This is a genomic window from Myroides sp. DW712, assembly GCF_046557355.1.
In the GTDB taxonomy this organism is placed as follows: domain Bacteria; phylum Bacteroidota; class Bacteroidia; order Flavobacteriales; family Flavobacteriaceae; genus Flavobacterium.
The window spans coordinates 1-57,671 of record NZ_JBKFDO010000003.1 but is presented as its reverse complement, the minus strand read 5'-3'; the positions used below and the strand labels follow the sequence as shown (position 1 = coordinate 57,671).

The window sequence follows — 57,671 nt, the reverse complement described above, 5'->3', positions numbered from 1 at the left end:
CGTATGTTCCGGCTTCTTTATGGCCTGCAATTAAAGACTTCATGACTACTGACTTAGCAACAATCAAAATGGGATCACCAGAAGATCCATCAAACTTTGTATCATCTGTAATCTCTGAAAGCTCTTTTGACAAATTGGCGAAAGCAATCGAAGAAGCAAAAGCAGCGAAAGATGCAGAAGTAGTACTAGGAGGAAAATACGATAAATCAGTAGGATACTTCGTGGAACCAACGGTTATCTTAACATCAAATCCGAAATACGATACGATGGAAACAGAACTTTTCGGCCCTGTATTAACGATTTACGTTTACGAGGACGCAAAATGGTCTGAAACTTTGAAGTTAGTAGATGAGACTTCTGCTTATGCCTTAACTGGAGCCATCTTCTCTCAATGTCGTTACGCGATTGCTGAAGCAACAGAAGCTTTAGTAAACTCAGCAGGTAACTTCTACATCAATGATAAACCTACAGGGGCTGTTGTTGGTCAACAACCTTTCGGTGGAGCAAGAGCTTCAGGTACAAACGACAAAGCAGGTTCTATCTTAAACCTATTGCGTTGGGTATCGCCAAGAACAATTAAAGAAACTTTTGTTCCTGCAACAGATTACAAATATCCTTTCTTAGGATAAGAACATATAAAGGCGGTTACTTTAACCGCCTTTTCCTTTCACAATTCAGTGCTTTTTATCAGGATCGATTTATGTTTACCCCTTCTAAACCTCAGCCGATTAAGTAAAAAATACTTCTATATTTTGCTTTTTTTCTTTTTCCAACAGAAAAAGATCCTTTTTACTCTTAAAGTACTGGGTTATACTTATTAACAATAATATATAACTCATGTTTAAAAAATTACTTGAAAAGAAACAACTGGTGATTAATCCACCGGTATTCACCACCTCAATTCTATTAATTATTGCTTTACTTGCTGTATGTGTCCTTTTTCCTACAAAAGTAGGTGACTGGTTCCACGTTGGGCAATTAGCGGTCACAGAAAATTTTGGTTGGTTTTTTATTCTTACTGTGAACATCATACTTATCTTCGCCTTATTTTTAGCCTTTGGCAAATATGGTAATATCCGCTTGGGAGGAGATGACGCTGAACCAGAATTCTCCAAACCTTCTTGGTTTGCCATGCTCTTTAGTACAGGAATGGGAATCGGAATTATGTTCTTCAGTATCGGAGAACCTGTATCTCACTTTGCAAATCCCCCTAGAGCAACCGATAGCGATATTGATACGGCCATTCAAGCGATGAATTTTACTAGTTTGCACTGGGGATTGCACGCTTGGGCTATCTATGCTATTGTTGGACTTGCCTTGGCTTTTTTCAGCTTCAACCGAAAATTGCCCATGACGTTCCGCTCCTTACTCTATCCGTTTTTGAAAGAGAAAATTCACGGCTGGTGGGGACATACGATTGATATACTATCCACTTTAGCCACAGTTTTTGGTCTATCTACATCTTTAGGACTTGGAGTAACCCAAATCACTGCTGGACTTGAATATCTTTACGGGTGGCAAATATCACCCTTAAATCAAGCTATAATCATCCTTGGTGTGATCAGTGTAGCAACAATCTCCGTTCTATCTGGCTTGGATAAAGGAGTAAAATTACTGAGTAATGTCAATATGTACATCGCTTCAGGATTTATGCTCATTATCTTTATTTTAGGTCCTACCTTATTCATCTTAAAGGGATATGTACAAAATACAGGATCTTATTTAGCCAATTTTATTGATATCAGTACTTGGAATGATACCTACAAAGGGTCTGGTTGGCAAAACTTTTGGACCATTTTCTATTGGGCTTGGTGGATTGCTTGGTCTCCATTTGTTGGGAGTTTTATCGCTCGTATTTCAAAAGGCCGAACCGTTAAAGAATTTATTCTAGGGGTATTAATCGTCCCAGGACTTATTACCCTGCTTTGGATGAACGTATTTGGCGGAAGTGCACTACACACGATTCTAGAAGGGGACATGACGCTCATTACGGCAGTGAAAGAAGATATTTCTACCGCACTATTTGTATTTTTAGAAAATTTCCCCTTAGCAAACTTTTTATCAATTGTAGCTATTATTTTAATTTTCTTCTTCTTTATTACTTCGTCCGATTCTGGTTCTTTAGTTATAGATAATATTACTTCAGGTAGTGAAGGGAACTCTCCGGTTTGGCAACGTGTGTTTTGGTCATTCTTACAAGGATTAATTGCTATTATCCTTTTATGGGGTGGAGGACTTGATGCGCTACAAACTGCTGTAATTACCACAGGACTCCCTTTTGCCTTCATCCTACTCCTCATGTGTTATAGCTTGCGAAAAGGACTACAGGATGAATTAAATAAAAAAGCAAAACAACTAAAATCCAAACAAGAAAGAAGTTATAAAGAAATTATTTCTGACTTAATTGAAGAACAGCAAAAATAAAAACGCATGGAAACAAATAAAGCGCTCAATCTATTAATTGGACTGGATTTATCCGAAATGGATCAATACCTCATCCAATATGCCAATATACTGGACCATATTCTGAATGTGGAACAGATTACGTTTATTCACAACTTGAAGTTAGGAGAACTTCCCAAAGAATTAGTGCAAACGGACCAACTCCAACTCATTCAACAACGCATCAAAAACAGAATTGAACAACAGATCAAAGCAACGGAAATTGCCTATCAATATGAAGTTGTTGTTACCTTGGAAAACTATTCGGAAATTGCGTTTTCCAACTTAGCGAAGCGAAAGAATTTTGACTTATTGGTAATGGGTAACAAACAAAAGCTATTAGGAAATGGAGCATTAGCAAATAAACTTGTGCGTATCCTTCCTTCAGCTACATTGTTAGTTCCTGAGACCTTTAAAGTACCTATCGAAACGGTCATTGATGCCATCGACTTCTCGCGCTATACCAATGCTATTATGCTGTGGGCCGATCGCTTTAAAAACAATTCCAAAGGACAGCGAATCAGTCATTCTGCAGTTCATATCTCCAAATCCTATTGGAGCTATTTACCCATGATGAACGAAAAAGAGTTGGAAAAAATTTCCAAAGAAGAGATTCAAGAAAAAGAAGAAAAATGGAACAAAGAATACCCTCATTATACGGATATCGACATTGTACCCGCTAAAAATCAAAATGTTTCCGCCGCTTTAATTCAGTATGCTCGAAACAAAAAAGCGGATTTAATGATTCTTGGGGTAAAAGGATCAGCAGGAATCAAAGATATTATCTTAGGTAGTGTAGCTAATCACTTGCTCCACCGCCCAACTGATACGTGTTTGCTTTTTGTTAAGCCGATAAAGTGAGAAATGGGTGATGCGTGGTGAGGTTTGGTGAGATTTTGCATGGTGCGCAGTTTGTTGAGTCTCTACGTTGTAAGATAATTGTGCTTTGCAAGCAGTATTTATGCAAAAAAGCAACCAACAAATCCCAAAAGTCAAATAACAAAAAAAGGTTCGATCTTCTTCCAAAGACCGAACCTTTTTTATAGGATAAACTTCACCCATTTCTCATCTCCCTTCTCCCATTACCCTTTATACTTCAGCGGTAGATATACCACCTTTTTTGTTTCAAAGAATTCATCATCAAAAATATGGCTCAAATCAAATTGAACAGCCTTAGGAAAGTCTTTCAACTCTTCGGTTAAATCTCCTCCTTTGAGGTAGAGAATTCCATTTTCAAATTCATGTACATTTTCCTTTTTTGTTTTATGGCGAATCCATTTCACAAAATCAGGCATATTAGTTACGGCACGGCTTACAATAAAGTCAAATTTTTCCTCTACGGTTTCGGCTCTTTTTTGTTCTGCCACCACATTAGTTAAGCCCAACGCTTGTACCACTTCATTCACCACACGTATTTTCTTTCCAATGATGTCAATCAAGTAAAATTTCGTCTCTGGATATAAAATTGCCAATGGAATACCTGGGAATCCTCCTCCTGTTCCAACATCCATCACGCTACTTCCCGGAACAAACTCCATTACTTTAGCAATCCCCAACGAATGCAATACATGTTTGACATACAATTCTTGTATATCCTTTCTAGAAATAACGTTAATTTTCGCATTCCAGTCTTGGTATACACTTTCCAATTGCTCAAATTGAGCGATCTGTTCTGGGGTAAGATTAGGGAAATATTTTAAAATTTCTTCCATTTCAAAAGTTTTGACAAAAATAGCTTTTTTTATCGGTAAATAAAGGGACCTTAACTATAATATAGATTTATTATACTTACCTTTGATTGATACTATTTAAAGAATGAATACCTATGAAAACTCAAGTTCTATCAGATAGAATCAACAATCTTACAACTTCACAAACTTTAGCGATGGCCGCGAAAGCGCGCGAGTTAAAAGAACAAGGAATAGACATTATCAGCTTGAGTCTTGGTGAGCCCGATTTTAATACCCCTGACTTTATCAAAGAGGCAGCCATTCAAGCCATCAAAGAGAACTACAGTAAATATCCACCCGTTGAAGGATATGTAGAGCTAAGACAAGCGATTAGCAATAAATTCAAAAGAGACAATAATTTACCCTATACAGCCAACCAAATTGTCGTTTCTACTGGAGCGAAACAAGCGTTGTTTAATGTGGCTCAGGCCATGATTAACCCTGGTGATGAGGTTATCATCCCCGCTCCTTTTTGGGTGAGCTATGCTGAAATTGTAAAAATTGCAGAAGGAATTCCCGTAGAAGTACCTACAACCATTGATACTGATTTTAAAATTACACCCAAACAACTGGAAGATGCTATTACACCACAAACGAAAATGGTGTGGTTTAGTTCGCCTTGTAATCCAAGTGGATCAGTGTACAGCAGAACAGAATTAGAAGCTATTGCTACTGTTTTGGATAAACATCCATCCATCTACATCCTTTCGGATGAGATTTACGAACACATCAACTTTGGAGCAGCTTATTGTAGTATTGGTTCGATTGGCAATTTAATCGAACGCACAATCACGGTAAACGGAATTTCAAAAGCTTTTGCCATGACAGGATATCGTATTGGTTATATCGGTGCACCTGAATTCATTGCCAAAGCATGTGCTAAAATGCAAGGACAGGTTACTTCTGGAGCGAACAGCATCGCCCAGCGTGCAACGATCACCGCAGTAAATGCAGACCCAAGCATCTTAAAAGATATGGTACATGCCTTCAAAAACAGAAGAGATTTAGTCGTAAACTTAGTAAGAGAAATTCCAGGAGTGAAAGTAAACGTACCTGAAGGTGCTTTCTACTTATTCCCAGATGTTTCTTCCTTCTTTGGAAAAACTTTACAAGGGGTAACCATCAACAATGCCAATGATTTGTCAATGTATCTATTAGACAAAGCCTACGTAGCAACTGTAACAGGAGATGCTTTTGGAAACCCAAATTGCATTCGCCTTTCGTACGCAACAAGTGAGGACCAATTAACGGAAGCCTTAAAACGAATGAAAGAAGCGTTGAAATAAAACGCAACAATCCAAATAGAAAAAGCGCTTCTTACTTCGGTAGTAGCGCTTTTTTTTGTGTCAATAAAAATCGTATTTTTATAAGATAAACGAATTGTTGTGAATATACTTTTAGAAAGCATTGCGAAGCACGTAACCTTGACAGACTACGAACAAAAAGTGGTATTAGATTCTTTTGAATCTCATCGATACAGTGCCAAAGAGAAACTCCTTATCGAAGGAGAAATTTGTTATAACTCTACCTTCGTCATTTCTGGTATCTTGAGAAACTACTTTGTCGATGATCAAATTGTTGAACATACCGTTAGCTTTGCTACCAATGGCTGGTGGATTGCCGATATGTACAGTTTCCTTTCTCAAAAACCAGGCAATTCATATATTGAAGTGGTAGAAGATGCCATGATTTTAAGTTTAACACGGGAACAACAGCTCAAACTCTTTGATGAAGTACCTAAAATGGAGCGTTACTTCCGCATTCTCATTGAGCGATCGCTAATCGCCAATCAGCAACGCTTGATGGATAACCTATCCCTTACAGCCGAAGAGCGCTATGAACGCTTCTCTGAGCGCTTTCCAGATATACAATATTGTTTGCCTCAGAAGCAAATTGCTTCTTACTTAGGAATCACACCTGAATTTTTTAGTAAGTTGAAAAAGCGAATGCTGATGAAATAGGGACCAGTGAACAGTTTACAGTGAACAGTTTCGGTGAGACTACCCTCCTTATCTATTTAAACAAGAGAATCGATCTAACGATTGAAAGATCACCCACAACCAAAAACCAAAAACCAAAAACTCACAACCCTCCCCCCCCATTTCTTAACCTACATTAAGAGACTAACCCACTGATTACCTGTATCTTTGTAATACAAAATCGATACAGCTATGAACAATTACATCCTATACAAATCAGACAGCAGGGGGTATGCTGACCACGGTTGGCTCAAATCACACCACACCTTTAGTTTTGCAAACTATCGCAACAATGACCGCGTTCATTTTGGCGCATTACGTGTATTGAATGACGATTATGTTGCAGCAGGTATGGGATTCGGTACACATCCTCACGAAAATATGGAAATCATCTCCATTCCACTCAAAGGGCAATTGGCCCATCAAGACAGCATGGGTCATGGAGAAACCATACATGTTAATGAGATTCAGGTTATGAGTGCGGGTAGGGGAATTCAACACAGTGAGTTTAACCCCAGCGAGACAGAAGCGACGGAATTCTTACAAATTTGGGTTTTCCCAAACAAACTCAATGTAACACCGCGATACCAACAGCTAACCTTAGACCCTGCGAAAAGACAAAACCAATGGGACCAAATTGTATCCCCTAATCCAGAAGATACTAACGTTTGGATTCACCAGAATGCCTGGTTCCATATGACGAACCTGGATAAAGACCGCAGTCTTACCTATGACCTAAAAGACAATACAAACGGCCTTTATCTATTTGTTTTAGAGGGCTCGATAACAGCTAATGGTCACTCCTTAGCACGTCGAGATGCCATCGGTATTTGGGATATTAAAACTCTTGAAGTACAAGCTTCAGAAAATGCACAACTTTTACTCATGGAGGTTCCAATGGAACTACCGAGCTACTTACAATAATTACAAACTTTAAAAAATACAACAAAATGGAAACTAAAAATTGGACTATTGACACGACACACTCTTCCATTGGATTTAAAATTAAACATATGATGTTTACCAATGTAAGAGGAACATTTACGAATTACACAGCTAAAATTGATTTAGTTAATGACAAATTAGAAGATAGTGTCATTCACTTTGAAGCAAAAGCAACTTCTGTTGATACGAATAACGCAGATCGAGATAACCACTTACGAAGTGCAGATTTTTTTGATGCAGAACAGTATCCACACATTAGCTTTACCTCAACAAAAATCGAAAAAAAAGGAGAAGCTCATTATGCAGTAGAAGGTATGCTTACTATGCACGGTGTGAGTAAACCCGTAAAACTAAATGCAGAATATAGCGGGGTTATTCATGACCCTTGGGGAAACGCTAAGATCGCCTTAGCACTCAACGGAAAAGCCAACAGAAAAGACTGGAACCTGAACTGGAATACTGCATTAGAAGCGGGTGGAGTCTTAGTTGGAGAAGAAGTTAACTTCGATATCGAAACTCAATTTGTTTTGGCTTAATGCAAATGGGAAACCGAAACGCAGTGTAGGTTCATCGAACACCTAAACAAAATATAAAATCAGTGAGATAGATGGAAAAGGGAAAATGATCTTTTGGAAGTAAACCTCATCTATCTAAATAATAAAAACGCGACGGCTAAAAAGCCGTCGCGTTTTTTATTATATCGATTCAGACAAAATGTTAAACGCTATTCTTAGTATTGAAACTGTACATCAAAAAATCAAAGCAAGAACAGCTATTACATACTAATAAAACAGATTATTTTTTTATTCAACCATTTATATATAACATTACTACATGTTTAACTTTAATAATATTTATTATGAAAAAATTAATACCATTTATTTTATTATTATCATTTTTTAGTATTTCTTGTTCTTCAGACTTTGATTTAAAGAAGGAGATATATACAAAAGAAAAAAATGACAAGAGCATTGTACCAGCAGGAGACAATAAATTAATTTTAAAAGACAACTTAAGCAATCTTAATTATTCGATTCGTGTTGACCCCGCTAGTAGTGAAATGAAAAATTCATTTACGCAAAAAAATCTCCTTTACAATTCTTCTGGTGCAAACGTTGAGATTTCAGTTAATTTTGATGGAAACAAACTATTTTTAATTTCATCAACAGTAAATAATTTACATTTCTATATTGAACAAATAAATGAAACTGATTTCTATCTTCTAGACGAAGAAAAAAATAAAATGCAGAAAGTAGCTGTTTCATTAGATGAAAATTTTAATTTTAATTTAAAAACAACAGAAATTTACAGTGATAACAACAATGAAAGCCTATTGGTACGAGGTCAATGGTATAGCTGTATGAGAGAACGATTAGGTGATCCAATTAATATAGGAATACTAGGATTTACCTCATTTTTAGGACCAGTAGCTTTAGCAGGAGCATTTACTGGAATAGGGCTGTATTGTGCTTTCTAATAAAATACGCATTCCTATGAACTATAAAAATGGACTAGTATTTATTTTTTTTCTATTATTGCTAATCAGCATCAATTATATTGTAGAAAAATATGATCCTTTTCATACGTACAACGCTCACATAGCACCTACTATCCTAACAGTTATCCTAATTGGAATTGGTCTTAGCAACTATTATTATCGAAAAAATAAAAAGAAATAATGTTCTACCATAAAAAAACGCGACGTCTAAAAAAGACGTCGCGTTTTTTATTTTATCCAGAAAGAAGGTTTAACTATTATTCAAAATGAAGTTTTCGCTATAAATCGAAATTCTTCTCATTTCCCTTTTCCCTTCTCTATTTCATTATCCTTGTTGCAAGCTACGTACTTCGTCATCCGTTAAGAATCTCCATTTTCCTCTTGGCAAATTCCACTTGGTGATTGATCCGTACATCACGCGATCTACTTTTAGCACATTGTAATCCATTGATTCAAACAAAGCGCGCACTAATTTGACGTTAGAGGCTTTTAATTTGATACCGATTTCGGTTTTAGGTTGATTTTCAACATAGGCTGCATCCTCCACAAACACGCGTTTATCGTCAATGTAGATTCCTTTTTGCACGCGTTCTAAATCTTCGTATTTCAAGTTTCGATCCAAAGATACTTGGTACATTTTTGAAGAACGTTGCTCAGGAGAACTCAACTTTTGAATTAAGTTGGTATCATTGGTAAACAACATCAATCCCAAGGTACTTTTATCCATACGTCCTACGGGCGCTAATGGCGATGTAGAAGCCCCTTTAATCAAGCTCAATACATTCTCTTGACTTACAATATCTTCGTTAATTGTAGAGAAGCCTTTCGGTTTATTCAACAAAACATACACTTTCTTTTCTGGTGTAACAATCATCCCATCAAAGTTAACCACATCCGTTAGTTTTACTTTGTATCCCAACTCTGTAACAACTTCTCCGTTTACTTTTACGTTACCTGACACTATATATAAATCCGCATCTCTTCTAGAACAAACGCCAGAATTACTAATATACTTGTTTAAGCGCATCTCTCCATTATCTGCTTTTGGAGTAGCTGCTGCTTTTGGTTTTTTATCGAATGTTCTAGCAGAAGGATTTGGTTTTTGTGTTCCCTGTCCTTGACTAGCTCGCTTTTGGAAAGGCTTTGCCCCTCCTACTTTTGGCTTTCCACTACCTGTTTTTGGTTTTCCACCGCCAACTTTTGGTTTACCACTGCGATTAGATTGGTTTTTTCTAGAACCTGACTTACCGTTATTCATATTAAATATTTTTGCAAAGATAGACAAACTCCACCTTTTATTTCAATTTACGAAAAAATATAGCTTTTAATTACAAATTCTCCTCCAAAAGATACTTCCCACTAGCCAAAACATCAGGTTTTATCAACACAATAGAAAGCACACCCAATAAAATTAAAAGCTTGAGTAAAAAATGTAATTGGTGATATTCTTGTGTGGTAGTAGATTTCCATAATTGCATAAGAAAAAATAGCAAGAGGACAATACTGAAATAGAAATAGTAAATCATATACCCCACATCGAATCGCACCGTCATAAAATAAACGGGAATCAACGCCAAAACAAAAACAGCGGTAATGACTTTTTTAGCCGTTCGCTCGCCAAAACGCACGGGAATAGTCTGATAATTATTGGCAAAATCGCCACGGATATTCTCCAAATCCTTCATTATCTCGCGAATTAAGATAATTAGGTACAAGAAAAATGCATGTACAAAAATAGAAATATGGAAAGATCCGAAATACATTAAAATTGCAAAGAAAGGCAACATCGCCAGCAAGGAAGCTAGTAAATTGCCTATAATGGGATATTTTTTTAGCTTATGCGAATAGAACCACAACAAGAAGATATAGACAGCAAAGAAGATGGCACCATGCAACGATACTGGAAGAACAATACAAACAGACAGAAAATTAAGGAAGAAATACACGCGTAATTTCGTCGTTTGACTCACCAAGCGATCCAACATGGATTTAGTAGGACGATTAATTAAATCCTTTTCTGCGTCATAAAAATTGTTGATGATATAGCCCGAAGCGATTGCTAAGGCAGAAGCGAAAATAATGAGAAATAATCGCCAGTCCAAGATAACGTCTAACGCTCTTTTTTCAGGTGCAAAAATAAAGATTGACGCTAGATACTGGGCTAAAATAATAACAAAAATGTTATAACCTCTCACCACAGAAAACAAACTAAATATTTTAGCTAAGAGGATTTTATTTTTCCTAGATAACATATTATTTTTTCAGGTGGTTAATAAAAAAGGTTATAACATTCTCTATGTCTTGGGCTTAAAACTGATAAACTACTTCTAGTTTATACTCTTTCAGCGTTTCTTTTGCTTTGTCAATATCAGGAGTAAATCCGAGGATATATCCACCTCCACCAGAGCCACATAATTTCAAATAGTAGTCATTGGTTTCGATTCCCTTTTGCCATACGTTGTGGAATTGTTCAGGAATCATGGGTTTAAAGTGGTTGAATACAACCGATGAAAGTTCTTTGGTATTGTTGAATAGTGCTTTCAAATCTCCCTTCAAGAAATTTTCTACACAAGCATCCGTATGTTTGATGAATTCTTCTTTCAATACTTTTCGGAACCCTTGTTCTTTGAGTTTCTCCATAAAGATAGTAATCATCGGAGCTGTTTCACCTACGATCCCAGAATCAATCAAGAACACGGCTCCTTTTCCATCTAAACTTTGAGAAGGAATACCCGTTGGTTCGATATTGTCTTTGGAGTTAATCAGAATAGGCAAACTTAGGTAGCTGTTCAATGGATCCAAACCAGAGCTTGTTCCATGGAAAAAAGCTTCCATTTTACCAAAAATCCCTTTTAATTTCAGTAACTTATCTTTGCTTAGATTTTCTAATACGGTGATTTTTTCAACTGCGTATTGGTCGTAGATTGCGGCTACTAAAGCTCCACTACTACCTACGCCATATCCTTGTGGGATACTCGAATCAAAATACAATCCGCTTTCAATCTCTGCTTGTAAGCGATTCAAATCAAATTGCACTAATGCAGGCTCTGCTTCTTGCATATCTTGAAGATAAGCAGCAAAGTTGCGCAAGCTTTCATTTGATTTTTGAGCGAATCCCTCTAAATTATCGTCCATTTTGAGTGCTCCCTTATAAAAATTATAGGGAATCGATAATCCTTTTGAGTCTTTTATAATTCCATATTCTCCGAATAAAAGAATTTTAGAATAGAATAAAGGTCCTTTCATAGCTTATAAAGGTAATTTACCCTGCAAAGGTACGTATAATATTCACGCTTAGGCGTTTTTGTTTTATTTTTTTCTATAGATAGCGGTTTTTAAACCCATAAACGCAATGTCTACATCCATTTTGACAACATTGTCCTTTGAGAAGGTGATACAATTCTGTAAAAACAAAATAGCCATTTTCCATATAATAATGTTTTCCTTCGATCATTTCACTTCGTTTTCGCGGGAACTCGCTCCCTCTAGCCTCCTGTGTCAATTGTTCCATTTTTTCCAGACAACTTGTACACAAGCACTTGTGAAACGAGCTACGCAAAAAATTTCGCGTTATTGAACTCACTTGCACCTGAGAGCAACTACAAGTATCAATCGTTTCAGGTTGACAATGTATAGGCGTTTTACAGTGCGTACACACTTTATTGTTCTTCATATTTTTATCTCATGGTCGCAAAATTGTAGAACTGCATCTTACCTGTTCCCTCAATCTCTGTTTGCTCCTTTACTGCTTGTCCATTCGGCCTACGCAGGTCAAAGGTCAGTTGATTTTTTCCTTTCACTAAAGGGATTCGCGCGTACTTTATTTCCGCAGGAAGCGTTTGCCAATTTCGGGTATCTGCTTTTTCAGAAAACAGGTTGTACAATTGCAAGCCCAAGCCTACTCCTTCTAATACTGCATTATTATCATTCGATCTTGCTACTGACTTCACCGCATATTCTGCTGATTTCTTTACAGCCAAACGCGTCAAGATTTTACCTAATTCTTTTGCCGCACGTTCCTGTAACGTGGACACCGCTACTACATCAATATCCTGCACTGTTTCCAGGGCAAAAGTGGCGTCCCCATTTACTTGTACTTGCGCACTTGTATAAGGTACAGGTGTGCTGATATATTTGGGGTAAGCGATGTTTACGCTGTGTACATCACTCAAATCCGTATGTCCCGCAATACCGAAATCCAGAGGAATCATCATCCCTAATGCATTGGTAAACACCAAGGCCCCACTATCTCCCTTAATCAATGAAAATACAATATTTTCTTCCTCTTTAATCGGCGCCGTTCCATTTTCCCAAAATACAACTACTTCTCCGCCCTCAGCCGATTGATAAGCTTTAAAAGGCATAGAAAAATCTTTTTCAAACTTTTTCAAGTCGCTGGTAAACCCTAATTTATTAGCCATATTCATGACATCGTATTTCAGGTTTTCAGGAATACTCACGCCATAATACAAACCACCTTTAGCATTTTGATATACTTCTACAGCATTTCGATACGCGATAAAAGCATCGTTAAAGTTTCCCGTTGACTCATAAATAAGTCCCTGCAAATTAAGTGAAAAAGCGTCTTTAGAATAGCGGGTAGTTTTGTTGTTGTACTTATCTCCTTGTTCGTAATTTTGAAGCGAAATTCGACGAGCCTCCACCAACGCCTCTTGAGACTGTCCCAAATAGAGATAGTTTAGCGCTTTGTAATAGTGAATCATAAAGATTTCAAACTCTTCTCCTTTGTAACTTTGAGACATCGAATTCAAGAAGAGTCCGACCATCACATCCCCTACTTTGGTTACTTGATCTTCAATTAAAAGATCCGCTTTATTCAAGTATTGATTACTTAGCGCATAATTTCCTTTGAGGTGTTCTACCCTACCCTTCTCCATATAGAACAGGAGGAGGTTTCTGGTTTTTTGAAGTAATTTATTTTTATCTAAGGCATTCTCCGCCGCGGTATAATCTTGTTGTAGCATCCGCTGATAGTAGTCCGTAATCCTATCGTGATAGGTGGCACATCCAAATACGAAAAACATTAGCGCTAGAGGCACTAATGTTTTTGATATTTGAGCTATGGTTCGATTGAAAACCATCAATTATAAGTTTAGTTTTTTACGTATTTCGCTATTTTTTTATCTCCGATCCAAACCACTTCATTCGTTTGAAGATTCGTCAATTCTAAATTCACTTGATAGTAAACTACTTTTTTCTTTTTGTGGGAGTCAACAATAGAATTGATTGAACCTTGTAGCATAAAATCAGCTCCTTGTTCCAATCCAAATTGTTTCATAGAAGAAGCTGATGCATTGGTTTGTTGATCTGCTCTTTCCCCTCTTAATTCGTCGCGTTTTTTACCTCCTTGTACTAAGCGCACACGTCCAGATTGGATAAACGATTGTTCCACGTCTTTCACGAAAGTTTCCGCATCAATATGCTCATGGCTTTTATTGTACACCATTCCGACGATAACAACTGGTTTTTTATTGTCGTTGTCATCTTGAAAATTTCCAATCCAAGTACCATCTAATACTTGTCTGGTCATTTGTTGGGCAACTTCTCTGGAATCGGAGTTATTCCATCTACCACTTAAATCGATTGTTTCCTCTGTACTAACACGTGTTACTTGACGACCACAAGAGGTGATAAATAAACCTGACGCTACTAAAATCGCAGCTAATGCTATCTTCTTAATTTGCATATTTTTTTTTATTATTCATTAATTTTTTTTTCCATTAAATAGAGAACCACCAGTTTCCAGTTCGAAATCCAACACGAGGCATCCAATTCCAGTTGCTATAATTTCTATAATAGCCGTTATATCCGTAATTGTAGTTATATCCATAATCTGAATAATAACTGCGTCCGTATTTTGCTCTCGCCATGCGTTCCTCGTGGCGATATTGTCTTTTTAGCGCTTTTCTTTCTTGCTTGGCTTCATACCAATCATACGCTTTATAGGTATCTTGTACCGTTTCCCCAAGATTGACTAAAAGTGAATCCTTTTGCATCATGTATTTTTCCATACTCACTCGATAGTTGGGATTCTGATCAAAAACTGGGGTTTGTGCGCTAGCTTGAAAGGCCAACAAGCTACATACCAGGAGTCCAAGTAAAGATATAACTTTGTTCATAGCTTGAATTTTAAAAATTAAACACTACTTATTCTAAGGTAAATTTAGTGTTTTTTATTGAATCATCAAAGTTCCATTTCCCATTTTATCTTCAATAAAATGTTCATTTTGACAGAATTTGCTTAATTCCTCTCGGATAAACGCCAAAACAGCTGGATGATCTTTTTCTGGAAAAAGCACGTGAACATTCGCTCCTGCATCTAAAGTGAAGCAGACAGGGATTTGCGTTTTTTCGCGAAATGTCCAAATTCTTTCAATAATTTGTAGCGTATTGGGTTTCATTAAAATAAAATACGGCATAGAAGTCATCATCATAGCATGTAAAGTCAACGCTTCACTTTCTACTAAAGCAACAAATTGATCTAAATTACCCGTTTGAAGTATATTCTTTAATTGGCTTAGATTTTGGTGCGCCTGTTTAAAGCGTTCTTGAGCAAAAGGATGGTTGTGCATCAAATCGTGCCCTACTGTACTTGATACTTGTTTTTCTCCTTTATCCACCAATAAGATTACATCTTGATAATTAGAAAAATTAGCATGGACTTCAAAAGGGGCTTCAATACCATACAAATCCGAACTTCCATCGACATCTGTTTGTTCTCCCCATACCACAACTGATCCAGTAATACTTCTACATGCACTTCCGGACCCCAAACGCGCTAAGAACGAGGCTTTTTTTAAGAAATAGTCTTGAGTCATAGCTGGATTTAACGCTCGTTCTACCGACATTATATTAACCGCCAAAGCCGCCATACCCGATGCGGAAGAAGCAATACCCGAACTATGCGGAAACGTATTGGTTGTATCAATCGTAAAGTGATAGTCCGCAATATAGGGACAGTACGACACAATGCGTTCAAAGAATTTTTGAATTTTGGGTTTAAACGCTTCTTTGGGCTGACCTTCAAAGAGCAAATCAAAGGAAATCCCTTTTTCTTCTTTCCTTACAAATTGTAAAGTTGTACAAGTTTTACAGCGATTCAAGGTAAAACTCAACGAGGGGTTAGCAGGAATTTGGTGTTCTTTTTTACCCCAATATTTCACTAAGGCAATATTACTTGGTGCACTCCACGTAAACGCTCCTTGTTCTACTGTTTGGTGCTTTGCTTTGTTTGTCTCGAAAATAAAATCAGTTGCACTTGTCATTTCTTTCAAAATTTTGACAAAAATACTACCTTTTTACCACATAGCTACTTTTCATTTTCACTCCTTTTAAAACTCACTATATGCGAATATTTCACCTTTTTTATTACATTATCCTTACATTTAAACTGTATTTGTTGTAAAAAAATCAGATTAGAGTTGCAAGTTATAGAAACATATTTTATATTAGCTCTCAACCGAACCCACAAACGAATAAAAAATGTTAAAATTAAACCTTACAACGCACTCCAAAAACGAATGGAGTGAATCTCAATCTGTTTTTATTTATGCAGGCGAGTATCTAATCAAAGAACTTCACAGTGGAACATCTTCAAGTGTATCCCTAGACTATGAACCTGATGATTTGCACTTTATTGTTGGCCAGACGCAACAACGCATTTCACTAGCGAAAATTAAATCGACCAAACTGACAACTTTACAACTAACAGCGGATTTAAGTATTCAGTTGCGCGTAAGCCATCAAATTAAATTACTGGATTACACCAATCTAATTCTAGCTTCACTCTCTGCCCTCCTTGCAATTGGGTATTCCTTTAGTACGGATTCCGATTGGAGTGAATTTTTATTTATACTCGGCAGTACAGTCTTAGTTGTCTTGCTTTTTATGTTGTTATATGGACATCCAATCAATGCAAGGAACTACAACATCCGTATGTATGCTGCTATTAGTGCCCTAATCTTAATTTTCATCTTAATTCCCCTCGAAAACTGGACACTAAAAACGCTCATTGGTCTATCGACCCTGACAGTTATTACGCGATTTATAAAAGGTTACCAGCGATCGCTCTCTGTAGTCTATGATGCATTTGCTAAACAATAAAAAAAATATGGAAGGGGATACCTTCCATATTTCTATTAGCACTTACAAAATTACATACATCTTTAAAATTATACTGAAGTAGTCTAATTTATTCGTTGTGTGTTTGCCAAAGGAACGCAAAATACACGCATACACCACTAAAATAAAATAAAGTTATCAACAATGTTATCCCCAATTTTGTTAGAATTAAGATAAGATTAAGATTGGTAGTAATAGTGTTGAATAAGTTCGATTACTTTCTTTCTAGCCTGTAAACTAATATAGTCTTCATCAATGGGCGCACTAAACATAAACATCGGATTTGCAGGAAATTCACTCGTCGAGCGAAACAATAAGAAATAACTTTTGCACGAGCGCCCACCTTGCATCCATTCCTCTAGTTTATAATAATCTGGAATAGAACGTCGTTCCCTTACGACAATTAATATATCTTGTATCTCCTTCCAAGGTAAAAACTTTTCTTTCAGCAGACTTTTATAGTATACTCCTTTTTCGTCTAAGGTTACCTTCATTCCTCCTATTTTGTACAAAAAGACAAAAAACAGAAAGAATAGCAAGAGTGCTACAAGTTTGACAATACCTGTTGCAACTAAGAGGAAAAAAATTCCGATGGACAAAAAAGGACCTAAACACAGAATCAAAAGTATAGCTCTGCTCGTTCGAGTATAATAATTAAATTTCATGGCTTATTAAAATTTAGAGGCAATGGCTTGAGCAGCTAGAAAGCCGGTAGTCCAAGCATTTTGAAAATTAAAACCACCTGTAATAGCATCAATATTTAGAATTTCTCCAGCAAAATACAAATCGGTACAAACTTTACTTTCCATGGTTTTAAAATTGACATCGCGCAGGTCAATCCCTCCTGCAGTTACGAATTCTTCCTTAAAGGTACTTTTTCCATTCACTTGAAATTCTCCTTCTTGTAGTTGAAGAGCAAGTGCTTGGAGTTGCTTATTGTTCAAATCTGCCCACGTTTTGGTGGCTTCAATTTGAGCTGCCAGAACCAAGCGTTCCCACAAACGAGTAGGAAAATCGAACAATCCTCTTTTCAGTACTGTTTTTTTTGCGTGTTCTTGTTTAAAAGACTTCAATTGCTCTATTACCTTGTCTCGATCCATTTGAGGCAACCAATTGACTACAATGTGAAATTGATACTTTTTGTCTGCTAAAAGACGAGCTCCCCATGCGGATAACCGCAAAATACCAGGACCACTCATGCCCCAATGCGTAATTAACAAAGGTCCGGTTGCTTCTAGCTTTGTTCCTTTGACTTGAATGGATGCTTCCGTTGCCACGCCCATCAAATCCTGAATACGCTTATCTTTGATATTAAAGGTGAATAATGACGGAACAGGTTCAACTAGACGATGACCAAGATCCCCCATCAGCTGTACTATTTTCGGATTACTCCCCGTGGTTAATACCAATTGTGAACAAGTCATACTCTCTTTAGTGGTATCGAGTTTCCAACCATTCTCTCCTTGATAGACCCCTTGTACACTTACTCCTTGAATGACCTCAATTTTATATTTTGCAGTTGCTTGGGTAAAACAATCGATAATCGTTTGAGAAGAATCGGTGGTTGGAAACATACGTCCATCTTCTTCGATTTTCAATTCAACCCCATATTTTTCAAACCAGGTAATGGTATCTCCACAGCAAAATTGGTGAAAAGGTCCTAATAATTCTTTAGATCCTCTAGGATAGAACTGTATCAGTTCATTGGGAACAAAACAGGCATGCGTCACATTGCAGCGTCCTCCTCCAGAAATTTTCACCTTTGACAGTACTTCTTTTCCGCGTTCTACTATAGCAATGCGCAAATTTGGCTTGCGTTCTGCAATATTAATTGCCGTAAAAAATCCAGCGGCTCCTCCTCCTACTAGTATAACATCATAATACATACCTTCTGTATTTAACCATTAAGTAAAGATCCTTTTTTTATTTTACCTGAAACATTTATCTTTACAACCACAAAGATACTTACTTACAATCGCATCCTTATCATTGTAAAATTAAGATTATGAAAAAATTGCCCTTTTTATTCCTGCTTGTTTTATTCGCCATGTGTAAATCTGTTCCACCTGGGAGTAGTTCAAGCAGTAGCGACAGCAGTAACGCTTCCAAAGATTTATCGATTGAAGAACGTTTAGAAGAGATTAAAGAAGAAAACCGCTTACCCGAAGCCAAAGACGTGATTGATTTACCTTCCTACGCCCAAGTACGAGACGATTTCCGTTCTGTTACAGACAAGACGAAAGAGTCCTATTTACAAGGGATGCAAGCTACAGGAGATAAATACAGTGTTGTTATTTTAACCCAAGGATTCAAAGGAGAAAACATTGTGGTAAAAAACAGCAACAAAACGTTTTTCAAAGGAATGACCATGAGTGATTTATCCAATGGAATTGCCAAATCTGTTCGCGTAGAGAACACCGATGATTTTACTATCACCGACACCTATACCAATAGTGAAGTAACAATTGAAAGTGACCATGCAAAGATGTTTAAGTTTATTTACATCATGAAAAACAGTAACAAAGACAATCCGTTCAAAGTAACTTTTAGCAATACGCTACGACCAGTACGTTAATGGAAACACGAGATACTATTTTACAACTTATCGAACAAACGGCTCTTACTTTAAGGGCCTTTTTTAATTCCTTGCCTTTGGAAGATCAAGGCGAATTACTGTTTCCTGATTTTGTTTCAAAACTGAAGGAACAAACTGAACTAGATGTATCCCATTTATTGTTTTTAGAGTCTCCTGAGGAACTCCAAGTCTATCTTGAATTACATCCTTCTTTTGATGCTAAAAATCAAGAATTACTTGCAGATTTGCTTGCCGCTACCGCTACGCAGCCAAAAAGAACAAACTCAGAGCTAGTTATTGCTTATCAACGTTTAGCACTGCCTCTCTATCAAGGGATTAATCAAACCACACAGACGTATGATGCCGCTAGACAAGAAAAAATTAAAGCCCTACAAGCAATGCTTTAGAAAAAGAGCCACTTTTTTTTCTTCTTCACAATAATTAACCCTGTAGTGATTATTGTATCATCCCCAGCTTTCATTGTTACTAGTAATGGAGTTTCAAAATTTGTAATTGTAATCGGATAGTCTTCCATTCCAAAAGTTGTAAAAACTAAATCGACTACATCATATTCTTTAGGCACCTTTAATTCAAAACCCCCATCCAAATCTGTGCCTACGCCAAGTTGAGTGCCTTTAATTAGCACACTAACACTGGGCAATGCAAAACCTTCTTCGTCCATCACTTTCCCTCGAATAACTCTAAACGTTTGCTTCGTTTGCTGTTGTTTGGTTTCAGGTATATTTTCGCTCTCTTTCACTTGCTGTTCTACCTTCACTTTTTCTTGACCCTGTACAGCAGCAGTTGTCGTCAACAACAACAGATTTATCGCCGCTGCAACAATTCCTTGCATACCTATACCGCGATTCGCTTTTGATTCACTTAACGCTATATCCAAATATTTAGTTGGGATACGTCCACAAACCTTTCCTTCTCGTTGAAGGTGTAGAACTAATTCTTGTTTTGTATAATTGGAAAAATCGTAAACCGTCTTTTCACAAAGCACACAGAAACGCCCTTTTTCTAAAGGTGTCATTTGGTTCCAATCTTCAGAACAGGGCTCGGGTAGTTGTATCCAGTATGTTGCCATCGTTTGTTTCTTTTAGACTAAAGATTTATTACTTCTTACGCTTAACCAAACGCATACTATCTTTCTCTTTGAGTATATCATAGATTCCTAAGTCGACCGTTTCCGTTCGAGATTGCATACACATGCCCTCTTGATTCAGGCGATACAAGGTTAATGCTATTTGATTCTCATCCTTAATCGTATAGATTCCTGCCGTGGTAGTAAAACAATCATTGCCACAAGGAGCAGTATAATAAGACTCGAACGTTTGATCCGCATTAAAAACAATAAAGTTCCCAAAGCGTTCTATTTTCGTAGCATCTGCTGCTAGATTCGCGGGTGTTAATACATATTCTTCTATCGTCTTATAAGTGATGAGTTCATTCGTTTTCCATGTTCCTACCCAATCTTGCGCATAGGTAAAACCACTCAAAAGAAACCCTAGTAGTAGTATATTTATTTTCATTGCTCTAGATTTTAGTCTGTAATTATTTCTTTACTCCATGCCACGACTTGAATACCCTCTGAATAATTAGGAGCGATCACCTCGTTTTCGGTTAGTCGAATACCGGGCAAAGCATAATCTACTTTTAAATGCTCAAAAACAATTTCTTTCAACTCCCACACTTTATGGTGAATCTGGTAACGATAGAGCTTATTTTTGACATAAACGTATAAGCAATAGCGTTCAGTCAACCACACTTGCAAAGGGGTTTTCTGTTTCACTAAATTTCCAATGGTATAACGAGCGTCAAACTGAAATTGCTTTTTTTCATTAAACGAGGTATAACTGCCTGTTTTGCGTTTCATCGCTGCTTTTTCATACGGTAAGCCCGATAATTTTTTAGAAACATAAACCGATAGCGATTTACCACCTTCAATATTGAGAAAGTACACCCCTGCTTTCCCTCCTTTTTTTACATAGGTTCTCACATTCAATTCGTCAAAATTAGACACAATTCCAACAGCAGGTAGCAAACGCGGTCGAATTTGTTCCATGGTAAAAGGAACAACAGAAATATAGTATTTCCCATCTAAATCATCTAATTCTAAAGCGGCAGGAACTAAGGCTCTCAGAGTTTCAAAAGGAATTTCAAAATGCAAGAAGAGCAATCGATTCCACTCCTGATAATACTTCCATTTCCCTTTAGGTAAGGGCCAAGGCCGATGTTCAACTGCCTGTAAAATTCCCTGAATCATAGCTATTTTTCTTTTTCTTCCTTAAAGATATTGAAAATAGCTGATATGACGCGAAAAAGGCACCCGATAAAGATGCCTTTTCCTTCATAGCTTCCTCCCATATTGCTCATACCTAAAAAGCTATTTCATACAATTGAACACATTCGGAAACTAAATCAGTTATCAACGAATTAAAACAATATAAATATACTGAATTCTACTAGATTCTCCTTCAAAACTGTGCACGAACCCTTATTTTTCACAAATAACCAGCAAAACCAACAAAAAACCATCAATCTGTTGACCAAATGAATTATCTCCTTGAGTATCCGAATCAAACTGAGTATATTAGCTCATTTCACTTACTTTTTTTACTCCATAAAGCAGATAATCAGGCTGGAACAAATAAAAAAACTCGAAGTTCAACTTCGAGTTCTGTTTTTTTATCTTATCGGGCTATCATCTTTTCATAAGGAACAACAGTAGGATATCCTTTTTTGAAAAAATAAGCCGTTGGGTCTTCTTCGGTTGCTACTAAAACAAAATCTCCTCCCCAGGCACCTAAACTTTTAATTGTTCCTTTAAAATCAGGAAATAATCGGTCTTGAACAGGTTGGGTTTCTAGAATAGCACCTAGGATTTCTTCGTGTTCTTGCATTAAATCTTGAAACTCCTCCAAACTTTTTGCCGTGACCAATGCGCGACTAATAGTCGAAATGCGATCGATTTGACTGCCAATTAATTCCTTTTTTGTTCGATAGGTTTCAATAGCAGCTTTGCTACTTTGTTTTTCATTGAGGTAAACAAAATACAAATTTGCTTTGAAGCAAGGATGAAACTCGATTAGTTCTACTTTGGGATGATACGGATTCGTCAATTGATAAAATAATGCGGTGCGATGTTTTGCACAGGCAATGTCATAGCCACTTCCTCCAAATGATTCTTGTAGCAATTGGTAGGGATTGATGTCAAACCACTGCGCTACATTGTTGATCCATGTGGATGACGTTCCCAATCCCCACAATCGTAGAAAACTTAGTTTACTATCTACTTTAAATCCTTGCTTAGTCTGTAAAATCTCTGGATTTTGTCGATGCGCAGCTCTCAATACTTTAACAAGCGTTCGCAAGTATTCCGTTCCCTCTACATCCTCATTGATCAAAAGTTGCTCGACAGCGACTTCCTCTTGCATCCAAATCGTTCCATCCACATCATAACTTGTCCAAAGAATACTGTTTTGTTTTTGATCTTCCACGTACAAAGTCTGACCATACGAAGTAGGTAAAGCAAAAGCCAAAGCCCCGTCTAATACAAGATATTCTCCTGAAATCAAAAGCTTGCCAGCACTATAAAATTCCATTTGCCTATTTTCTCAGTGTTTCTAATAACTCAACAACTGCACTATGAGACACCACATGTTGCTCAAAATGAGCTACCACTTTTATACGTTCCTCATCTGTTGCCTTAAACTGATTCAAGATGTTCATCAAATGCATTTTCATATGCCCTTGTTGAATACCCGTAGTAGTTAGTGATTTAACTGCTGCAAAATTTTGTGCTAAACCTGCTACTGCAATGATTTGCATCAATTGAGTAGCTGATGGTTTTTGCAGCATTTGCAAAGCGATTTTCACCATAGGATGCAAAGATGTTAATCCTCCTACAGTTCCGACAGCTAACGGTAAATCAATCCAAAATCGAAACATTCCATTTTCAATGGAGGCATGAGATAAACTGCGGTACTGTCCGTCTTTCGCTGCATAGGCATGAACTCCTGCTTCAATCGCACGAAAATCATTTCCTGTGGCTAAGACTACTGCATCCACGCCATTCATCACCCCTTTATTATGCGTTACTGCACGAAACGGTTCGATTTCTGCAATGCGAACCGCTTGCACAAATTTCTCTGCAAAAAGAACAGGATCTTTGATTTCACTTGACGCTAATGCTTCGATCGGACATGATACTTCCGCGCGAACCACACAATTTGGCACGAAATTCGACAAGATACTCATCACCACATCAATTTCTCTTTCTTGCGCATCGAATGCCCCGTAGCTCAACGCTTCTCGTTTTAACGTAGTCGCCATTTGCTCAAGACACGAATTAATAAAATTCGCGCCCATACTGTCTTTGGTTTCAAACGTAACGTGTAATTGGTAGTAATCTGCAATTTCTTGCGTTTTATCACGCAATTCGACAGCTAAGATTCCTCCACCACGTTTTTGCATATTTTGAGTAATCGAAAACGTATCAGCCAAGAAAACAGGTTGTATGGCCTGAACAAACGCTTGTAGTTTTTGTTTATCCCCTTTATACATAAAGTGAACTTGCCCTATTTTTTCTGTATTTAAAATAGTAGCTTTAAATCCACCGCGATCCGCCCAAAACTTAGCAGCTTTAGACGCTGCAGCAACCACAGAGCTTTCCTCAATCACCATAGGGATGGTATACCACGTATCATTGATTAAAAAATTGGGGGCAACCCCTAGAGGTAAGTAAAAATTCGTGATGGTATTCTCAATAAACTCATCGTGTAATTTTTGTAAATCCTCGTCAGCATTCCAGTATTGCTTGATTAAATCTACGACCGCTGTTTGGTTGTTTAAATATGTTTTTGCTATCCAATTGATTTTCTCTTCCTTGTTTAGTTTCGAAAACCCATTTATACTCCCTATCATGATGTATTACTTTTAAAGACAAAGATACATGATTCTACTGGTTTTTTTTTGCTTTTTGGGATTTGGTGTTTGGTGTTCGGCTTTTGGGGGTTGGGGGTTGGGGGTTGGGGTAAAAAGATCCAATTATCGGATATAGAAAAGTAAGTGATCTATCTTCAATAAATACCTAAACAAAATATCAATTAGATGAGATAAAAAAGCAGCCAACGAAAAAGCAAAAAAGCATCACACGAAAAAGTTACCAACAAAAGCCAAATAACAAAAAACAAAAAAGCATCCAACAAAATCCCAAATTATCTATGATGCAAGAATACTCTAAACAACAGAGTTTAAAAAACGAAAATCGACAAAATTCGATACGATTTGTTTAAGGTATTAGGACTTTCGCTACTAAAATCGCGTCAATGAAATTAAGTTTTTATTAATTAATCTCAATGAAAATTGGCATAAATCATATTTTTTCAGTAAAATTGGAAGTTTTTTCGACTAATTAGATAATGAAATACATTAAAATCACCTCACTGATTTGTGTGATTGCCACGCAAATTGGTCTTGCACAAAAGAAGATTGAGCTATCTGAAATTTGGAATGGCACCTTTAAAACGGAGGCTATGCAAGCGGTTAACACGCTCAACACACAAAATCAATATGCGCGTATTGAGCGAATCTCTAAGCAGCACCAAGTCATCAATTTATACAACTTCTCTACCTTAGAAAAAGCCAAAACAGTATTTAGTAATGTTACTTTTCCCGAGATTAAATCGATAGAAAGTTATGTTTTTGACGCGAAAGAGGAGCAAATTCTAATTGGAACAAATACAACACCGATTTATCGTCGTTCGTTTTTAGCGGATTACTACTTATTTAATCCCAAGACGAATCAAACGACAAAAATTGCCAACCATCCCATCATGGAGCCTTTATTCTCACCTGATGGAACAAAGATTGCCTACGCCTACCAAAATAATCTATACATTTATACGATTGCTACCCAACAAACTATACAGGTAACACAAGATGGAGCGAAAAATCACATCATCAATGGTATTTCGGATTGGGTCTATGAGGAGGAATTTAGCGTGGTTCGCATGTTTGACTGGAACCAAGAAAGTACGCAATTAGCCTATGTCAAATTTGACGAGACAGAAGTTCCTGAATATTCTATGGATGTGTATGGCAACGGATTATACCCTACTCAGGACCAATTCAAATATCCTAAAGCAGGAGAGAAAAATGCGGAAGTATCCCTTTATATCTACGATTTAGCAAAAGCATCTAATAGCCAGGTAGATTTATCTGAATTCTCCGATTTCTATATTCCGAGAATTAAATGGACGAATGAGGCCCAGTACTTAAGCATACAAATTATCAACAGGCATCAAAACGACTTAAAAGTATTTTTTGTCGATGGTACTACCCTGGCCAAAAAGTTGATTTTAAATGAAAAGGACGAAGCCTATGTTGATGTGCACGATCTTTCTTTTTTAACCAATAACGATTTTGTTTGGTTAAGTGAACGCGATGGCAACAACCATTTATACCACTACAACAAAGACGGAAAATTATTAAATCAAATCACCAAAGGGAACTGGGAAGTAACAGATTACTATGGGATTGATTTAAAAAACAAAAAATTGTTCTATCAATCAGTAGAACGAGGCTCGATTTACAGAGATATTTATTCTATTGATTTAAACGGAAAAAACAAAACATTATTATCTTCAAAACAAGGAACGAATACAGCTATTTTCAGCCCGAAATTCGATTTATTCATCAACACCTACTCTTCGACTACTACTGCTCCGCAATACACCTTACAAGAAAGTAAAACGGGGAAAGTAGTTAAAGAAATTTTGAACAATTCGACTTTAGAGCACAAAGTAAAATCGTACCAACTTCCACAAAAAGAGTTCACTCAGATTCCAACGGTAGATGGTCTTTTATTGAATGCTTGGGTGATGAAACCTGCTGATTTTGACGCATCGAAAACGTATCCTGTTTTCATGTATCAATACAGTGGACCAGGATCACAACAAGTGGCAGACAAATGGTTTGACTCAAACGATTACTGGCATGCGATGTTGACTCAAAAAGGGTATATCGTAGTAACAGTAGATGGTAGAGGAACAGGATTCCGAGGAGCAGCTTTCAAGAAAGTTACGCAGTATGAATTAGGTAAATTCGAGGTTGAAGATCAGATTGAAGCAGCGAAATACTTAGCCAAGCAAAGCTATGTCGATGCTAACCGAATTGGTATTTGGGGCTGGAGTTATGGTGGTTTCATGTCGACCAATTGCTTATTGAAAGGCAATGATGTATTCAAAATGGCTATTGCAGTAGCTCCAGTAATCAACTGGAGGTATTATGATTCGATATATACGGAGCGTTACATGAAGACCCCGCAAGAGAATCCATCAGGTTACGATGATAACTCCCCTTACTTTTTTGCCAACCAACTAAAAGGTCGTTATTTATTAGTACACGGTAGTGCAGATGACAATGTACATGTACAAAATGCTATGGCGATGATTGAAACGTTGGTGCAACACAACAAAGATTTCGATTGGTTAATTTATCCCGATAAAAACCACGGTATCTATGGCGGCAACACCCGCTTACAACTTTACACCAAGATGACGAATTTCATCTTAAACAACCTATAATACACTAACAATCAACTAGTAAACTATAGTTTAAACTTTAAAACAAACTATACTAAATTTAACGTAAATGGCAGCAGAAACAGCTACTAAATCAGACCTTTTTAAGTCTAATGTCTTAGGGCATCCAGCAGGTCTTTTCGTTCTTTTCTTTACAGAAATGTGGGAACGTTTCTCATTCTACGGAATGAGAGTCTTATTGATGCAATTCTTAACCGCTCAAGTGCTTTTTGGCAGTGAGTTCTCTGGTTGGGGTTGGTCCGCAGAACAAGCCGGTGCTCTTTATGGTACATACGCGATGTTACTTTATTTAACTCCAATTTTAGGAGGAGTTATTGCCGATAAATACATTGGTTCTCGTTGGGCTGTAATCATTGGTGCGGTTATTATGACTGTCGGTCACGCTTCTATGGCAGCAGAGGGAATCTCTAAAATCTGGTTCTTCGTCGGATTAGCTTGTTTGGTTATTGGAACAGGTTTCTTTAAACCGAATATGCCTTCGATGTTAGGAGAAATGTATAAAGCCCTTCCTGAGAAAAAAGATGCTGCTTATACTATCTTCTATATGGGAGTAAACTCAGGGGCTTTCTTCGGAATGTTACTTTGTGGTTATTTAGCCGAAACAAAAGGATGGCACTATGGATTTGGATTAGCGGGTATTTTTATGCTATTAGGAACGATCCAATTCTGGTTAGCTAAACCACTATTTGGCGATGTAGGTGTCTTGAAAAAAGAAGATACTTCTGTAGAAAAAACAGCAGAGCAAATCAAAGAAGAAGAAGAAACCAAGAATCCTTATACGATTGTAGACTATATCCTAATCGGTTTAGTTTCTGTTATTGGTTTGTTATACGCTTTCAACGATCCACTATCTAAAAATGGGGTATTGGATGTATTTGAAACCTTAGACACGCCTTTCTTACGTGGACAAAACTTGATGGCGATCTTGGCTTTAGTGGCTTTCTTATATTTGGTAATTTCGCGTATTTTACGCTACGGAAAAGTAATTAGAGACCGCATGTTTGCCGTAATTTTATTGGCATTCTTCTTGATGTTCTTCTTTATGAGTTTTGAACAAGGAGCGACTTCCTTGGTACTTGTTGCTAGAGATTATGTAGACCGAACATTAGAAGGTACGACTTTAACTATATTCAACATCATCAATACGTGTTTAACTATTATTCCTTTGATGATTATTTCATGGGTATTAATCCTGCTAGCCAAAGCAACGTGGAAAAAAATCGCCCTATCGAATGTTATTTTATTCATTTGTTTTGCAGGAATCTGGGCAATGGCAATCTATATGTTGAGAGAAGAGTTCCTGAAAGATGTTTCTCAAATTAAAGTATCTTGGTTCTCTATTTTGAACTCATTCTTTATTATTGCTTTAGCTTCTTCTGTATCCAAACTATGGGATTCAAAATACAATCCACCCGCAGCATTCAAATACGGAATTGGTTTATTATTAGTAGCTATTGGATTCTTAATCTTAGGGTTAGGTTCTATGGGATTAGGTGATGGTGTAAAAATGTCAATGATATTTCTAGTTTTAACATACTTATTCCATACTTTAGGGGAATTATTTATTTCACCCGTTGGACTGTCCTATGTATCCAAACTTGTACCTGCAAAAATGCTAGCCTTCATGTTTGGTATGTGGTACTTAGCCTTGGCAATTGCACAGAAATTTGCCGCTATCCTAGGAGGTCAAATTGAGAATATTAAAGAAGAATATTCCTTGAGTCACTTCTTCTTCTTGTTTACGTTAATCCCTGCTGCCGCGGCAGTATTGGTGATGTTAGTAAATCCATTATTGAAAAAACTAATGCACGGTGTTCGCTAACCCACCGTGCATTGCACAATAAATAAAACTATAAAAAATGAGTCAAACACAGACATTAGAAGAGATTCAAAATTTCTCTGGTAAATACCCGAAGCAAATTTGGAGCTTATTTTTCTCAGAAATGTGGGAACGTTTTTCGTTCTATGGTATGAGAGGAATGTTGGTTTTCTTTATGATTGACCAACTTAAATTTGAAGAAGCACAAGCTAACTTACAATACGGTGCTACGCAAGCATTCGTATACGCCTTTACCTTCTTAGGGGGTATTTTTGCAGATAAAATTTTAGGTTTCCGAAAATCGCTGTTTTGGGGTGGAGCCATGATGATTCTAGGAAGTTTAATCCTAGCTATTGATCCACATGCTTACTTTTTTATCGGAATTGCCTTCACCGTAATTGGTACTGGTTTCTTTAAACCGAATATCTCTACCATGGTAGGTAAATTGTACAAAAAAGGAGATGACCGTACAGACGCTGGTTTCTCTTTGTTCTATGCGGGGATTAACTTAGGAGCACTTATCGGTGGATATTTATGTATTGCCATTGGTAAAGGGCACTTATTTGAAGATTCCATTTCGGTAGAACACCGTTGGAGTGTTGCTTTTGGTTTAGCTGCTTTCGTAATGTTAGTGAGTTTAATCAACTTTATCTTTACAAAGAGACACTTAGGTCCAATTGGACTTCAACCGACGCAAACCAATGCGAATGGAGAACAAATAAGAATGCCATTGTGGAAAGAAGTTGGTACGTATGTATTAACCTTTGCTATGGTTCCTGTAATTGTATTCATGATTGACAATACAGATTATACCGCTTACTTTATGTACACCGTTGGTCCTTTAGCGTTAATCTATTTGTTCTATGAAATGACGAAATTGACTAGTGCAGAACGCAAAAAAATTATTGCTGCTTTAGTCTTCATTTTCTTCTCTATTTTATTCTTCGGAATCTACGAACAAGCAGGAGGTTCATTGAGCATTTTCGCTGCAAAGAACTTAAATGCAGAATTATTAGGGATGCACCTAGATCCAAACGGAGTGAATAACTCGGGAGGTGCTTTCTTCATTATCTTCATCGCGCCTTTATTAGGATTATTGTGGATTTGGATGGCGAAAAAGAAAATTGAGCCAAACACCGTAATGAAATTTGGTTTAGGATTTATCCTTTTAGGGGCAGGATACTACGCCTTATTCGGAACAAGATTCTTCGCTGATGCTGCAGGTATGACGTCGTTAGACTTCTTTACTTTCGCTTTATTAATCATTACCTTAGGAGAGCTTTGTTTATCGCCGATTGGATTGTCTATTATGACAAAACTATCCACAGCAAACCTACAAGGAATGATGATGGGAATGTGGTTCTTAGCAAGTGCATATGGACAATATGTAGCGGGTATTATTGGTGCAGCAATGTCTAAAGGACATACAGAGGCTGTAACAGGAAACCATCCGAACTACGATGCTCTACTATCTTATACGGATGGATATAAAGATTTAGGTCTATATGCTGTGATAGCAGGGGTTATCTTAATTGCACTTTCTCCCCTAATGAAAAAATTAATGCAAGAAGTGAAGTAATACGACTACATTTTTTTCTATAATAAACAAGACAAGAGCGACCTATTGGTCGCTTTTTCTCTTTTTAGCCCGTTTTTTTTAACACGAAATCCATTGCCATATAGAATATAGGAATTAAATTACACTCCTTAATTTTAACACCCTTTTATCATCATGTCACAAAATAACAAATCGTTTTGGCAAACGCTAACCTCTTTCAATAAGAACTTCTGGATTGCCAGTTTCATGGAGCTTATGGAACGTTGGGCTTGGTACGGAATTTATACCCTTTTAGGGCTTTATCTTGTTGGATCAACCGACACGGGAGGATTGGGATTTGACCATGTTCAAAAAGGAAGTATTATGGGAAATATCGTAGGTATTCTCTACTTCTTGCCTCTTGTATTTGGGGTGATTGCTGATCGAATAGGGTATAAACTATCCTTGACAATCTCCTTTATTATCATGATCACCGGATATTATCTCTTAGGCGAAGTAAGTAGTTATTGGAGTGTCTACGCGATGTTCTTATTAGTTGCCATTGGAGCCGCCTTCTTTAAACCAGTAGCCTCTGCTATTGTGGCCCGAAATACAGATGAATCTACAGGAACCTTAGGGTTCGGTATTTTCTATATGATGGTAAACATCGGAGGATTTATAGGCCCTGCCATGTCTTCAGGCTTGCGTACAACCTACGGATGGAAAATCATCTTTATTCAAGCGGCCATTGTGATTGCCATTAATTTAATTGTATTACTCGTATTCTATAAAGAACCTAAAGTTGAAAAACCCAAAGAATCTATAGGTAAAGCAATTAAAGATTCTATTGTAGGTGTTTTTGTAGCCCTAAAAGACGTGCGTCTAGGGATCTTATTATTGCTGATGATTGGATTCTGGACCATGTTTAACCAACTATTCAACACTTTACCTAACTTTATTGAAGACTGGGTAAACTCCGCTTCTTTAAGTACTTGGATCAACGAGAACGTTCCTTTCTTAGGCTCACTCTTGACACAAGATGGACAGGTAAAACCTGAATGGTTTACCAATATTGACTCCTTTATGATTATCATCTGCCAAGTGACGATTTCGTACTTTGTAACGAAAATGCGTCATATCAATGCCGTAATTCGCGGGGCAGTTATTGCGAGTATTGGAGTTGGGCTAACATTCTATACACACAACCCCATTTTTACCATCTTAGGAACCATGATTTTCTCTGTTGGTGAAATGATGTCCAGCCCAACCGTTTCTTCTTTTATCGCCTTAATTACACCTAAAGGAAAAGAAGGGTTATACCAAGGAACGTATTTCTTACCTGTTGCTGCAAGTTATTTTGTAACCAGCGTTATCTCTGGTAGCTTATACCAATCATGGTCAGATAAACTGTCCTTATTAAAACGCGAAATGCTGGGTAGAGGCATTGAAATGCCAGAAGTTGTCAGTCATGAGCAATTCATCGAAGAAGGAGCAAAGGCATTGAATATGTCCATTTCGTCTTTTGAACAACAATTCAATCTAAAAGCTGAATCAGTCGATTGGCAGGTGGCCGCACAATCTTTTAAAGACTTTGCTGCTTCAAAAGCGATCGATATTAGTCAAATTCACTTTCCTTTCTCTAAAAACGAATACTTTGCCTTAGCTGAACAAAAATTGGGGATGTCACACTGGGATATGGTAGATATGCTATGGAATACATACAATCCAAACAAAATTTGGTATGTCATCGTAGGAATTGGTCTATTTTCAGTGATTACCTTAGTCATCTATGACAGATTGGTCATCAGACCCATTGAAAATAAGAAATAACTAACTATTTTCTATTAAAATTATTGAGAGCAAAAAAAATAGCCTTTTATACTAAATAAAAATGGTTATCTTTCTCAACCAATTTAAAAAACAACAATTTATGCAGACAAGCTCGACTACGCAGCCGAACTTTTTTGACACGAAAGTGCTAGGACACCCGGCTGGTTTATTTGTATTATTTTTCACCGAAATGTGGGAGCGATTCTCTTTCTATGGAATGAGAGTTTTATTGATTCAATTCTTAACCATGTCCGTGATCGGAATCAACACGGGTTGGGGTTGGAATGTAGAAGATGCAGGAGCCTTGTTTGCAACCTATGCCATGTTACTTTATATTACACCCATCTTCGGGGGTATTCTAGCGGATAAATACATTGGGTACCGTTGGGCTGTAGTCATTGGGTCTTTGATTATGACCTTAGGACACGCGGCAATGGCCTTAGAAGGAGAAACCTTTATGTACATTGGTTTAGGATGTTTAGTTGTAGGTACTGGATTCTTTAAACCCAATATGACCTCTATCCTATCTGAAATGTACAAAGCCTTCCCTGAAAAGAAAGATGGTGCTTATACGATTTTCTATATGGGAGTGAATGCTGGTGCCTTCTTTGGAATGATGCTTTGTGGATACTTAGGAGAACGCGTAGGATGGCACTGGGGATTCGGATTAGCTGGAATATTTATGTTGCTGGGAACTTTGCAATTTTGGTTAGCTAAACCAATCTTTGGAACGATTGGCGATGTGCCTTCTAAAGAAGCGAGAAGCGATAAAGAAGTAGTCGTAGACACAACAAATATGACAATGGAAGAAAAGGATTCACTAAAACGCAATCCTTTTACAACAGTAGATTATATCTTTATTGCAATTGTCACGGTTATTGGGTTAATGTACGCCTTTGACGACGTATTCCGTATTGTTGGCGGGATTAACTTATTCCCTGAAACAATTCTTGGGCAAGATGGTTCTACGGTGGGGATTGCCTTCGGATTGATTGTATTCTTAATCTTAGTAATTTGGCGTATTGCCCGTTATGCAAAAGTAGTACGTGACCGTATGATTGCTGTAATTATCTTTGCATTCTTTACGATTTTCTTCTGGATGAGTTTTGAACAAGGAGCAACTTCACTTGTAATTTTCGCTCGTGATAATACGCAACGTGTTCTTTCTGGAAATACGGCCTTATTATTTAAAATATTCAACACGTTATTGACAATTATCCCATTAGCATTAATCTCCTGGGTACTAATCATCTTAGCGAAGAGAACCTATAAAAAAGCATTGGTTTCCAATATTATCTTAGGATTAACGTTCCTAGGTGTATGGGGAGCTGTTGTTTGGATGTTGGATAGAGACTGGTCTTCCCATGCCTATCAAGTACACTATGAAACCGTACAAACGCCTGCAGTAAACAAAGACGGTTCGCTTAAATACGACGATAAAAACAATCCAACGTTCCACTACCAACCGATTTCAATGGCTTTCCAAGCCCAGGAAGGAGACAAAATAGTAGAACAACATACCACAATTGCTCACCGTAATACGTATGAAGTTGGGGCTCAAATTAAAATGTACGAAGAATTGGGAACTTACCACATCTTAGATGAGGCCTTGGAAACCAAACTAATGACAGAGTACCAAGCACAAGGTAAAACACCGCATATTGTACAAGCTGAAGTAAAAGAAATTAAAGACAACCAGGTGGAGATTACCGCTTCTTGGTTCTCTATTTTAAACTCCTTTTTTATTATTGCCTTTGCTTCTTTAGTTTCTAAATTATGGGATTCCAAATACAATCCACCGGCATCCATTAAATATGGATTGGGATTAATCATCATGGCTTTAGGGTTTGGTGTATTAGCCTATGGCGCCCACGGAATTACGGAAGGGAATAGAGTTTCGATGATGTGGCTTGTTTTTGCCTATTTATTTCATACCTTAGGAGAGTTATTCTCTTCACCAGTAGGACTTTCTTATGTTTCTAAACTTGTTCCGCCGAGAATGATTGCATTTATGTTTGGTATGTGGTATTTAGCCATTGCAATTGGTAATAATCTAGCAGCTAAACTAGGAGGCCAGATTGAAAATATTACAGAAAAGTATTCGTTATCGGGCTTCTTCTTAATTTTCACAATTGTTCCTATTGTTGCAGGTATTTTAGTTATTGCACTAAATCCAGTAATGAAACGCTTAATGCACGGTGTTAAATAAAAACAAACCTAATTACAAATGAAAAAAATCGCATTTTTATTTGCCTTACTTTTGGTTGGATTAACCGCACAGGCACAAGAAATCAAATGGATGTCATTAAATGACGCTTTAGCTGCACAAAAAAAGAATCCAAAACCTATTTTTATGGATGTGTATACCGATTGGTGTGGTCCATGTAAAATGTTAGATAGCAATACGTTTAGCGACGCTACATTTGCAGCATATGTAACGAAAAATTACTATGCTGTAAAATTCAATGCGGAAGGAAACGAAGCCATAACATATAACGGGAAAAAATATGAAAACCCAAACTATGATGCGAATAGAAAAGGAAGAAATGCTACCCATGAATTAACCTTATTCTTACGTGTACCAGGCTATCCAACGATGGTTATCCTAGATGATAAAGGCAACGTTCAACAAACGATCGTAGGCTATCACAAACCAGATCAATTGTTGAGTAAAATATAAGCTCAAAAGAATTGAGAAGACCAATATCCCTTTTCGCGCATATCGTGAAAAGGGATTTTCTTTTTTATACAGTGTTGTATAACTCTATTTTTATAACCTTTGCGCATGGCATATCCCAAAATAAGCTGTTGGGGCTGATGTAAGGTCAATAGACGATCGATATTCACAGGCACATTATCCATCAGATAAATCAGCTCAAACTTTGTATTTACAGGATAATTAGGGTACTCTTTAGACAGTACCAACAGCTTTCGCTTAGCATCTACTGGATACCAATCCGCCCTAGGTTTGTTTTCGATGGCCTTTGGCAGGTAGTGTTTACTATAAGTCTCTACCACTCCTTTAGTATCCTCTTCTTGTCCAAAAACAAACAATTGTCGACCGACTGCCTGCAAATACAACGGTTTCCTTCCTTGAACCGCAGCGATAATAAATTCTTCTCGCCCCTGTTGTTGTTGAGCAAGATGAAAACATTCAACCTGAGTCACCAACACAAGAAACCCCAAGTACACAACTTGTTTTATTCTTGGTTGATACCAGAATAGAGCAAAACCCCAACTTAAAATAAAGAGTATTATTGCTGTTTCTTTGGCAATATAAGCTGTATTTACGGATACATTAATCCCTTCTAATCCCTGTAACACGATAAAAGCAACACGAACCATCTGCTCAATAAGCCAACCCAACCCCATCGCAATAACCGATGAAATCCACCCCACACACAACAGGCAAAATCCACTCAATATCAACAGCGTAATTAGGGGAATAATCAAAAGATTACTACCCAAAAAAGACCATGAAAAGGAGTGAAAATAGTATAATTGTAACGGCAATACGCTCAATTGAGCTACAAAAGAGACATAAAGCAGTCCCAATCCATAATTTACAACCCGCGATTTCGTATACCAAGACCTAAACAAAGGCATACCGAAAACTAATCCAAGAACAGCTACATAGCTCAATTGAAAACCTACATCAAACAACCAATTGGGTTCAAACAACAGACTTAAAAAAAGTGCCAAACCTATTCGCTCCCCTATGATTTGATTTCGCTGTATGAATTGAGACAACATTAACAGCGTACACATCAATACAGTGCGAAAAACAGAAGGAGAAAAACCAGCCATAAACGCAAAGATCCACAAGAACAGTAAGAGGACAAGCAGGCGATACTGCCTTTTTAGAAAAGAGGTAAGCCCTGTAACAGCTAGAGCGATAATCCCGATATGAAGCCCTGAAATAGCCAGGATATGCATCAATCCTAGCTGTTGAAAAGTCGCAACCGTTTGCTCTTCCATCTGGCTTTTATCCCCTAACAACAAGGCATTCAGTAGGGCTTTACTCGACCTAGACAAAGCGGTATTCGCCTCAATCTGATGCTGTAAAGTAGCTCTTCCTTTCATCAACCAGACATACAAGTTATTTGTACCAGGCACTTCAATCTCCTGTTGTACCCAAAGTTGTTTTGCGATGTGCTTGCGTTCCATAAAAAGGCGATAATCAAACTGTCCGGGATTTACGGCTGTAGGAAACGATCGGAACTTGCCAATCGCCCGAAAACGACTTCCTATTTCGCGTACACTATCTGTAACTAAAAGTAGTGCCTTTCCTTGGGTTTGAACTTCATCTACCGCTTCAACCACCACCACATAAGAACTACCAACTTTTGTCTTCTTATGTCTCTGAATGACCCGATAGTTTACCTCATACGGATGTTGATCAACAAGTTTCGTTGTATAACTAGCATGAGTATCCTGCCAATCACTATACTTGGCCGACATAAAACCCAAAATAAAAGACAAGGAATAGTAAAGCATTGCCATTCCATAAAAAGCAATCGGATGAAAGAGCCACGTTTGCTTACTATAAGCAAAAACAACCAGTACTCCGAATAGAAGAAGAAATAGAATTTCCATAGCTAAAAGACTACAATAATCTTTAGCCAAAATCCCAGACGCTACGGCAGTAGCATAAAACAAAAAAGAGAATTTTAATGGACTCATATCCCGAGTACATCAAAATTCTCTCCAATTTCGTTTAAATCCTTTGATTTAAATATCTTGATCCAATAAAACTCTGTTTATTTGAACAAATCTTCTTTTATAGTAATCTTCTTTAATGGAAGAAACAATCACCCCTTTACTTGTAGAAGAGTGAATGAACTTGATTTCATCATCTATTACTTCCGTAATAATACCTACATGACTAATACGACTTCCTCTCCCTGTACGAAAGAAAATCAAATCTCCTTTTTGCGCCTCATTTTTAGATATTTTATCTCCAACTTGTGCCATGGCGCTTGAGTTTCTAGGTAGATTGATTGATGTATCATTAAAGGCATTCACGACTAAACCAGAACAATCCAATCCACTGCGCGTGGTTCCACCAAAGCGATAACGAACCCCTTCAAAGTCGAAAGCAGCACTCAACACAAGATCAGAAACTTCCTCACTTACATTTTTTGACGTACTCATTTCTTCTAACAGTGCATCCAATTGCGTTCGAATGGCATCATCCGTTTTTTTACTTTCTTTTAAAACAAGCGTTTCTTTCTTCTTACCTGGGTTCTCTGCTTCTGCATTTGCAGCTTGAGTATAACTTGAGCACAGCAGACTCAAACCGAATAAAAGAGTGGAAAGTATTGTTTTATTTTTCATAGCAAAAAGGGGGTTTTACATCATCAATCCTTACTTAGAATTTTTAATAATTTCATTCGCGGCTAAATCACTAGCCCCTCGACCGCCTAAATTATGAATTAATTCTTCATAATCCAACAAAATTTTATCTCTTTTTTCACTTTTCACAATTTTTTCGAATTCTACCGCAATTCTTTCAGCATTGCAATCGTGTTGAATCAACTCGACAACCACCTCATTATCCATAATAAGATTGACTAAGGAGATGTATTTTAAGGTAATAATGCGCTTAGCAATTTCATAAGAAATAGTATTTCCTTTGTATAAAACCACTTGAGGCACTTTAAACAAGGCTGTTTCTAAGGTAGCCGTTCCTGAAGTAACTAGAGCAGCAAAAGCCACATCCAACAAGGCATAGGTATCATTGGTAATAAAAGAAATGTTTTGTCCTTTTAAAAATTGCTCATAAAAAGCAGGTTCTTGTCCTGGTGCCCCAGCAATAACAAATTGATATTCAGGATTTTTTTGTACTACGGAGAGCATTTCCCCTAACAGTCGTTTGATTTCTTGCTTTCTACTGCCAGGCAATAAGGCAATAATCGGTCGGTTGTCCAAGTGATACTTTTTGCGAAAATCTACTTTTTCACGGCTTCTGAATTCCTCGATTTCATCAATCAAAGGATGTCCGACAAACGTTACGGGATAGTGATGCTTTTTCTCATAAAAATCCTTTTCGAAAGGCAAAATCACATACATAAAATCGATATCACGCTTAATAGCCTTAATGCGATTTTCTTTCCACGCCCAAATTTGAGGAGAGATATAATAATGAGTAGGGATTTGATGTTCTTTGGCCCATTGCGCAATACGCATATTAAACCCAGGATAATCAATAAAGATTAAAACATCAGGAGCAAAAGCGGCAATATCTCTTTTACAAAAAGAGATGTTTTTTAAGATGGTGCGCAGGTTTTGAACAACTTCTACAAACCCCATAAAGGCTAGATCTTTATAATGTTTAACTAACGTCCCACCAACTTTTTGCATCAAATCTCCTCCCCAGAAGCGAATTTCCGCTTGAGGATCTTTTGCATAAATCGCTTTCATCAAATTGGCGCCATGTAAATCTCCCGACGCCTCTCCTGCAATAATGTAATACTTCATCTACAACAACTGTGTAATTAGGGTAATAATAATCACTGCAAAGATGCAGCCTCGTGCGTAATAGTCTTTTCTTCGATTGATAAAATAAGTGAATATCCCCAAGTTTAATAAACTTCCAATAGCGACGATTCTTCCGAGTAATCCAGCTTTACGAATCAAATCAAAATTAACAAACAAATCAAAATTGGTAAACAACCTCAAATAGATCTCAGCCCCCACTACGGTTAAACTTGCACCGATTAGAAAGCCCAATAGGATATCTTGTATTCTCTTTCCCATTTATACTAATTCCCAATTATTAATTCTGTTAATGGCGTGATGAGCAGTTAAATCAAAATGAACTGGAACAATAGAAATAAACCCATTGCGCAATGCCCATTCATCCGTATCTTCTCCTTTATCTTGGTTGACAAACTCTCCTTTTAACCAGTAGTATTCTTTTCCATTTGGACTCGTACGCTTGTCGAAGTCCTCAATCCACACGGCTTTGGCTTGTCTACATACTTTAATCCCTTTGATTTCCTCAGTCTGTAAGCGAGGAAAGTTTACATTCAACACCACTTCTTTGGGAATTCCATTCTCTAGTGCTTGCGTTGTGATTTTGTGCACAAACGTACGAACTTGATCAAAATCTGCATTCCAGCTAAAATCTAGAAGAGAAAAACCAATCGCTGGAATTCCGCTCATTCCTGCTTCTAAAGCGGCACTCATGGTTCCCGAATAAATCACATTAATAGATGAATTCGATCCGTGATTGATACCCGAAACACATAAATCAGGTTTTCGATCTAGAATTTGCCCTAAAGCAATTTTTACACAGTCAACAGGCGTACCCGAGCAAGCGTATTCATGTTCTAGTTCAGGATCAATCTGTACTTTCTCTAACGTCAAGGTATTATTGATTGTAACCGCGTGTCCCATTCCAGATTGCGCACTGTCAGGAGCCACCACAACAACTTCTCCTATTTCTTTCATCACCTCAATCAAAGCACGGATTCCTGGCGCCGTGATACCATCGTCATTAGTAACAAGTATTAATGGTTTTTGCATCATCTCAAATTTTTAATTACTTTCGTAAAAGTAACAATTATTATGTAAAACATTTTGTTATTTCAGACTTTATAAACATTAAAACGAGGGGTCACTAAGTCGTATGTTGTCATTTAACAAATAATTATCTGCTTACATAATAATTACTTTGCTTTTTTAACTACTTTAGTTCAAAACTATTTAATGAATACTATTTGGGCATTTATGAAAAGAAATTATAAGGTTATCATTCTTCTACTCGCTGTTTCAGCCGCACTATGGAGTTTTATACCTAAACAGGAAACGGAGGATCCAGAAAAAGACCAACTTTTGTTAGAGTTAGTCACTTATTTAATGGAGCGTACCCATTATGATCCACCCAAATTAGATGATAAGTTTTCACAGCAAGTGTACAAGGAATACATCAAGGCACTTGACCCGATGAAGCGTTATTTTCTTCAATCAGATTTAGATGAATTTAGCAAATATGAACTTTTAATTGACGATATGATTCAATTAAAGGAACTTTCTTTTTTTGATTTAACCTATGCTCGTATTACGCAACGAATGAATGAAGCCAAAACTATCTATAGCGAGGTTTTAGACGTGCCATTTGACTATACACAAGAGGAGTCTTTTGACGCCGATTACGACAATATTGGATTTGCCAAAGACCAAGCGGAATTGAAAGACCGTTGGAGAAAACAATTGAAATTAAATGCATTATCTACACTTACTGATAATATTAAAATTCAAGAGGGCAAAGATGTAGTGGAAGATGAAGAGGCAGAAGAAGATGAATATGGCAATACGGTTGAAAAAGCAAAGCCGACCAAAAAGAAAAAAGATGATAAACCCAAAGAAATCAAATCCTTTGAGCAATTAGAAAAAGAGGCCCGTGAAAGTACCAAAAAATCGCTAGACGAATACTTTGATGCCTTGAATGACTTAGAGCGAAAAGATTGGTTCTCTGTTTATTTAAATTCTATTGTTGAGCGTTTTGATCCACATTCATTCTACTTTGCACCCGAGAACAAAGAAAAATTTGATGCAAGTATGAGTGGTAGTATTGAGGGAATTGGTGCTGTCTTAAGAAAAAAAACAGAAGGGGTTGAAATTAATGAATTAGTACCAGGTGGTCCAGCATGGAGAGGAAAAGAGATTGAAGTGGGAGACATCATCCTAAAAGTAGCGCAAAGTAAAGACGAAGAGCCAATCGATGTAGTAGGCGTTCGCTTGGACAATGTGGTAAAATTAATTAAAGGAAAAAAAGGTACGACGGTTTACTTAACCATTAAAAAAATTGAGGGAACCATTAAAACGGTTGCCATCACTCGTGAAGTGATTGAGTTTGAAGAAACTTTTGCGAAATCGAGTATTATCGAAGATGGCACTAATCGCTATGGAATCATCCAATTGCCAAAATTCTACATCAACTTTGAAAATAAGGACAACCGCAATGCGTTTACTGATGTTCAAAAAGAAATTATTGAATTAAAGAAACAAAATGTAGATGGAATTATCATGGACTTGAGAAATAATGGCGGAGGATCCCTTCAAACTGTAGTGGACATGTTGGGCTTATTTTCTAAAGAAGGTCCTGTGGTTCAGGTAAAATCATCGAGAGGGAAACAGCAAATTCTAGACGACAAAGGAACACCAATTGTATGGGATGGTCCGTTAGTTGTCTTGGTCAATAACTTTTCTGCTTCTGCTTCTGAGATTTTTGCAGCTGCTATTCAAGATTACAAACGCGGGTTAATTATTGGCAGTAAGCATACCTATGGAAAAGGAACAGTTCAGAACCTAGTTGATTTGAACGAGCTGTTAAAAAAACAACCGTATGGTGATTTAGGAGCGTTGAAAATTACGCTACAGAAATTCTACCGTATCAACGGAGGTTCTACGCAAAGAGAAGGAGTATTGAGTGACATCATCTTACCAGATCGTTATTCTTATATCGATATGGGAGAGCGCGACATGGACAATGCCATGCCATGGGATAAAATTGACCGTGCGAATTACACGCCATACAACAATGATTTTACCTCGGTAATCAACAAGAGTAAGTCGAGAATTGCTGGACATGATCAGTTTAAATTAATTGATGAAAATGCGCGATGGATTAACGAGCGTAAAGATGAAAAATCATTCACGTTGAATTTAAAAAGTTACGAGGAAAAACAAAAAGAAGTAGACGAAAAAGTAAAGAAATTCAAATCTATTTCCAAATACAACAACCGTTTAAAATTCTCTTCTTTACCTAGTGAAATAGAGCGTGTAAAAACAGATACACTTCTAGAACAGAAAAGAGACAGATGGCATGAGTCTTTAAGTAGTGACGTTTATGTTGAAGAAGGAGTAAAAATTTTACAAGATATTCAGCAACTAACAAAAGCGCCAACAAACACGAAGAAGTTTTCTGATAAAAAATTATAAGGAACTAGTTTAATGGCTAGAAATAAGAATAGTAACACGAATATTGCGCTCCGAAAATTCAAAAAGGATTTTCGGGGCGTTTTGTGTTTTTGGGTGATCATTTTTTTTATTTTGGTCAGTGTATTCGCTTACTTTATTATTCCAGATCAATCCCAGCATGCCAATGCAGGAGATTTAGCCATTCGTTCCAAAGCACCTGGATTTAAAACAGAGGTATTAGTTTTTCCTACGACTACTTCAACGACATGGTCTGAATATTGGATGGGGCGCAAAACAGTCAAAGAACAAATTCCGCTTCACTCCTATCGCCTAGCAAATGACACCTTATTTTATATTCCTTATACTGATTTCAGTGATTTAGGACAGGAACAGGCCTTAGCCTTAGCTTCTTTTTCAGCTCAAGAACAGGCTCATTTAATTCAGCAGAAAACATTTTGGTTAGGCACAGACAATCAAGGGAGAGATTACTACAGTCGATTAGTTTTAGGCTCACGTATTTCTCTTTCCATTGGCTTTATTGCCGTTTCCATTTCTCTGATTATTGGGATTAGTTTAGGAGCTATTGCTGGTTTTTATGGCGGAAAAATCGATGCCTTTATCTTATGGATTATCAATATTTTTTGGTCTATTCCGACCTTGTTGTTGGTTATTGCGATTACCTTAGCCTTAGGTAAGGGGTTTTGGCAGGTATTTATTGCTGTTGGATTGACCATGTGGGTTGAAGTGGCTCGCGTTGTACGAGGCCAAGTTATCAGCGTGAAACAGCAACAGTATATTACTGCGGCACGTGCGTTAGGCTATTCGGACTACCGTATCATTACCCGTCACATTTTACCTAATTGCATGGCTCCTGTTATTGTCATTTCAGCCGCCAATTTTGCTTCTGCTATCTTAGTCGAAAGTGGATTGAGTTTTTTAGGAATAGGCACGCAAGTTCCTACTCCAAGTTGGGGAGCGATGATTAAAGAAAATTACAACTATATTTTAGTAGGCAAAGCTTACTTAGCTTTATTACCTGGTTTGGCAATGTTCATCATTGTGCTTTGTTTTACCCAATTAGGAAATGCTATACGTGATGCCTTTGACGTGCGAAAATAAGCTTCTTATTTCATCAAAATACTGCGAATATCCGATTTATTTCCGTTGTAAATATTCAAATCTACTTTACCATCAATACCTTTGACCACTCCTTTTTCAGTGAACTGCCAAAAATGCCATTCCGGTTTTATTTCTTCCACAAAGAAATTATAATTGGCAATCCAGACCACATGATCAGGAAACCATTTTTTCAAATGGTTGGTATAGTAATGCTCCCCTGAATACAGAATCGGTTGCACTCCATAATGTTGTTCAATCATATCCATCCAACGTTTCAGTCCAAGCACTAAATTGTCCATGGATTGTTTTTTCGGTAAATCTTCAATATCTAATACAGGAGGAAAATCTCCTTCTGATAATTTTACTGTAGCAATAAAGTTTTCCGCTTGTTTGATGGAGTTTTCATCTGGGCGATAGTAATGATAGGCTCCTCGAATAAAGTGATTGGCACGAGCTCCTTTCCAATTAAGATCAAACGCTTTGTCTTTACCATCATCCCCCATAGTTGCACGAACAAAAACGAAGGATAAAGGTGCTCGTTGAGCCACAGAATCCACTGCTTCCCAATCAATTACCCCTTGATAATGCGATACATCAAATCCAATCAAGCGATCTTCATGGCGCTGTAACACTTCTACAGTTCTAAAATCAAAAAAAGACTTCTCCTCCGCTTCCTTGCGTTCAGCGCTAAAGAAGTACTTAATTCCCTCCTGAAACGTAATGCCAAACCAAACACCTGCACCGAGTAACACCACAACAATACACACCCATTTAATGCGATTAAACATTGCCTTATTTTTCTTTTTTTTCGGTCGACGAGGTGATGACTTTTTTCTTGCGGGTTGTCTTTGATTCACCACCGCTATGGGCGCATTTTTTCCAGTTCCATATTTTGTAGCAGCCATAAGTTTAGTAAAAACACAAAAGTACGTATTTTACCCGAACGTTATCCTATCGAATTACGCTACAGGTGTTTGATCCACTTTCAGTACAGGTACAGGAAGGGAAATATTATTCAACTTAAATTTCTTGTCAATGGCGAAGCGAATGTCACTTGAAATTCGATCGTTATCAAAAGCATTTTCGATGAAGTAATACAGAATAAATCGGATGGAAGAATCCCCAAATTGATCAATAAAAACAATCGGTTTAGGATTTTTCAATACATCTTTATTATCTTCAACCGCAGTGAGTAGAACAGCTTTCACTAGTTCCACATCCGTTCCAATATAGACGCCTACATCAATTCGCGCACGAATTACAGGATCTTCATGCGTCCAGTTGTACACAATATCATCAATTAATTTTCGGTTGGGAATTACGATATCTTTTAGGTTTCTCGTTTCCACAATGGTACATCTCAAGTGAATAGCCTTTACCCGAGCCACTTGCCCATTCACTTCAATTACATCCCCTAGATTCAAGGTCTTATCAAACAAGATATAGATTCCCGCAATAATATCGCGAAAAATATCTTGAAGTGCGAATCCCAATCCTACAAATAAAGCGGCGGAAGTAGTCAAGAACATACTAATATTCAACCCAATGACATTGAGTATGAAAAAGAACATAATTACGTAAATGAAGTAATTGACAAAATTAAACACACTTCTCAAGCGCAAGGCAACATCAGGAGGCGAATTTTTAATTACCGTTTTACGTAAAAACGTCAATCCATATTTGGTAATCATCAAAGTAAAAACAATAAACAGAATCGTTCCTATCGTAATACTCAATGATTTGCTAGCATAAAGCTCATATTCTAAAAACTTGGAAAGTAGTAGTTTTAAATTCAAAATAAGGCACGAATTAAATTGGTCTATACTATTTGGACTCGCAATCGTAAAAAAGTCACTTTTAATGACGATTCAATGTCTAAATTTAAAGCTTTATCCGAACTATTGAAAGTATTGATCCAAATAAAACGAATCTCTATTTCGTTTACTCGTTTTCATCCGAAAAAACCAAGGAGGATAAATAGTTTAAATTACGCTGTAACACATCCGAATTGGACAAGACTAGAATCGTGTCAATTTGCTTATCCTTGAGGATAATCACAGCTGAATCTTCAATAATATTTTTATTGTAGAATAGTTTTTGGTTATCAATCACGAGGTTTTGTTTCTCTATTGTTTTTAATTCGGATAAATCGACGAATCGTTCGTCATTAGACACCACAAATAGCACATCGTCTTTATCTATATGATGTAAAATAAAGCGATTTAATTCTTTTTGACAACTAGGGCAGCTTCCATCTTCAAGTATCAAAATCGCTTTATATGCATTCTGAAGATGAAGCGAATCTACTAGAATGGTTTGAATATGCTCATATTTACTAGGACCATGTTGCTTACAAGCGGCAAACAATAGTATTAGTAGTAAAAGGCTATAGCCCTTATTAAATTTTAAAAAGATCATAACTCAAAGTATTAGGTTTATAGGTTGGACTCATCTTACTGTTGGAATGAATTAACAGTCCCTCTTTTGTAGGGAAAATTGTTTTATAAAAATCGTATTTTCGATTGAAGAATACCTGTTGATCTATCACATGTTCATCTATCACATGAAACTCCTTATCGTACGTAATAATTGAAAACGGTCGGTTGGTATATTTCTGTTCAGGATCTTTATCTACTGCAGCACGATGTGCTAGTACAACTAGAAAAGTATCCCGATAGGGGTCATAAACGATTTGATTCACTTGAGCTGCGTATTCATAATTGTAATCCGTATAATTGATCGTTTTGGCTTTTTCAGGGGTATAAAAAGTGAAATTTTCTATTGCTGTATCCGTATACTGAGAGATTATAGGAATTGTTCTTTTCACTTCTAAAGTCACGCGATCTAAGACATAAATTAAATTTGCAGATTGATCAACAAAAAAGACTTGATCTTGATGAATAATAGAGGAAGTATAGGTTGAAAAATACTCTTCTTCATTTTTTTGTGCCTGTTCCGTTAAGTAGGCAGGTGTTATATACGAATAGATTACCTTGGGGTTCGTCTCAAATCCCTCAATTTTACCAAAACAAGATCTATATTTTTCAGCCTCTACTTTTGATGCTAAACTTTCGTTATTCAATGGGTCCATATAAGCCAAATCAAGTAATATAGTTTCTCCTTCAATTCCATTTATATCATTCGTAAAATAAGGCCATATCGATTCGTTCTGTTCTAATTTATAAAAATCAACTTTTGTGTTTATTTTACCTAAAGAGTCTAGTTTCCAAATAAAACGAGTCGCATAATCGAGAAGATAAACCTCCTTACTAGACAGTACCTTTACTTGGAACCCAGTTGTATTGGGTGCAATGATATCATTGAAAGAGAATCGGTTTAGCTCTTTGCCTTTGGAATCGTAAAACCGCATGGATCGTGTTGCTAGATTTGTAGTATAAAAGAAATCCTCTTCCGCAACATAACCAGACCAATAAGAAGAGGAATACACGTCAAAACTCAACGTATGATCATACACATACCGTTGTTTTTTTCCTTGCTTACAGCTGAGTAAAAAAAGGAGCAAAATTAAGACCTTATATTGTTTCATAGTTCATGTTTCATAGTTCATGTTTCTAATTCTAGATTGCTGTTTCCCGTTTACATTTTTTCAAACAAAATCACAAAAACAATACCTAAAAATCACGAAAAAATCATTTATACTGATATAATATAAAAGCAAGAGACAACTCATTGAATAGTTAACTAAATAAATCGATTTTTCTCTTTTTTTGAAAAATACGATCCTCTTCTCAATCCTTTTTGTTCTTCTTTTTATCACAAGAAAATACCCGATAATCAATAAGATAACATCAAAAAAAGGCGTATTACAACGCTTGATTTCTATGATAAATATCAGTAATTGAGCCATATAAATTAGCTATTTTCACCCTTTACAACTAAACCGAAACCCAAATGAAAGTAAAACCTTTGCATACCTTTCACATTCCTGTGATGGGGCTTGCTTATACCATTGATAGTCCAGTTCGCGTGGCTCAATATGGATTAACCTCCACCTTATCTGTCATGGATGATGAGCTCATTGAGCGCATGAACAAATTCTACTGTGAGAAATTTGAATTGCCGTACCAAGAGATTACGAAGAAAATTGAAGATTTTAGAGCCAAGCGCATTACTGCTTACCTCAACACCCTGGATACCATTGTCAAGCGAAAATTTGACCACCTAAAAAGAGATTTACTCCAGAGTAAAAAGAACGTAGAAGAATACATGGATTTATTGCCTACGATGTCAGACATTCGCAAGCAATTACAGACCTATATAGATGACAAAATCTCTGTTGACCACCTCAAAAACATTCTCGACACTTATTTAACCCCTGGATCTATTGATGTCAATATTATGACCAAAGTAGACCGTGAAAATTTCGATAAAAAGGAATCCTTACCAGCCAAATACAACGATGCACACGCAGCTTTACGCGGGTTTAGCAACAGCAGTTTACAATCCGCTGTGGTGTTATCTGCGGGGATGAATCCCAAATTATTCAGCTATTTTGAGGAATTTGATGCCTTTTATCCCACCGCTAATGCGGAATTACAAAAGAAGATTATTTTAAAGGTCAGCGATTATCGTTCCGCTTTAATTCAGGGAAGTTTTTTAGCGAAGAAAGGCTTGTGGGTATCTGAATATCGCATTGAATCGGGGTTAAACTGCGGAGGGCATGCTTTTGCAACCGATGGCTATTTATTGGGAGTTATTTTAGATGAATTCAAGACCAAGCGCGAAGAATTGATTCAGACGACCCATGATTTGATGTGTAAAGCCTTGGCACAAAAAGAGCGCTTTGTACCCGAATTGCCTTTGCCGTTGCAGATTACAGCCCAAGGCGGTGTAGGAACAGCAGCAGAGCACCAGTTTTTACTGGATCATTACCAAGTGGATGCTGTGGGATGGGGTTCTCCTTTTCTCTTAGTTCCTGAAGCTACTTCAGTCGATGTTGCCACTCGTCAACTCTTGGCGAATGCCAAAGAAGAAGATTTGTATTTGAGTCAGATTTCCCCTTTGGGAATTCCCTTTAACAACATCAAGGGCGCGACCAATGAATTTCACAAAGCACAACGCATCAACAAAGATAAGGCAGGGAGTTCTTGTCCGAGAAAGTACTTAGCACTAGATAAAACACATGATCGCGAAGGGATTTGTACCGCTTCACGCAAATATCAAACCATTGAGCTCGAAGCCCTAAAAAGCCAAAAAGAGAACTTGACGGAAGCTGCTTACCAGGCTAAATTCAATGCCATTACAGAAAAAGCCTGCTTGTGCATTGGTTTAGCGAATGCTTCCTTTTTAGAAAATGATTTGCCAATCAAAGGAGAAGCTCAAGGCGTTGTTATTTGTCCAGGCCCCAATATCGCCTACTTCAGCAAGGAAGTGTCCCTCAAAACGATGGTGCAACACATTTATGGGCGAACTAACATCATTGATGCTGAAAACCGTCCCCATTTCTTTTTAAAAGAACTGCGTATGTACTTGGATCACTATCAGCAAGAAAAAGATCAACTCCAGTGTGACTCCACCCCAATTAAAATTAAAAAATTAGAAAAAACCAAAGAAAATTTACTTGCTGGTATTGCCTATTATGAAACTTTATTCACCCAAGACCAGACGTATTTTACTGAAAATCGAATCGTTATTCTACAAGAATTAAGCGATACTAGAATAGCGTTGTTACACGCATAGCCTCCCTAATTCGTTTTTTTTGATTGTCATCAGGTTCTCTTTAAAAGAGAACCTGATTTTTTTATGCTTATCCCAAAATGAAGCTATTTTTCTTTCACAATTCAAACACCAACAACCAAATACTTACTTATATCACACATTACCAATGGATTAAATTATTTTTTATTTAGTTTTAAAATAAAAAATGCAAATCAACCCTACCCTATTTACCTTTTTTATTTACCTCTGTCTCATTTTAGGCATTGGCATTTTCGCTTATTTACGAACTAAAAACTTTTCTGATTATATTCTCGGTGGACGACGTTTAGGTTCGCTTGTCACCGCTTTATCGGCAGGTGCATCCGATATGTCGGGTTGGTTGTTGATGGGATTACCGGGTAGTATTTATGCCTTGGGGTTATCACAAAGTTGGATTGCTATTGGTTTACTCATTGGGGCTTATTTGAATTGGCGATTCGTAGCGGGACGATTGCGCGTCCATACCGAATGCTATCACAATGCCTTAACCCTACCCGATTTTTTCTTGCATCGTTTTGGCTCTACAGGAAAACCTGTTAAAACGATAGCTGCGCTAGTCATTCTGCTGTTCTTTACCCTCTATTGTGCCTCGGGTATGGTGGCTGGTGCTCAACTCTTTACCACTGTCTTTCACCTTCCTTACCAACAAGCTTTGCTATTTAGTGCCTTAGCTACCATTATCTATACGTTTATTGGCGGTTTTCTTGCCGTTAGTTGGTGTGATACCCTACAAGCCTCGCTTATGTTGTTTGCCCTACTTTTGACGCCTATCATGATTGTTCTTTCACTTGGTCAATGGTCGGACGTCCGTGAGCAACTGGAGCACGCCATGCAAATGGATCATATTGCTTATTCCAGCCTTATTCACAATGCCAGTATCATCACCATCCTTAGCGCAGCAGCCTGGGGGTTAGGGTATTTTGGGCAACCTCATATTTTAGCTCGATTTATGGCTGCAGCATCAGCCAAAACCATGAAAAATGCACGTCGTATCGGTATGAGCTGGATGTTGTTGTGTTTATCAGGGGCTGTTGCAATTGGGTATTTGGGGATTGCCTATTTTCAAGCTCACCCCAATCAAGCCCTAGGCGTATACGCAAACAGGGAAATGATTTTTATTGAATTAATCCACTACCTCTTTACTCCTTGGGTCGTTGGAATTCTATTATCCGCCATTCTCGCAGCGGTGATGAGTACCCTTAGCGCACAACTCCTTATGGCCTCTAGCACCTTAACCCAAGATTTTTATCACGCGTATTTCAGACGTTCCGCAAATCAACGCGAATTGGTTTGGATGAGTCGTTTAGCTGTGCTTTTGATTGCAGGCATTGCTTTGTTACTTGCTCAAGATGAACACAACAGCATTCTCGGGTTAGTGGCTCGTGCTTGGGCTGGTTTTGGTGCAGCCTTTGGTCCTTTGCTTCTTTTTACTTTATTTTGGAAGAAAACAACCGGATGGGCCGCCTTGACAGGAATTCTCGTTGGCGGACTAACCGTTATCTTTTGGCCCATGTATCAAAAAGAAGTACTTGGGGGTGTTATTTTTGGTTTTCGCGAACCTTTATATGAGATTATCCCCGGGTTTCTATTAAGCGCTTGTAGTATTTTTTTTGTTTCTATCGCTGGTTCTGTCCCTGCTGTGATTCAAGAAACCTTTCAACAAGCACAAACAAAATATCAACAGGAAAAATAAATTTAGGTCGTGGCACAGTACAAAGTTACCCATTCAATAACTTTATTCCAGCTGATTAAGGAAACCGCTATGATTCCTATTTGCATAAGCGTCTCTAACCAAGTAGCCTCCGTTGCTTCCTTTTCCCCTAAAAAGCTACTAACTTTACAACTAAAGTAAATGTGTCTATTGTACATCCTGTATGCAATTCGATCGACTAGTTTGTATAGCACTAAATAAAAAAACAAGAACAGAGGAGATAAAATACCAAAGATACTCTTTCGTTGCCACCCAATCTCGATTTGAAAAGCAGCATAAACCACCCCAAGAATAGAGAGGATAAGTATAGGATAAAAAACCTTTTTTTTTCGAAGATGTTTCTGAGCAGATGAATAACCGACATTCGTTAAAATCACCGTTAAAAAAATCAAGAAAAAAAACAATTCATAATCGGGTTCGTTTCTCATAGGGAAGGCTAGGATTAACACAATACAAGCTCTACTTCAACCAAAGTAAAAATTACTCTTTTGCTATCGCAATTTTCACTTTTTTATTCTTTAATCTGGTATCTTTTAGCTTTTGTAACAAAGGTTTAATCTTTGCCGTTTGAACGGCAACAAAGGCTTGGGTATCTTTGACTTCAATCAACCCGATGTCCTCTTTTTGGAGCCCGCCCGTTTTGATTAAATACCCTACAATATCAACCTTATTGACTTTGTCTTTTTTACCAGCACTGATGTAAATCGTTTTAAAATCCGTGCGATTATCGATCGTATAATTTCCTTTGAGTTGTTCGATGGGCATGTTGGGATCAATAAAGCTATACTGCTCCTCATTGGTTACCATGATATAGACCTTTCCTTTTGCTTTCATACGTGCGGTACGACCGTTTCGATGAATAAAAGCATCTTCTTTTTCTGGAATCTGGTAGTGAATGACATGACCAATTTCTGGAATATCTAAACCGCGTGCTGCTAAATCCGTTGAAATTAGAATATGACAACTTCTATTTCTAAACTTCATCAAAGCGCGTTCACGATCTTCTTGTAGTAATCCGCCGTGGAAAGCTCCATTAGCAACACCTTTATTGGTGAGGGTTTCACTGATTCGCGCTACGGCTTCTCGGTGGTTACAGAAAACTAAAATCGTATCCTTGCCAATCTTCCCAATCAATTGAATCACAGCTTCCAACTTTTCTTCCGCAGGACAAACCACTTTGCTAAATGTCAATTGCGGTTGGATGGCTTCCGATTGCAAAAACTTCAGCGTCGTTGGATTTTCAATTCCTGTGAATTCTGGTATTTTTTTGAGGGCTGTTGCAGAGGTCAGCATGCGAAATTTCAGGTGATCAAACGATTGGATGATGTAATCCATATCGTCTTGGAACCCCATTTCTAAAGCCTTGTCGAATTCGTCAATCACATAGCTTTGTACACTAGCGGTATCAAAGGAATTTTCTTCGATATGAAAAGCGATACGTCCAGGCGTTCCCACCAAAACCGCAGGCGGAGAAGAAAGATTATTCAATTCCGTACGGGTGGAATGTCCGCCATAACACGCATTGATTTTAAAAGCTGTTCCCATCTTTTTAAACACCGTTTCAATCTGCAGCGCCAATTCACGCGTTGGCACAAGAATAACAGCTTGTACACCTCGTACTGCAGGGTTTAATCGTTGAACAATAGGCAATAGAAAAGCCAGTGTTTTTCCCGATCCTGTAGGAGATAGTAAAACAAGGTTGTTTTTTGTTTGTGCGGTTTGAAGGGTTTGAAGCTGCATCGCATTAAGCGCTGCAATCTCCAACTTTTTTAGGATGTCTGCTTGATTCATCTTACAAAGGTAGTTGATTTGAATAAAAAGAAATAAAAACAGGATACAATCTAAAGAAAGTTTGCATCTATCCTAACATACATTCATTTTCATTGAAAAATAAGTATAAAAACGCACTATTATACATCAATATCATACAGAATCACAGATAAAAAGTTGTTCTAATCTAATTTTTAGATTCTAGTTCTCCCGCAGGGAGAGTAAGTTTTCTTTTATTATTGGTTTGTCGATTGAAATTTACTTTACTTTTAATTTTCCGAGTGCTCGTATTTCTTGTCCTCTAACGACTAATCCTTTAGTCATTGTCTTTTGCAAGGCATCAATGACATAAATACTTGGTACATCAGTAGTGGTGTTAATACCAAAATAGATTTTCTTCGTATCTTTATCAATGAAGGGATCTGTGATTAATTTTACGTTTTGTATTTCATCTGTTAACATGGTTAAAGATTGTGTAGCAATGTCAAAAATGGCAAAACTGCTTGCTGCCCCAGGAGCATCATAGTATTTAGTTACATCCAATCCTGTCTGTTTAAATAATTGTAAACAGAAGAGTGTACCTCCTAAATAATGTGAACGAAATAATTTTTTGCCTCCAGATGCTTCGCTGATATTGAAGAAGAAATCTTTGTCAAAGGAAAAATCGGACGTATTAATTTTTAAAATTCCAGAAGGTCTTTCAGTCGAACTAAATGCTGAACAAAAAGCATATACATCACCGTTATCTAGTACTTCAATCCCCGTTTTCCCTGTTGCTTTAATCATTCCACCGATCATCCCAGTTCGCTCCGTATCTTTGATGATCTTGGTTAGATTGAAGTTTGAATCAAACACCCCAACATAGGTTCGATCAGTAAAATCTGAGTCGAAAAGCAGAATTGGTTCAGGAAATACATTGGGAGGTAGATATCCTTTTATCGTTCTTATTCCTGTTAATAAGTGATCGCCATATTGTTTTATATCTGTTATATAAGCTAATTCTTGTGTCTGATCAAAATTAAATGATGGCCAAGAAACAGGAGGAAGAAGTTGGTCCTGTTCAACCGCTACTTTAAAGAATTTTACAGCTGTCTTAGGAGGATTTTCCGCAGTAACCTTTGCTGGTTCATATTCGCGATCGCTATAGGTTCCAATGATACTTTCCTTATAGTTTGCTCTCGCTTGTATCCCATTGGATAAATCGTATTCTTTTCTCATGGAAAAAACACCATTCTTTATCTCAAAAGACAGTGATTTTCCAGGGCTATCTTGACTATATGCAAAGGCATACATATAATCTTCATCATAAAAATGTACTCTTCGATCACCGCGTAATTGTATCGACTTTTTGGATTCAGTTGCAGAATCAAAATCTCCATTTTCCAAAGTTGGGATATCAGGAAATACATAAGCATTATTATCTGTTCCCAGTACTAGAACATAAGGATTCGTTACTGTAATTGTGGTGTCTCCTCCTCTATCTGAAGTGTCATCAGATGTACACGAGGAAAGAAAAAGAGATAGAAGTAAGGAGGGAAATAGAATTGTTTTTTTCATATTTAGTTTTTTAATTAAAGAGCATATTGATTTTTAATGCAAAATGCCTACCTGGTTTCTGTAAATTGTAATTGTCGTAACGGTCAATATCAAATAAATTAAAACACTCCGTTGAAACATTGTATTTACCATTTTGAAAAGCATAATTTAGACTAAAGTCAAAAGTGACTTGTTGAGGAATTTCGTTACTTGATTTATAAATATCCCAGTCGTTTGTGAATGAGGCGGTGTAATTAGCAAATAAACTCAGGGCAAGTTTATCTGTGGGAGTAGTAATTTGCGAAATATAGAAGTTGATATCAGCATGTGCAAAAAAGTAAGGAATATTAGGTAATCGTTCCTTGTAGAAATAATCTTCTTTAGCTTGTCCTTCTTCTATACTATATTTTTGTTTGTTTATTATATTCTGCCAAGTAAAGTTTGTTCCAGCAGAGAACCAACGCTGTGTTGTATAGCGCAAATCCATATCAATTGCATGAATGTGCACCTGTCCAAAATTCTCCGCATAAAAGACACCATTTCGATTTCTTTTATTAATAAAATCTTTTGCTTTTCGATTGGCATAATTAACCTCAATTGCTAGCTGATTTTCGCCAAAAAGTTGGGGCATATAACGTATGCCTGCATTAATATTGTCACTTCGTTCGGGTTTTAAGTTTACATTTTGTTCTTCAATTCCGTCACCTATGCCAAATAACTCTCTGCTACTTGGTAATCGAATTGCCTTTTCGAAGGAGACTTTGAGCTGCCATGCGTTAGCGAGGGTATAGGTCATTGCAATACCATATCCGTCTGTCTGTATTTTATTTGTGAATTCCCCCGTATTTTGTTGATCTTGTGATGTGTAATAAGCGACAATATGGTTATAGTATTTTTTATAAAATAAAGTCGTATTCCATTTTTCAGAGGGTTGATATAGATAACTAATCCCCAGTATATTTTTTGTCGTTTTGGTCGGTAGTTTAGTTAGAAATTCTCTAAACTGATCGTGTCCCTTTCGGTTAAACGAGGTAAGTGTATGATTCAAGTAGAAACGGTGCGCATCATTAAGTGTATAGGATACATCCATCTTATACAAGCCATCGTTATTCTTAAATCGATAATCAGCATATCGTTGTTCGCCAGGCGTATTTGCAGCCGTCCTCTCGCCTAGCCAGTTGTATTGAAATTGAGATAAATCTTTGTTCGTCGATGTGCCAAAATTGTAATGCGCTTGTAGAGTCAGTGATAAATCAGCGATAAACAGGTTTGTTTTTTTGTAAAAAATACCAGGAATTACAGTTTCAGCGGTTCTATATTTTTCTCCAAATACTTTATCCATATCGGCAGCATGTTGTATTTGATCATATAGTTTACCGTAGGCAAAAGTGATATACAACTCATCTGCAAATGATTTGTTTTCTACCCCAGCTTTTATATTTAGCGCTTGATTGCGGTAAAGATCGTGGAACCGCTTGACTTTTTGCTTGTTTTTACTATACGTACCCGTTTCAAAATCTAAAACCTTTGCTTTGACTGTATAATCATTATCACTGTAGTTGGTATAAGAATTGATCGAAAAGACAAGGTCTTTCGGTGTTCTTACCTGTGCATTAGCGTATAATTTGTGGGTATTAAAGGAACCAATAGCATATGAAGCGTTTAGTTGAGGTTTATGCGATTTTTGTGTTACGATATGGATTACTCCTCCTAAGGCATCTGTTGCAAATTGAGGAGGTACAACTCCTTTATATATTTCAATTCGTTCAATTTGCTGCACGGGAATATTGTTCAGTTGAAAAGTAGGACCATAGCTTTCCAGTGGTAATCCATCCATGAAGATTTTAACGCGATTCCCTGTGAAACCATTAAGCGATAAGTCAACATCTGATCCCATTCCTCCTTTTTGCAGTACTTTAATACCTGCTGACTTATCTAGAACTTGGACTAGATCCACACTGGAATTGTGAAACTGTTTCGTCTCTAAGACAGTTACAGCATAAGCAGAAGAAGCTATGCGTTCAGTACCTGATTTAGTTTTGATTACTAATTCATCTAATTCCTTTCTTGCTTGATTAAACTCAATATTGAGTATGGTCTTCTGTATATTCACTTGTTCTATTGTACCAAGAGTAGGATGTGAAAAAACTAAATGGATAGGTGAATTAGAGACAGGTACGTTTATTTTGTATGTCCCTGTTGAATCGGAAAAGCCAATTAGGGTACTATTAAAATAGATTTCAACATCGGCTAATGGTACTGTATTATATGTTGTTTGTCCCTGGATAATAGTACTGCTTTGTGCAGCTAAATTTATAGGGCTAATCCAAAACAGAAGAAAAAAAAGTAATTTGTTCATTTCTGAATAATCGTGCATAGGATGGAATAAAAGTAACTAAAAGAGATAATAGAGTTATTATCTCTTTTAGTAGTAACTTAACACCTAAGAAGTGTTACTGTTTGTTTTTTGCTACAATTGCTGGATCAATAGCTACAGCTCTACTTGCTCTTTCAGCTCCACGGATGTGAGTTACTGAAATAGTGCTATGTACTTTGATATTAAAGTCTCCTCTAGTCTCTGAATTTTGGTGTTTTACTTTACCAGTAAACTCAAAGCTTATCGTGCCTTCTCCATATTTTATTGCTTTATCGCCAGGTTTATTTGATGCGTCGAAAGTTGGTAAATTAAGCGTGTGTATTTTTAATACTAAATCAGCTACTTCCTCTGCCGTAACTTGATGTCTTTCGTCTCCACCGCCATTCATAGTGTAACCTAAGTTTCCAACGTATGCTTTTTCAAGTATCAAATCTCCATTTGTATTTACTGGTATTTCAATAAATAATTTAGCTCCATTTATTACTTGTTTCATTTTTGGATCATCAGATTGCAATTCATCAATCGTTGTTGCTCCCGTGTTTTTAGTTAAAAGCTGGAATCTCTTCACTTTCACTGCGTTTCCTTTAGGATCAACGCTATCAAATATTAATTGAGTTACATCATCTGATTCTCCTTCGGTTTCAGAACCTTTAGCTGCATAAAGCACTCGTGTAAATTTAGTGTCAATCTCTTTTCCTTCAGCTGAAAATACACCTGAAAATCCATCTTTTACTTTCTCAGGGACTAAACTTGTATCGGAAGGAATACCTGGTTGATTATCGTCACCGTCATCATCAGGTTTTTGTTGTTCAATTACATTATCGTCACTGCTACATGATATCGTTAGTACAGAGGCGAATGCTAAAAAGACCATTAAAAATACTTTTTTCATTTTAAATAATTTTTTATAATTAATAACAGATACAAATATATGTACTTTATTAATAATAAGTCTAAATAAAAATAACATTTTATGATTTATTAAAAAAGTATCTATTATATTTAAAAAATAACTAAGAAATTTAGAGTATACCTACTATTACCCATAGTATATTAAAGTTAAAAAAACATACTGTCTTTACGTTTCCTTTAACATTTAGTAATTATACAGCTGGAGAGGTATTTTTTATGGGATGATTTTCGCTTTTACGGAAGTATTATACCGTTGTAAAAAGTAATCTTGAGACGGGTTGATGTTAAGCTTAAAATGTAGCATACAATAACTGAAGGACAGATGAACTGGAAAAATAAATCTAAAAGAGATGATTTGGATCAGGTGCAAAAGTTGGGGAGGAAGTTGTAAAATAATATCTTTGCATGATGATGGATAGCAAAGAAATACTAAAACTAATCCTACCAGCGTATTTGGTAGAGCATTTCAATATTACAAAAGTTGAAGAATTAAA

At 37.0% G+C, this 57,671-nt stretch carries 51 protein-coding genes (1 of these 51 running past the window's edge); 21 read left to right on the top strand and 30 right to left on the bottom strand.

Annotated elements, in window-relative coordinates:
* From pruA to ACLJX0_RS03280, 3 genes are all read left to right on the top strand, one after another.
* Positions 1 to 629, top strand: partial view of an L-glutamate gamma-semialdehyde dehydrogenase gene (gene pruA / locus ACLJX0_RS03290; protein ID WP_410878404.1) — the 3' end only. It extends 997 nt beyond the left edge of the window; 629 of the gene's 1,626 nt are visible here — the last part of the coding sequence; its start codon lies off the left edge, out of view; it ends in the stop codon at positions 627 to 629.
* A gap of 208 nt (positions 630 to 837) precedes the next feature.
* On the top strand, positions 838 to 2,424 hold the full coding sequence (locus ACLJX0_RS03285; RefSeq protein ID WP_410878402.1) for a BCCT family transporter: 1,587 nt from the start codon (positions 838 to 840) through the stop codon (positions 2,422 to 2,424).
* Positions 2,425 to 2,430: 6 nt separating this feature from the next.
* Positions 2,431 to 3,303, top strand: coding sequence for a universal stress protein (locus ACLJX0_RS03280; RefSeq protein WP_410878400.1), 873 nt, complete (start codon positions 2,431 to 2,433; stop codon positions 3,301 to 3,303).
* A 221-nt stretch (positions 3,304 to 3,524) separates the two neighbouring features.
* On the opposite strand, the gene rsmG is transcribed toward ACLJX0_RS03280, so the two are convergent.
* Positions 3,525 to 4,154, bottom strand: a complete 630-nt coding sequence (gene rsmG / locus ACLJX0_RS03275; protein WP_410878398.1) for a 16S rRNA (guanine(527)-N(7))-methyltransferase RsmG — start codon at positions 4,152 to 4,154, stop codon at positions 3,525 to 3,527.
* 113 nt (positions 4,155 to 4,267) lie between these two features.
* Between rsmG and ACLJX0_RS03270 the strand changes: the two genes are divergently transcribed.
* From ACLJX0_RS03270 to ACLJX0_RS03250, 5 genes are all read left to right on the top strand, one after another.
* Positions 4,268 to 5,458 carry a pyridoxal phosphate-dependent aminotransferase gene (locus ACLJX0_RS03270; protein ID WP_410878396.1) on the top strand — a complete coding sequence of 397 codons (1,191 nt, stop codon included), beginning with the start codon at positions 4,268 to 4,270 and terminating at the stop codon, positions 5,456 to 5,458.
* A gap of 99 nt (positions 5,459 to 5,557) precedes the next feature.
* Complete coding sequence (locus tag ACLJX0_RS03265) at positions 5,558 to 6,133, top strand: Crp/Fnr family transcriptional regulator (protein ID WP_410878394.1); 576 nt, start codon at positions 5,558 to 5,560, stop codon at positions 6,131 to 6,133.
* Positions 6,134 to 6,343: 210 nt separating this feature from the next.
* On the top strand, positions 6,344 to 7,075 hold the full coding sequence (locus tag ACLJX0_RS03260; RefSeq protein ID WP_410878392.1) for a pirin family protein: 732 nt from the start codon (positions 6,344 to 6,346) through the stop codon (positions 7,073 to 7,075).
* A 26-nt stretch (positions 7,076 to 7,101) separates the two neighbouring features.
* The gene (locus ACLJX0_RS03255; RefSeq protein WP_410878390.1) at positions 7,102 to 7,632 is read left to right on the top strand and encodes a YceI family protein; all 531 of its coding nucleotides are present in this window, start codon (positions 7,102 to 7,104) and stop codon (positions 7,630 to 7,632) included.
* Positions 7,633 to 7,955: 323 nt separating this feature from the next.
* Complete coding sequence (locus tag ACLJX0_RS03250; RefSeq protein ID WP_410878388.1) at positions 7,956 to 8,573, top strand: hypothetical protein; 618 nt, start codon at positions 7,956 to 7,958, stop codon at positions 8,571 to 8,573.
* Positions 8,574 to 8,919: 346 nt separating this feature from the next.
* On the opposite strand, the gene ACLJX0_RS03245 is transcribed toward ACLJX0_RS03250, so the two are convergent.
* From ACLJX0_RS03245 to mvaD, 8 genes are all read right to left on the bottom strand, one after another.
* Positions 8,920 to 9,852 carry a pseudouridine synthase gene (locus tag ACLJX0_RS03245; RefSeq protein ID WP_410878386.1) on the bottom strand — a complete coding sequence of 311 codons (933 nt, stop codon included), beginning with the start codon at positions 9,850 to 9,852 and terminating at the stop codon, positions 8,920 to 8,922.
* Between the two features lie 70 nt (positions 9,853 to 9,922).
* On the bottom strand, positions 9,923 to 10,846 hold the full coding sequence (locus tag ACLJX0_RS03240) for a geranylgeranylglycerol-phosphate geranylgeranyltransferase (RefSeq protein WP_410878384.1): 924 nt from the start codon (positions 10,844 to 10,846) through the stop codon (positions 9,923 to 9,925).
* Positions 10,847 to 10,901: 55 nt separating this feature from the next.
* Positions 10,902 to 11,840, bottom strand: a complete 939-nt coding sequence (locus tag ACLJX0_RS03235) for a mevalonate kinase (protein ID WP_410878382.1) — start codon at positions 11,838 to 11,840, stop codon at positions 10,902 to 10,904.
* Between the two features lie 73 nt (positions 11,841 to 11,913).
* Positions 11,914 to 12,267: a cysteine-rich CWC family protein gene (locus ACLJX0_RS03230; RefSeq protein ID WP_410878380.1), complete on the bottom strand. Its 354-nt coding sequence runs from the start codon at positions 12,265 to 12,267 to the stop codon at positions 11,914 to 11,916.
* Between the two features lie 4 nt (positions 12,268 to 12,271).
* Positions 12,272 to 13,696: a COG3014 family protein gene (locus ACLJX0_RS03225; protein ID WP_410878378.1), complete on the bottom strand. Its 1,425-nt coding sequence runs from the start codon at positions 13,694 to 13,696 to the stop codon at positions 12,272 to 12,274.
* 11 nt (positions 13,697 to 13,707) lie between these two features.
* On the bottom strand, positions 13,708 to 14,301 hold the full coding sequence (locus ACLJX0_RS03220) for a penicillin-binding protein activator LpoB (protein WP_410878376.1): 594 nt from the start codon (positions 14,299 to 14,301) through the stop codon (positions 13,708 to 13,710).
* Positions 14,302 to 14,335: 34 nt separating this feature from the next.
* Positions 14,336 to 14,734, bottom strand: coding sequence for a hypothetical protein (locus tag ACLJX0_RS03215; protein WP_410878374.1), 399 nt, complete (start codon positions 14,732 to 14,734; stop codon positions 14,336 to 14,338).
* 54 nt (positions 14,735 to 14,788) lie between these two features.
* Positions 14,789 to 15,880: a diphosphomevalonate decarboxylase gene (mvaD, locus tag ACLJX0_RS03210; RefSeq protein ID WP_410878372.1), complete on the bottom strand. Its 1,092-nt coding sequence runs from the start codon at positions 15,878 to 15,880 to the stop codon at positions 14,789 to 14,791.
* Between the two features lie 217 nt (positions 15,881 to 16,097).
* Between mvaD and ACLJX0_RS03205 the strand changes: the two genes are divergently transcribed.
* Positions 16,098 to 16,718: a hypothetical protein gene (locus tag ACLJX0_RS03205; protein WP_410878370.1), complete on the top strand. Its 621-nt coding sequence runs from the start codon at positions 16,098 to 16,100 to the stop codon at positions 16,716 to 16,718.
* Between the two features lie 197 nt (positions 16,719 to 16,915).
* On the opposite strand, the gene ACLJX0_RS03200 is transcribed toward ACLJX0_RS03205, so the two are convergent.
* Positions 16,916 to 17,401, bottom strand: a complete 486-nt coding sequence (locus ACLJX0_RS03200; RefSeq protein ID WP_410878368.1) for a PH domain-containing protein — start codon at positions 17,399 to 17,401, stop codon at positions 16,916 to 16,918.
* Between the two features lie 6 nt (positions 17,402 to 17,407).
* Positions 17,408 to 18,622, bottom strand: a complete 1,215-nt coding sequence (locus ACLJX0_RS03195) for an NAD(P)/FAD-dependent oxidoreductase (RefSeq protein ID WP_410878366.1) — start codon at positions 18,620 to 18,622, stop codon at positions 17,408 to 17,410.
* 119 nt (positions 18,623 to 18,741) lie between these two features.
* On the opposite strand from ACLJX0_RS03195, the gene ACLJX0_RS03190 reads away from it, so the two are divergent.
* Both ACLJX0_RS03190 and ACLJX0_RS03185 read left to right on the top strand, forming a co-directional pair.
* Positions 18,742 to 19,311: a hypothetical protein gene (locus ACLJX0_RS03190; RefSeq protein ID WP_410878364.1), complete on the top strand. Its 570-nt coding sequence runs from the start codon at positions 18,742 to 18,744 to the stop codon at positions 19,309 to 19,311.
* Entirely contained in the window at positions 19,311 to 19,718 is a 408-nt protein-coding gene (locus ACLJX0_RS03185) for a hypothetical protein (protein WP_410878363.1), read from the top strand. Before ACLJX0_RS03190 ends, ACLJX0_RS03185 begins: the two co-directional genes overlap by 1 nt.
* On the opposite strand, the gene ACLJX0_RS03180 is transcribed toward ACLJX0_RS03185, so the two are convergent.
* From ACLJX0_RS03180 to ACLJX0_RS03160, 5 genes are all read right to left on the bottom strand, one after another.
* A complete protein-coding gene (locus ACLJX0_RS03180; RefSeq protein ID WP_410878361.1) occupies positions 19,715 to 20,401 on the bottom strand; it encodes a carboxypeptidase-like regulatory domain-containing protein in 687 nt (228 codons plus the stop codon). The genes ACLJX0_RS03185 and ACLJX0_RS03180 overlap by 4 nt on opposite strands.
* A 28-nt stretch (positions 20,402 to 20,429) precedes the next feature.
* Positions 20,430 to 20,846: a hypothetical protein gene (locus tag ACLJX0_RS03175; protein WP_410878359.1), complete on the bottom strand. Its 417-nt coding sequence runs from the start codon at positions 20,844 to 20,846 to the stop codon at positions 20,430 to 20,432.
* Between the two features lie 11 nt (positions 20,847 to 20,857).
* Positions 20,858 to 21,586, bottom strand: coding sequence for a YqjF family protein (locus ACLJX0_RS03170; protein ID WP_410878721.1), 729 nt, complete (start codon positions 21,584 to 21,586; stop codon positions 20,858 to 20,860).
* 421 nt (positions 21,587 to 22,007) lie between these two features.
* The gene (locus tag ACLJX0_RS03165; RefSeq protein ID WP_410878357.1) at positions 22,008 to 22,919 is read right to left on the bottom strand and encodes a GYDIA family GHMP kinase; all 912 of its coding nucleotides are present in this window, start codon (positions 22,917 to 22,919) and stop codon (positions 22,008 to 22,010) included.
* A 4-nt stretch (positions 22,920 to 22,923) separates the two neighbouring features.
* Positions 22,924 to 24,240 carry a hydroxymethylglutaryl-CoA reductase, degradative gene (locus tag ACLJX0_RS03160; RefSeq protein ID WP_410878355.1) on the bottom strand — a complete coding sequence of 439 codons (1,317 nt, stop codon included), beginning with the start codon at positions 24,238 to 24,240 and terminating at the stop codon, positions 22,924 to 22,926.
* A 497-nt stretch (positions 24,241 to 24,737) separates the two neighbouring features.
* Between ACLJX0_RS03160 and ACLJX0_RS03155 the strand changes: the two genes are divergently transcribed.
* The 6 genes from ACLJX0_RS03155 (at position 24,738) to ACLJX0_RS03130 (ending at position 34,787) form a co-directional block, all read left to right on the top strand.
* Positions 24,738 to 26,903: a S9 family peptidase gene (locus ACLJX0_RS03155; RefSeq protein WP_410878353.1), complete on the top strand. Its 2,166-nt coding sequence runs from the start codon at positions 24,738 to 24,740 to the stop codon at positions 26,901 to 26,903.
* A 67-nt stretch (positions 26,904 to 26,970) separates the two neighbouring features.
* Positions 26,971 to 28,743 carry a peptide MFS transporter gene (locus ACLJX0_RS03150; RefSeq protein WP_410878351.1) on the top strand — a complete coding sequence of 591 codons (1,773 nt, stop codon included), beginning with the start codon at positions 26,971 to 26,973 and terminating at the stop codon, positions 28,741 to 28,743.
* A gap of 37 nt (positions 28,744 to 28,780) precedes the next feature.
* Positions 28,781 to 30,319 carry a peptide MFS transporter gene (locus tag ACLJX0_RS03145; RefSeq protein WP_410878349.1) on the top strand — a complete coding sequence of 513 codons (1,539 nt, stop codon included), beginning with the start codon at positions 28,781 to 28,783 and terminating at the stop codon, positions 30,317 to 30,319.
* A 153-nt stretch (positions 30,320 to 30,472) separates the two neighbouring features.
* Positions 30,473 to 32,107, top strand: a complete 1,635-nt coding sequence (locus ACLJX0_RS03140; protein ID WP_410878347.1) for an MFS transporter — start codon at positions 30,473 to 30,475, stop codon at positions 32,105 to 32,107.
* Between the two features lie 100 nt (positions 32,108 to 32,207).
* A complete protein-coding gene (locus tag ACLJX0_RS03135) occupies positions 32,208 to 34,316 on the top strand; it encodes a peptide MFS transporter (RefSeq protein ID WP_410878346.1) in 2,109 nt (702 codons plus the stop codon).
* 18 nt (positions 34,317 to 34,334) lie between these two features.
* Positions 34,335 to 34,787: a thioredoxin family protein gene (locus ACLJX0_RS03130; protein WP_410878344.1), complete on the top strand. Its 453-nt coding sequence runs from the start codon at positions 34,335 to 34,337 to the stop codon at positions 34,785 to 34,787.
* 2 nt (positions 34,788 to 34,789) lie between these two features.
* On the opposite strand, the gene ACLJX0_RS03125 is transcribed toward ACLJX0_RS03130, so the two are convergent.
* The 5 genes from ACLJX0_RS03125 to surE are packed head-to-tail and all read right to left on the bottom strand — an operon-like array spanning position 34,790 to position 39,637.
* Positions 34,790 to 36,790: a ComEC/Rec2 family competence protein gene (locus tag ACLJX0_RS03125; RefSeq protein WP_410878342.1), complete on the bottom strand. Its 2,001-nt coding sequence runs from the start codon at positions 36,788 to 36,790 to the stop codon at positions 34,790 to 34,792.
* 48 nt (positions 36,791 to 36,838) lie between these two features.
* Positions 36,839 to 37,444 (bottom strand): C40 family peptidase, encoded by a 606-nt coding sequence (locus ACLJX0_RS03120; RefSeq protein WP_410878340.1) that lies wholly within the window; start codon positions 37,442 to 37,444, stop codon positions 36,839 to 36,841.
* Between the two features lie 30 nt (positions 37,445 to 37,474).
* A complete protein-coding gene (gene lpxB, locus ACLJX0_RS03115) occupies positions 37,475 to 38,587 on the bottom strand; it encodes a lipid-A-disaccharide synthase (RefSeq protein ID WP_410878338.1) in 1,113 nt (370 codons plus the stop codon).
* Positions 38,588 to 38,866: a hypothetical protein gene (locus ACLJX0_RS03110; RefSeq protein WP_410878336.1), complete on the bottom strand. Its 279-nt coding sequence runs from the start codon at positions 38,864 to 38,866 to the stop codon at positions 38,588 to 38,590.
* A complete protein-coding gene (surE, locus tag ACLJX0_RS03105) occupies positions 38,867 to 39,637 on the bottom strand; it encodes a 5'/3'-nucleotidase SurE (RefSeq protein WP_410878720.1) in 771 nt (256 codons plus the stop codon).
* A gap of 183 nt (positions 39,638 to 39,820) precedes the next feature.
* On the opposite strand from surE, the gene ACLJX0_RS03100 reads away from it, so the two are divergent.
* Positions 39,821 to 42,055 (top strand): carboxy terminal-processing peptidase, encoded by a 2,235-nt coding sequence (locus tag ACLJX0_RS03100; protein WP_410878334.1) that lies wholly within the window; start codon positions 39,821 to 39,823, stop codon positions 42,053 to 42,055.
* Between the two features lie 12 nt (positions 42,056 to 42,067).
* Positions 42,068 to 43,153: an ABC transporter permease gene (locus ACLJX0_RS03095; protein WP_410878332.1), complete on the top strand. Its 1,086-nt coding sequence runs from the start codon at positions 42,068 to 42,070 to the stop codon at positions 43,151 to 43,153.
* A gap of 5 nt (positions 43,154 to 43,158) precedes the next feature.
* Here the strand turns inward: ACLJX0_RS03095 and ACLJX0_RS03090 are convergent, their stop codons facing one another.
* The 4 genes from ACLJX0_RS03090 to ACLJX0_RS03075 all read right to left on the bottom strand — a co-directional run bounded on the left by ACLJX0_RS03090 (position 43,159) and on the right by ACLJX0_RS03075 (position 46,700).
* Positions 43,159 to 44,058 (bottom strand): glycoside hydrolase family 25 protein, encoded by a 900-nt coding sequence (locus ACLJX0_RS03090; protein ID WP_410878330.1) that lies wholly within the window; start codon positions 44,056 to 44,058, stop codon positions 43,159 to 43,161.
* A gap of 54 nt (positions 44,059 to 44,112) precedes the next feature.
* Positions 44,113 to 44,949: a mechanosensitive ion channel family protein gene (locus ACLJX0_RS03085; RefSeq protein ID WP_410878328.1), complete on the bottom strand. Its 837-nt coding sequence runs from the start codon at positions 44,947 to 44,949 to the stop codon at positions 44,113 to 44,115.
* A 145-nt stretch (positions 44,950 to 45,094) separates the two neighbouring features.
* On the bottom strand, positions 45,095 to 45,571 hold the full coding sequence (locus ACLJX0_RS03080) for a hypothetical protein (RefSeq protein WP_410878326.1): 477 nt from the start codon (positions 45,569 to 45,571) through the stop codon (positions 45,095 to 45,097).
* Positions 45,552 to 46,700 (bottom strand): hypothetical protein, encoded by a 1,149-nt coding sequence (locus ACLJX0_RS03075; RefSeq protein ID WP_410878324.1) that lies wholly within the window; start codon positions 46,698 to 46,700, stop codon positions 45,552 to 45,554. Before ACLJX0_RS03075 ends, ACLJX0_RS03080 begins: the two co-directional genes overlap by 20 nt.
* Before the next feature lie 365 nt (positions 46,701 to 47,065).
* Between ACLJX0_RS03075 and ACLJX0_RS03070 the strand changes: the two genes are divergently transcribed.
* The gene (locus ACLJX0_RS03070; protein ID WP_410878322.1) at positions 47,066 to 48,853 is read left to right on the top strand and encodes a hypothetical protein; all 1,788 of its coding nucleotides are present in this window, start codon (positions 47,066 to 47,068) and stop codon (positions 48,851 to 48,853) included.
* Positions 48,854 to 49,037: 184 nt separating this feature from the next.
* A complete protein-coding gene (gene putP / locus ACLJX0_RS03065; RefSeq protein WP_410878320.1) occupies positions 49,038 to 50,564 on the top strand; it encodes a sodium/proline symporter PutP in 1,527 nt (508 codons plus the stop codon).
* 2 nt (positions 50,565 to 50,566) lie between these two features.
* On the opposite strand, the gene ACLJX0_RS03060 is transcribed toward putP, so the two are convergent.
* From ACLJX0_RS03060 to ACLJX0_RS03040, 5 genes are all read right to left on the bottom strand, one after another.
* Positions 50,567 to 51,010 (bottom strand): hypothetical protein, encoded by a 444-nt coding sequence (locus tag ACLJX0_RS03060; RefSeq protein WP_410878318.1) that lies wholly within the window; start codon positions 51,008 to 51,010, stop codon positions 50,567 to 50,569.
* 52 nt (positions 51,011 to 51,062) lie between these two features.
* The gene (locus ACLJX0_RS03055) at positions 51,063 to 52,373 is read right to left on the bottom strand and encodes a DEAD/DEAH box helicase (RefSeq protein ID WP_410878316.1); all 1,311 of its coding nucleotides are present in this window, start codon (positions 52,371 to 52,373) and stop codon (positions 51,063 to 51,065) included.
* Positions 52,374 to 52,610: 237 nt separating this feature from the next.
* On the bottom strand, positions 52,611 to 53,909 hold the full coding sequence (locus tag ACLJX0_RS03050; protein WP_410878314.1) for a DUF4374 domain-containing protein: 1,299 nt from the start codon (positions 53,907 to 53,909) through the stop codon (positions 52,611 to 52,613).
* A 10-nt stretch (positions 53,910 to 53,919) separates the two neighbouring features.
* Positions 53,920 to 56,247, bottom strand: coding sequence for a TonB-dependent receptor plug domain-containing protein (locus tag ACLJX0_RS03045; RefSeq protein WP_410878313.1), 2,328 nt, complete (start codon positions 56,245 to 56,247; stop codon positions 53,920 to 53,922).
* Positions 56,248 to 56,341: 94 nt separating this feature from the next.
* Positions 56,342 to 57,157, bottom strand: a complete 816-nt coding sequence (locus ACLJX0_RS03040) for a hypothetical protein (RefSeq protein ID WP_410878310.1) — start codon at positions 57,155 to 57,157, stop codon at positions 56,342 to 56,344.
* Positions 57,158 to 57,671 lie beyond the last annotated feature (514 nt).

Bases quoted from the DNA above. Each gene is read 5' to 3' on its own strand.
- ACLJX0_RS03160 (WP_410878355.1), bottom strand. From the start codon at position 24,240: ATGATAGGGAGTATAAATGGGTTTTCGAAACTAAACAAGGAAGAGAAA.
- ACLJX0_RS03190 (WP_410878364.1), top strand. From the start codon at position 18,742: ATGAAAAAATTGCCCTTTTTATTCCTGCTTGTTTTATTCGCCATGTGT.
- ACLJX0_RS03285 (WP_410878402.1), top strand. From the start codon at position 838: ATGTTTAAAAAATTACTTGAAAAGAAACAACTGGTGATTAATCCACCG.
- ACLJX0_RS03220 (WP_410878376.1), bottom strand. From the start codon at position 14,301: ATGCAAATTAAGAAGATAGCATTAGCTGCGATTTTAGTAGCGTCAGGT.
- ACLJX0_RS03200 (WP_410878368.1), bottom strand. From the start codon at position 17,401: ATGAAATTTAATTATTATACTCGAACGAGCAGAGCTATACTTTTGATT.
- putP (WP_410878320.1), top strand. From the start codon at position 49,038: ATGCAAATCAACCCTACCCTATTTACCTTTTTTATTTACCTCTGTCTC.
- lpxB (WP_410878338.1), bottom strand. From the start codon at position 38,587: ATGAAGTATTACATTATTGCAGGAGAGGCGTCGGGAGATTTACATGGC.
- ACLJX0_RS03155 (WP_410878353.1), top strand. From the start codon at position 24,738: ATGAAATACATTAAAATCACCTCACTGATTTGTGTGATTGCCACGCAA.
- ACLJX0_RS03135 (WP_410878346.1), top strand. From the start codon at position 32,208: ATGCAGACAAGCTCGACTACGCAGCCGAACTTTTTTGACACGAAAGTG.
- ACLJX0_RS03280 (WP_410878400.1), top strand. From the start codon at position 2,431: ATGGAAACAAATAAAGCGCTCAATCTATTAATTGGACTGGATTTATCC.
- ACLJX0_RS03130 (WP_410878344.1), top strand. From the start codon at position 34,335: ATGAAAAAAATCGCATTTTTATTTGCCTTACTTTTGGTTGGATTAACC.
- ACLJX0_RS03255 (WP_410878390.1), top strand. From the start codon at position 7,102: ATGGAAACTAAAAATTGGACTATTGACACGACACACTCTTCCATTGGA.
- ACLJX0_RS03120 (WP_410878340.1), bottom strand. From the start codon at position 37,444: ATGAAAAATAAAACAATACTTTCCACTCTTTTATTCGGTTTGAGTCTG.
- ACLJX0_RS03245 (WP_410878386.1), bottom strand. From the start codon at position 9,852: ATGAATAACGGTAAGTCAGGTTCTAGAAAAAACCAATCTAATCGCAGT.
- ACLJX0_RS03070 (WP_410878322.1), top strand. From the start codon at position 47,066: ATGAAAGTAAAACCTTTGCATACCTTTCACATTCCTGTGATGGGGCTT.
- ACLJX0_RS03270 (WP_410878396.1), top strand. From the start codon at position 4,268: ATGAAAACTCAAGTTCTATCAGATAGAATCAACAATCTTACAACTTCA.
- ACLJX0_RS03055 (WP_410878316.1), bottom strand. From the start codon at position 52,373: ATGAATCAAGCAGACATCCTAAAAAAGTTGGAGATTGCAGCGCTTAAT.
- ACLJX0_RS03250 (WP_410878388.1), top strand. From the start codon at position 7,956: ATGAAAAAATTAATACCATTTATTTTATTATTATCATTTTTTAGTATT.
- ACLJX0_RS03095 (WP_410878332.1), top strand. From the start codon at position 42,068: ATGGCTAGAAATAAGAATAGTAACACGAATATTGCGCTCCGAAAATTC.
- ACLJX0_RS03045 (WP_410878313.1), bottom strand. From the start codon at position 56,247: ATGAACAAATTACTTTTTTTTCTTCTGTTTTGGATTAGCCCTATAAAT.
- ACLJX0_RS03075 (WP_410878324.1), bottom strand. From the start codon at position 46,700: ATGAAACAATATAAGGTCTTAATTTTGCTCCTTTTTTTACTCAGCTGT.
- rsmG (WP_410878398.1), bottom strand. From the start codon at position 4,154: ATGGAAGAAATTTTAAAATATTTCCCTAATCTTACCCCAGAACAGATC.
- ACLJX0_RS03165 (WP_410878357.1), bottom strand. From the start codon at position 22,919: ATGGAATTTTATAGTGCTGGCAAGCTTTTGATTTCAGGAGAATATCTT.
- ACLJX0_RS03040 (WP_410878310.1), bottom strand. From the start codon at position 57,157: ATGAAAAAAGTATTTTTAATGGTCTTTTTAGCATTCGCCTCTGTACTA.
- ACLJX0_RS03060 (WP_410878318.1), bottom strand. From the start codon at position 51,010: ATGAGAAACGAACCCGATTATGAATTGTTTTTTTTCTTGATTTTTTTA.
- ACLJX0_RS03140 (WP_410878347.1), top strand. From the start codon at position 30,473: ATGTCACAAAATAACAAATCGTTTTGGCAAACGCTAACCTCTTTCAAT.
- ACLJX0_RS03230 (WP_410878380.1), bottom strand. From the start codon at position 12,267: ATGAAGAACAATAAAGTGTGTACGCACTGTAAAACGCCTATACATTGT.
- ACLJX0_RS03175 (WP_410878359.1), bottom strand. From the start codon at position 20,846: ATGAAAATAAATATACTACTACTAGGGTTTCTTTTGAGTGGTTTTACC.
- ACLJX0_RS03195 (WP_410878366.1), bottom strand. From the start codon at position 18,622: ATGTATTATGATGTTATACTAGTAGGAGGAGGAGCCGCTGGATTTTTT.
- ACLJX0_RS03185 (WP_410878363.1), top strand. From the start codon at position 19,311: ATGGAAACACGAGATACTATTTTACAACTTATCGAACAAACGGCTCTT.
- ACLJX0_RS03215 (WP_410878374.1), bottom strand. From the start codon at position 14,734: ATGAACAAAGTTATATCTTTACTTGGACTCCTGGTATGTAGCTTGTTG.
- ACLJX0_RS03100 (WP_410878334.1), top strand. From the start codon at position 39,821: ATGAATACTATTTGGGCATTTATGAAAAGAAATTATAAGGTTATCATT.
- ACLJX0_RS03150 (WP_410878351.1), top strand. From the start codon at position 26,971: ATGGCAGCAGAAACAGCTACTAAATCAGACCTTTTTAAGTCTAATGTC.
- ACLJX0_RS03240 (WP_410878384.1), bottom strand. From the start codon at position 10,846: ATGTTATCTAGGAAAAATAAAATCCTCTTAGCTAAAATATTTAGTTTG.
- ACLJX0_RS03090 (WP_410878330.1), bottom strand. From the start codon at position 44,058: ATGGCTGCTACAAAATATGGAACTGGAAAAAATGCGCCCATAGCGGTG.
- ACLJX0_RS03205 (WP_410878370.1), top strand. From the start codon at position 16,098: ATGTTAAAATTAAACCTTACAACGCACTCCAAAAACGAATGGAGTGAA.
- ACLJX0_RS03260 (WP_410878392.1), top strand. From the start codon at position 6,344: ATGAACAATTACATCCTATACAAATCAGACAGCAGGGGGTATGCTGAC.
- ACLJX0_RS03080 (WP_410878326.1), bottom strand. From the start codon at position 45,571: ATGATCTTTTTAAAATTTAATAAGGGCTATAGCCTTTTACTACTAATA.
- ACLJX0_RS03145 (WP_410878349.1), top strand. From the start codon at position 28,781: ATGAGTCAAACACAGACATTAGAAGAGATTCAAAATTTCTCTGGTAAA.
- ACLJX0_RS03125 (WP_410878342.1), bottom strand. From the start codon at position 36,790: ATGAGTCCATTAAAATTCTCTTTTTTGTTTTATGCTACTGCCGTAGCG.
- mvaD (WP_410878372.1), bottom strand. From the start codon at position 15,880: ATGACAAGTGCAACTGATTTTATTTTCGAGACAAACAAAGCAAAGCAC.
- ACLJX0_RS03225 (WP_410878378.1), bottom strand. From the start codon at position 13,696: ATGGTTTTCAATCGAACCATAGCTCAAATATCAAAAACATTAGTGCCT.
- ACLJX0_RS03180 (WP_410878361.1), bottom strand. From the start codon at position 20,401: ATGGCAACATACTGGATACAACTACCCGAGCCCTGTTCTGAAGATTGG.
- surE (WP_410878720.1), bottom strand. From the start codon at position 39,637: ATGCAAAAACCATTAATACTTGTTACTAATGACGATGGTATCACGGCG.
- ACLJX0_RS03050 (WP_410878314.1), bottom strand. From the start codon at position 53,909: ATGAAAAAAACAATTCTATTTCCCTCCTTACTTCTATCTCTTTTTCTT.
- ACLJX0_RS03110 (WP_410878336.1), bottom strand. From the start codon at position 38,866: ATGGGAAAGAGAATACAAGATATCCTATTGGGCTTTCTAATCGGTGCA.
- ACLJX0_RS03235 (WP_410878382.1), bottom strand. From the start codon at position 11,840: ATGAAAGGACCTTTATTCTATTCTAAAATTCTTTTATTCGGAGAATAT.